Genomic DNA, 57,148 nt, shown 5'->3' with positions numbered 1-57,148 from the left:
AGGCCTGCGGCAGCGTCGGCAGGCGGATATCCTGAAGCTCGTGGGTGCATTTGTCGCAGCCCGTCAGCAGCGCATAGGCGGCGACGAGGCCCGCCAGAATGCAGATCTTGCGCATGACCGTCTTCCTCGAAACCCTATGAACGCCGCCGCCATGATTACCGCGGCGCGGTTAATAGCGCGAGAAAGGCGCTCTGTCATTTCAGCACGACCACGCGGGTCCCGACCTTGGCCCGGCCGTAGAGGTCGACGATGTCGCGATTGGTCATGCGAATGCAGCCGGAGGAGACGGCCTCGCCGATTGTGTCGCCCTCATTGGAGCCGTGGATGCGATAGTCGCTGGAGCCGAGATAGAGCGCGCGGGCGCCGAGCGGATTGTCCTGGCCGCCTTCCATATGGCGCGGCAGGTCGGGGCGGCGCTTCAGCATCGCCGCGGGCGGGCGCCAATCGGGCCATTCCCGCTTGGCGGTGATCGTCTTCACGCCGGACCAGGTGAAGCCCTCGCGGCCGACGCCGACGCCGTATTCGATCGCTCGCGTCGGGCCGAGCACATAATAGAGCCGCCGCTCCTTGGTGGAGACGACGATCGTGCCCTTTTTATATTGAGGATGGCTCCAGACGACGGTCTGGCTGGGGATGGATTGCAGCTGGAAGTTGTTGACGAAATCGGCGATCGGGCCGCGATCCAGGGGATTGGCGGCCAGCGCCGGCCGAGAGGCCGCGAGAGCGAGCGCGAGCGCGCCCGCGAAACGAATGGGTTGCGAGAACATGCCAGCCTTCTCCTGTCGCGGTCGGGCCTCGTTTGTCGAAAGGAAATGCGGCCGAAATGGGATGGCGCGTTGCGCCGCGCTCATCTGCGATCTCGTCGATTCTCGCGTCTACACCACGAATTTACCGCCGGACGATAGGGAGAGGATGCGCTGCTCATCCGAAAGCCGAAAGGTTCCTTCATGTCGACTATGCTACGCGCCCTGTCGTTGCTCGCCGCGCTGCTCTGCGCCGCGCCCGCCGGGGCGGCTCCCGCCTCCCGCAATGCGCCGGCTCCAGTCTCCTCCGGAGTGCAATACGAGCTTGTCGCGCGTTGGGACGTGCATCGTCTGAACCAGATATTGGAGGCCGACACGCCCAAATTCGCCGGCGTCCGCGTCGCCTACACGCCGGCGCGCAATGGCGTGAAGCTTTATCGCGTCACCTATCCGTCGGTCCTGCCGGAGAAAAGCAATCAGCCGACGGTCGCCTCCGGCCTGCTCGCGGTCCCCGACACCAAGGCGGCGTCCTTTCCCATGGTCTCCTATCAGCATGGGACGGTCTATGGGCGCCACGAGGTCCCCTCCTTCGCCGAGGAGTCGCCCGAGACGCAGCTGATGATCGCGCAATTCGCCGGACAGGGCTATGCGGTGATCGGCGCCGATTATTTCGGCCTCGGCGTGTCGCAGGAGCCGGAGGGCTATATGGTGAAGGCGAGTCACCAGCAGGCCTGCTATGATCTGCTCGTCGCCAGCCGCAGCGTGCTCGGCGATCTGAAGTTGAAGAGCGACAAGCTCTTCCTCGCCGGCTGGTCGCAAGGCGGCTTCGTCACCATGGCGTTTCTGGAGAAGCTGGAGAGCGCCGGCGTGCCCGTTCAGGCGGCGGCCACCGCCAGCGCGCCGCTCGACCTCTTCGCCGCCATGGAGGGCTTTCTCGACTTCCCGCGCCCGAATGACGCCGTCTGGCTGAACAGCATCTTCATTCTGTCGGCCTTTTCCTATGAGAACTACTACGGCGTTCCGGGCCTCGCCCGCTCGCTCATCGCCGACGAGTATTATGACGTCTCCAAAAAGGCCTATGATCGCCAGCCCTTCGATCCGGCGGCCATTCCGGCCGATCTGCGCAAGCTGCTCCGCGCCGATTATTTCGATCCGCATTATTTCGCCAATTCGGCTTTCGGCCGCCTCATCGCGGCGACGCAAGCCTATCGCTGGGTGATAAAATCGCCGGTTCACAACTATTACGGCGAGGCGGACGAGGCGATCACCCAAGGCGTCGGCCGCATGGCGATGACCTATGCGCAGGCTTTTGGCGCCGGCAATCCGCTCGTGGAGGCCGTCTCCACCGGGCCGACGACCCATCGCGGCACATTCGCGACCGCGGTCCCGCAGTGGAAGGCCTGGTTCGACGGCCGCTGACGCGCGGGCTGCCGCTGCGGGGGCCTGTCTGCGGGGCGATGGGGGAACGTGAAAGCGGGCGTTCCACCCTGCCTTTTAGGGGGAGGGTCGGACGGCGAAGCCGTCCGGGGCGTAGTTCAAGGCGCAAGACACGGCGGAATCACCCCCTCCCGAGCGCCTGCGGCGCTCGACCTCCCCCGTCGAGGGGGAGGTGAAACGCCTCATCGGGCGCCGCGTCTCGTTCACCCGATCGCCCTGACCCGTCTGCGCAGGCCCTTGCATCCTGCGCCCACGCCGCTATAAAGCGCGCTTCGCGACGCTTCCGGCCGGGGGCTGAACGGAAGGCCTTCGGCTTCGCCGCTGGCAGGGTTCTCGCCCGTCTTCCCGTGTCTCCGCCTTCGAACTTCCCGTTCGAGCCTTTCCCACGAGGCTCGAAGGGCTCTGCGCCGAGAGCGGCTCGCGACAATGAGGAAAGGCAAGAGAATGGCTCTCTACGAGCATATCTATCTTGCGCGTCAGGACGTCTCGCCCCAGCAGGTCGAAGCGCTGACGACGCAGTTCAAGGGCATTATCACGTCGCTCGGCGGCAAAGTGTCCAAGACCGAATATTGGGGCGTGAAGTCCCTCGCCTATCGGATCAACAAGAACCGCAAGGCGCATTTCACCCTTCTCAACATCGACGCTCCGCCGGCGGCCCTGGCCGAGGTCGAGCGTCAGGAAGGCCTGAGCGAGGATATTCTTCGCTTCATCACCCTGCGCGTCGAGGCGCTGGAGGAAGGCCCTTCCGCGCAGCTTCGCAAGCGTGACGACGATGATCGCGGCGACCGCCGCGGCCCCGGCGGCCCGCGCCCCGATCGTGGCGATAGAGGCGACCGTGGCGACAGGGGCGATCGTCGCCCGCCGCGCCGTGACGAACCCCGCGCCGAAGGAGAGACTTTCTGATGAGCGCCGCAGCCCGCCGCCCCTTTTTCCGCCGTCGTAAGTCCTGCCCCTTCTCCGGCGCCAACGCCCCGAAGATCGACTATAAGGACACGCGCCTGCTCTCGCGCTACATCTCCGAGCGCGGCAAGATCGTTCCCTCGCGCATCACGGCCGTCTCGGCCAAGAAGCAGCGCGAGCTGGCCCAGGCCATCAAGCGCGCCCGCTTCCTCGGCCTGCTGCCTTATGTGATCCGCTGAGCTTTCCGGATCGGACTTTCGAAACGGCCGCGCCTCGGGCGCGGCCGTTTTTTTGTCCGTCGTCTCGACATCGGGCTTTTTTCCCGACGCCATGCGGGAGAAAAGCCCAAGCAAAAGCGGAAGGCTCGAGCGAAACAACGCCTCAGACATCCCAAAGACCGCGAGGAGACCTCGAACGTGGAAATCCTGCTCATCGGCGCAGCGGCCTGCATCACAGCGCTGATTGCGACCGCCTGGCTCATGACCCTGGCGAAATGGTTCCCGGTGGCCGGCGTCGACGCTCTCGTCATCGACTATAAGACGATGATCCGCGCCCATATCGACTATGCGCTGATGGCGGTCTTCTGCGTCGCCTTCTACGGCTCCGGCGTGGAGCTTCCCGTCGTCGCCTGCTGGTGCGTGGCGGTCGGCGGCTTCACCAATCCGACGGTCTTCACCATCGCCGCTTTCGATCCGAACTTCTGGGACAAGGCGATCTGGAAATACTACACGGCGGCGACTTTCGTCGTCACCTCCGTCGGCTTTCTCTGGATCGCCTACGCCTTTGTCGTTCACGCGCTGGCCCACTGGCCGAGCGCGGCGTAGCGCGCCGGACGAGATCAGCGTCCGGCGACCCGATCGACGGCTCCGGACGGGCATCCGATGCTGGTCCGCGGCGCGGCGGCGATCAGCTCGGCGAGCGACGGAGAATCGCCGATCTCGCCGACGAGGCCGATCGTCAATTGGACGATGGATCGGCGCGAGCCCGGACACGACACTTGCACGCGATCGCCCGCGCCGGCTCCGAAGCTTTCGTCGAAGGCCTGCTTGATCTGCTCGGCGGTGATCGTGCGGCCGATATTCTCGGCGAACAGATCGCGCACGCGCGACGCGTTCAATTGCGTCATCAGCGCCACCGCGCGCGCGAAATAGGCGTCCTGCGACTGCGCGCCTCGAAAACAGGTCCCATGCGTGACCCATTCGTGGCGCTCGAGATGAGACATGGTTCCGGGCATGACGCGCGCGAGCGAGGCGAGCGTCGCCTCGGAGAGAGCGACCGGCGGCAGGCGGTCCCATTGGCCGTCCTTGTCGAGCGCGACATAGGATGACGCCACATTGCAATATTCCGCGCCGCGTGGCTGCGGCCAGAGTCCATGCAGGGTGAAATGCGTGGCGTCGAAACGATTCGGCGTTTGCGACGCGCATTCGGTCTTGCTCTGATGGCTCTCGCAGAAGGCCGGTTGCCAGCTCACCGCGAGAAGATTGAACGCCGGGCCCGTCCCGGAGCGGGCGCCTCCGCTCGTCGTCGACGCCGCGCCCGGCGCCGATGCGCCGTCGATCGCGCCGCAATCGACGGCGATCCATCGACGCAGCGGATCCGCGCCCTCGACCTCGATCAGATAATAGCTCGCGTCCGGCTTGTTCTTGCCGACCAGCGGATAGGACTTGCCCAATTCGACAGCGGCGTCGTCGGCGCTCGGGCCGCCATGGGTGGATCGCGTGGCGACGCAGGCTTTGTGCGCGACGAAGGTTCCCGTCGCCGGCGTCTGCGCCAGCGCGCCGGTCGCGGCCACGAGGGAACCGAAAATCGCGGCGGCGGAAGCTGGAAAATTCATTTCATGCTCTCCATGCGACGACGGAATATCGGGCAGATTATCGGACGAGCATGACAGGACAATAGGGCTCGGATCGCTGCGCAGAACAGCCGATCGCGCCCATGCGCGCGCCGATCCGGAGCAGGAACGCGGAGATCTCTGGCCGCCAGCCGTTTCCGGATGATCGCTGGCCGCTGGATTAGTATAGTTCGAGTTGGAATCTCGATGCATTTGAATCGAATTGTCGGATATAGCTATATAATAGTATCGATTCAGGCGAGGCTTGTCGAAATCGCGCGAAATGTGCTGAATTTCTTCTTTACCTCGGCGGGGCCTCAGGCCAGTATCCGCGACGGGAGATTGCGTCCGGCGAGACGAGAGCTCGACAATGCGCGCGGAAAACCGCGCTGCGGCCGGACGTGACGAAGGAGGGAGAATGCCGGAGGCCGCGACGGCCGACGACTGGCGTCGACTCGTGTTCGACGAGACGGTCGCGGGACTCGTGCTCATCGATCAGCGCGGCGTTATCACCGGCGCCAACGCCTGGGCCTGCCGCATGTTCGGCTTCGGCGCCGAGGCGGAGATGGTCGGCCTGCCCATTTCCCGGTTGTTGCCGGAGGCGTCGGTTCTCGGCGTCGGCTGCTACGGCGTGCGACGCGACGGCGCGCGCTTTCCGGTCGACGCGCGCTTCTCCCCGCTCGAGCGCGAGGCGATCGTTCTGGCGACGGTCTTCGATCTTCGCGAAATGAGCGACGAGGAGGCCGCGCTCATCGCGCGGGCGGAGGAGCTCGAGCGCGTCAATGAACGGCTCGCGCGTTTCGCCTTCGTCGCCTCGCAGGATCTTCAGGAGCCGCTGCGCAAGATCGCCGTCTTCGGCGATCTGATGGAGGAGGCGATCCTGCGCGGCGACGAGGACGAGATCGTCCACGCCAACATGGTGATGCGCTTTTCCGCGCTGCGCGCCCGCGCGCTGGTGCAAGATCTTCTGTCCTTCTCGCGCATCGTCAATGACGAGATCGAGCTCTGCGCGCTCGATCTGCGCGAGGCCATCGGGCTCTCGCTCGCCGCGCTCTCGCAGACGATCGCCGAGACGCAGGCGCAAGTGGAGATCGATCTGCCCGCCGTCGCGATCGAGGCCGACGCGACGCAGTTTCAGCGGCTGGTGCAGAATATTCTCGCCAACGCCATCAAATACCGAAAGCCCGGCCTTCCGGCGACGATCGACATAAAGGGCTTTCGCGACGAGACCTCGCTCTGCCTCGCCATCGCCGACGCCGGCATCGGCTTCGAGGCGCAATATGCGCAGAAGATATTCGAGCCGCTGAAGCAATTGCACAGCAAGGTCGACTATCCGGGCTCCGGCGTCGGCCTCGCCATCTGCAAGGCGATCGCCGATCGCCATGGCTGGCGCCTCAGCGTCGAGGCGCAGCCCGGCGTCGGCGCGACCTTCTTCATCGTGCTGCCGATCCGCGAGCGCTGCGCGTGAGCTCAGTCGTCTAGCCGCTTGCCCAGCCGTCCCGCGAGGTCCTGCACATATTGCCAGGCCACGCGCCCCGAGCGGGCGCCGCGCGTGATCGACCATTCGAGCGCCTCGCGCTCGATCGTCCCCTTCGCCGCGTCGAGCCCATAGTGGCGCGCATAGCCGAACACCATTGCGAGATAGTCGTCCTGCGCGCAATTGTGGAAGCCGAGCCACAGGCCGAAACGATCGGACAGCGACACTTTCTCCTCCACCGCCTCGCCGGGATTGATGGCGGAGGAGCGCTCGTTTTCCATCATGTCGCGCGGCAGCAGATGGCGGCGGTTGGAGGTGGCGTAGAACAGCGCATTGCGCGGCCGTCCCTCGACGCCGCCCTCGAGCACGGATTTCAAGGATTTGTAGCTCGTCTCCGCGCCGTCGAAGGAGAGATCGTCGCAAAACAGCAGAAAGCAGAAGGGTTTTTCGCGCAGCGTGGCGAGCAGGCCGGGCAGGCTCTCTATGTCCTCGCGATGGATCTCGACGAGCTTCAACGGCCGCTCGTTCTGCGCCTCGCGCGCGATGGCCGCATGGACGGCCTTGACGAGCGAGGATTTGCCCATGCCGCGCGCGCCCCACAGCAGCGCATTATTGGCCGGCAGGCCGCAGGCGAAGCGGCGCGTGTTGTCGATGAGCTGATCGCGCTGTCGGGCGACGCCTTCGAGCAGCGAGAGATCGACGCGATTGATCTGCGCGACGGGCGAGAACTCGCCGCGCGCCGCCCGCCAGACGAAGGCCTCGGCGGCGGCGAAATCCGGCGCGCGCGGCGGCGGCGGGGCGAGCCGCTCCAGCGCGGCGGCGATGCGCTCGAGAAGGGCGAGCTTGTCCTGGTCCGACATCAGCGTTCCTCGGCTGTGGCGCGAATGGCGCGGGCGAGGGCTTATAGCAGAAGCGGCGGGGCGGGGCTCGTCGTTACGCGATCCGCGTGGGTGGCGCGCGGCGCATCGGTCGGCGGCGCGTCATCGCTCGCCCTCCGGCCCGAGTTCGAGCGCGCCGCGCCTGGCCGCGGTTTTGCGAAGAGCGGCGGCGCGACGATATGCTCCAACGCGGCGTTGAAGGCCTGTGAGTCCGACGATGACGAGGAGGACATCATCAGCAGCCCTGCCCAGCGATCCAGCCACTGGCTGTGTGCGGCGCGCGGCCGGGCAGGGCGCGCGCTCAGAACTCCGCGCGCAACGAGCCGAGGATAGTCCGCGGCGCGCCATAGAGGCGGTAGCCTAATCCCATTCCCGAGGCGGTCGCGTCGAGCGCTGTTTCTGCATAATAGGTCGTGTCCAGGAGATTGGAGACATTCACCTGCGCCGTGAGCTTCAGTCCGGAAAGCGTGAAGCTATAGGCCGCCATCAGATTGATCGTGGCGTAAGAGGGATTGGACATCTGCAAGCCGAGGCCCGACAAATCATAAATCGGCTGCCGGTTGCGATAGATGGCTCCGCCGCCGATCTTCAGCCCTTTCAGCATGTCGGTCTGGAACTCATAGGTCGACCAGAGGCTCGCCATATTTCTCGGGTCGCGTCCGAACCGTTGGCCGATCTCGGCCGGATTTTCGCTCTTGGTGGTGCGCACCTCTTGATTGGTGTAGGTCGCGATCATGCTCCAGCCGGGCAAAATCTCGCCCTGAATATCGACCTCCACACCCTTGCTGCGCACCTCGCCGGTCAAGACCACGAAGCCGAGACCCGGATGCGCATAATCGGTCGAGGGAACATTGGTCTTGGCGAGATTGAAGTAATCGGCGGTCGCCCGCAGCCTCCCGTCGAACCATTCGAGCTTGACGCCGGCCTCGAATTCCTGCGCTTTGCTCGGGCCGGTCGGCGTTCCGGGGAAGATCCGGCCGGCGCCCGCGCCGAAGCCGTCGGCGTAATGGCCATAGACGCTCACCCATTGTTCCGGCCGCCACAACAGACCGAAGCGCGGCGTCACGGCTTCCGCCGTCGTCACCTTGTCGCCCGGCGTCAATGCGTCGGCGGTCAGGCCGGACGCGCTCTTTTGCTGGATATATTGATATCTCGCGCCCGCCAGGATGGAGAAATCATACGGCAGCTTGATTTGATCCTGAAGATAAAAGCCCGCCGTGTCCTGCAGATTGGAGACCGCGCCGGAAGGGACCGGGGCGGCGAGAAAGGGCGTGCCGGGATGGACTGGATTGAAGAGGTCGATTTCCGAGAACGACGTGAAGTTGATGAAGTTCTGGCTTCCGGTGCTGGACCTGTAGAAGTCGCCGCCGAGAAGCAGAGTGTGCTTCGCTCCGGAAGTGTCGAAATGTCCGACGACATCGACATTGGTCGAAAAAGCGGTTTGCTGTCTGGCGGATTCTCCACTGTATCGCTCGACGAGATATCTGGTTCCGGTATCTTGGACGAAGGCGGGCAGTCGGAAGGAGCCAGCGTCTTCCGCGCGCTTGAAGGCGACCTGCTGCTTGATCGACCAGTCGTTGTCGAATTGGTGTGACCAGGTGAGCGCCGAAAAGAAGGTTTTCAGCGTGTCTGGAGAATGCTCGCTATAATTTCGATTGCGCGGCAACGACAAGAACTGCCCATTGAATGCAGGAGTGGAGCCGAAAGTGATCGCGCTGCGATTTTCATCATATTGGACTTCGAGCTTCACAGACGTCGCCGCATCGATGTTCCATTTGAGCGTCGGCGCGATGAAAATATCCTGGCCGTGAATGAGCTCGATCGGTGAGCCGAATGGCGCGCCATTGTCCTGGTAGGACATGTTCAGCCGATAGAGCCAGTCCCCGTCTTTGGTGACGGGTCCGGTTGCGTCGATAGTTGTGCGGTAATTGGCGAAAGAGCCGATCTGCTGGTTGATCGAATAGTAGGGCGCGTTCAACGGCTCTTTGGTGACGATATTGACGACGCCGCCGGGCTCGAGCAGCCCATAGAGCGTGGCTCCGGGACCCTTGAGCACCTCTATGCTCGAGATATTGGCGAGCTGGATGGTGGAGATGCCGTCGATTCCGCTGCCGTTGGGGCCCATGCGGAACCCGTTGCGGAAATAAACGTCACTGGCGAAACCGCGCAAATTGATGTCGCCGTAGGGCGTGCCGCCGCCGAAAGCGCCGCCGCCGCCGACCGCCACGCCGCTGACATTCTGCAGTGCTTGCTCGATAGTGATCGCCTGCTGATCGCGCAGCGCCTGCTGGGTCACCGATTGAATGTTCAGCGGCGTCTCCATCACCGGCGTGTCGGTCTTGGTGCCTGTCGAGGCGTTCGGCAGCACATAGCTCTTATTGTAGGGGTCCTGTCCGGCGCCGGCGCCGCCATAGGCGCGATCCCGTCGCTCCGCCGGCGTCCTCGCCTCCGCCCCCACGTCGATCGGCGGCAGCGCCTCCGCGCCGACAGCGTCGCTGCGCACGCCATCGTTCTGCGCCAGCACGATCAGCACCGATTTGCCGTCGCCGGCCACCTCGTAATTCAGTCCCGAGCCCGACAGCAGCTTTTCCAGCGCCGCATTCAGCGTATGCGTTCCCTCGAGCCCGCGCGTCGTCAGCGTCCGCGTCAGCGTCGTGTCGTAGACGATCAGCACGCCGCTCGTATCGGCGAGCCGCGTCAGCGCCGTCGACATGCGGCCAGCGGGAATCGAATAGGCGCGGACGATCGCGACGATCTCTTTGTTCGGCATTTGCGCATGCGCGCGGGCGTCGCCGGCGCCGCCGATCGCCAATGCGCCCAACACTGTGGCCAGCGCCGTTGCGCCCATGATCGCACTCCCGGCGTCGCCGCCGTTCCGCCTCGAAACCCGTCTCGCCATCGGCGCCCCCTCGCATCTTTTCGGGGGCTCGAACGTCCCCTCACAGAGTTGGACGCGGCTCGGCGTCGGACGAGGAGGTCGCTCGATGAAGTTTTTTGCGCGGCTCCTCTCAGCCTCCGATCAGCGTGACGAAGCCCAGGGAGAGGGCGCGAAGTCCGAGCGATTTTTGAATCGCGCGCAGCGCCGTCTCCGGCGCCGTGGTCTCGAACACGCCGGTCACGCGCCGTCCGCGTAGCGCCGGATCGGCGAGGATGATGTAGCCGCCGCGATAGCGCGCGAGAATCGCCAGCACCTCGGCGAGCGGCTTGTCGTCGAAGATGAGCTTGCCGCGCCGCCACGCGGTTACTTGATCCGCATCGACCGGATAGGGCGCGACGGCGGCGACGCCCGGCGCGAAAGCGCTCTGCGCGCCTTCCTCGACGATGACGCTCGGCCCGGCGCCGGAGAGCCGCACGCGATGCTGGGTGACGGTCACCTCGGTGCGCGCGCCTTGGATGGAGACGTCGAAGGCGGTGCCGAGCGCGGTCGCCGTTCCCGCCGGGGTGGCGACGGAAAAGGGCCGCGCCGCATCGGACGCCACGGCGAACCACGCCTCGCCGCGCAGCAAAGCGACGCGTCGCTCGGCGCCGGAAAAATCCGTCGCTATGGCGGAAACGGGGCCGAGCTCGACGCGCGAGCCGTCCTCGAGCGCGAGGCTGCGCAGCTCGCCCGTTCCGGTGAGCGCGCGGGCGCGCCAGCGGATCGACAATTCGTCATAGGAGAGGGCGAGCGCCAGGGCGAGGCCGGCCAGCGCCGCCGCGCTACGCAGCCCGGGCCGCGGCAGTCGCCCTCGCTCAGCGCGTCGCGCCGCCGCCAGCGTGGGCGACAGTTGCGGGCGCAGAATCTCGAGATCGCCCCACAGGCGGCAAATGTCGTCGAAGGCGGCCTTATTGGCGGCGTCCGCGGTCAGCCAGGCGGCGAAGGATTTGCGCTCGGCCGGCGTCGAGGCGCCCGAGTCGAGCCGCATCCACCAGGCGATGGCGGCGCGCCGTCGCTCCAATTCCGCTTCGCTGGGGCCGTCCTCGCTCATGGTCTCCGCGGAGGTCTCGAGAATGGGGGTCTCATAGAGTAGGACGCGCCGGCCATGCAAAACGGGAGGTCGTAAAAGAGGAGGCCGGCGCGCTCAATCGAGCGCCGCCCGGCAGCGCTCCATGGCGAGGCGCAGATGCTTTTCCACCATATTGCGGGAAATGCCGAGTCGCGCGGCGATGTCCTCATGGGAGATATCCTCGAAGCGGCGCATGACGAAGGCCTGCCGGCATTTGGGCGGCAGCGCCTCGATCGCCGCCAGCAGGCGGTGGGCGAGCTCCTCCGTCTCATAGAGCGCGTCCGGCGCGACGGCGGCCTCGATGACGTCCTCGGCCGCGTCGCCGGGGATGAAATATTTGGCCTCGCTCTCGCGGCGGCGCGCGAAATCGCGCGAGAGATTGATGGCGATCTGCTTCAGAAAGGCCGGCGGGTCGGCGACGCTGTCGAAATCCTCGCGGCGGATCGCGCGGACAAAAGTCTCCTGCAGCAGGTCGGAGGCGTTCTCCGGCCCGACGCGGCGTTTGAAATAATCGAGCAAGGTCCGCTTATTATGGCGAAACAGCTCGCGAAAGCGATGGGTTCTCTGATCGGGCATGTTCGCCTTCTCGCGGCGGAATGGGCCCGCATGGCGCGGACGCCGCAGGGAGCGGACGCCGTTCGGCGCGGCTCGCTATGCGCTTTTGTGGACGGTCGGCGGCTCGCGGCCGCCTGCTGCGGTCAGGCGGCGGGGGGCGCTCGGGAGAATTGGCGAAAGCGCGCCGAGTCGGGACGCGGATTGGCCGCGGGCTCGATCCGGCGGCCGGGCGCGGCGCGATCGCCGGGATGGAGGACGAGGATCGCCGTCGCGACCAGCGTGACGAGCTTCGCGTCGCCGTCGGCGCAGGCGGTCGGGCAGAACAGGCAATGGCCGGGCCCGTCGGAGCGCGCCGGCGCATGGCCGCCGCCATCGGACATCGGCCGGCAGATCTGCCCCGCCATGACGCCGGGAGGCGTGGGCCGCGCCTCCGAATAGGCGAGGGCGACCGTCTGCAACAGCAGCAGCGCCGCGATTCCCCGGATCAGGAAAGCGCGCGCGATCTGCCGAAGGCCGGGCCGAAACTTCGCCATTGCGCAGCGTCGGCAATCGCGCGAGGGGCGTCAAGAGCGAAAACGCCTCGCGGCGGCCGCGAGGCGTCGAATTTCGCAGAGCTGTCGCCGCCGCGACACACCGGGGCTTTTCGCGCCCCGAGACCCTTTTTTAGAGCGCGGAGACCATTCTAGAGCGCGGAGACCATTCTAGAGCGCGGAGACCTTCGGCTTGCCGGCGGGCCTCGTCTCCGGCTTGGCGTCCGGCTTGGCGGGGGCCCTGGCGTTCTCCCAGCCGCCGGGCGGCGGCGGGGCGTCATTGGCGGCGCTGTCCGGCTGCTTCGGGCGGAAGCCGTCGACGAGCGCCTTGGCGGCGGCGAGGTCCTTGGAGTCGAGGCGGGCGCGCACTTCGTCGCGCTTCTTGCCGGCATCCTCGTCGCCTTGCGCGGCGGCGGCCGAGAACCACAGATAGGACTGCGCCAGATTCTGCGGAACGCCGAGCCCGCGGGCGCAGAGGATCGCCAGATTGAACTGGCTGTCGCGCACGCCATATTCGGCCGCCTTGCGGAACCATTGCGCCGCCTGATCGTAATCCGGCTTGCCATCGCCGCCGCTGGCGTAGAGCACGGCGAGATTATGCATGGCGCGGGCGTTGCCGGCGTCGGCGGCGCGCTTGTACCAAGACAGCGCCTTGCCGTAGTCGCGGTCGACGCCCATGCCCTTCTCATAGATGGAGCCGAGCCGATATTGCGCCGGCGCGAGACCCTTGTCGGCGGCCTTCGCGAACCATTGGAAGGCGGTCTTCGGATCGCGTGGCGCGCCGCCACGCCCTTCGGCGTAGCGCAGGCCGACCTCATATTGCGCATTGGCGTCGCCGGCCGCGGCGATCTCCTTGATCGTCGCGAGCACATCCTGGCGCGGGGGCGCGGGCGGCGTCGCCGCGGGCGTTCCGATCGCGCCGACGGGCATCGGATCGACCGACTTGGGATCGACCGATTGGGAGCCGAAGCGTCCGGGGATCGGCGCCTGCGGAGTGGGAGAGAAAGCGCCGAGGCCGGACGCGCCGGGCGTGAAGCCCTGCACGCCGAGCGATCGCGGCGCCACGGCCGGCGTGAAAGCGGACGCTTTGGCCGTCGGCTGCGTGGTGGAGACGGCGGCGGGCGGCGCCACATTGGTCTCGGCGGCGGCGCCCTCTCTCTTGGCGGCGTCGTCCGTGGCGGCCGACTCGGCGGCGCTGGCGGAGGCCTCGGGCGCCGGCGTCTCGGCGGCGGCCGCGGCCTCGCTCGGCTCGGCCTGAACGGCCGAGGCCTGCGGCGCCGGAGAATCGAGCGTCACGCGGGCGATCTGATAGGCGCCGTAGAGCAGCACCAGCACGCCGACGCCGAGCAGCAGCGGACGGCGGCGCGATTGCAGCGCCGCGCCGACGGCGGTGACGCCGCCGCCGCTCGCGGCGACGCGTTCGGACTCCTGCTTGGTCGCGCGCTCGGCGGCGATTTTTTTCGCGGCCTTGCTGCCCTGCGCAGCGGCGGCCTGGGCGTCGACCGCGGCTTGCTGGGCGGCGCGGCGGGCGGCGGCGATGAAGTCCTGCTGCACCGAGCCGGAGCGCTCGTCCTCCTGGCCGACCATCGGCTCGCGACGCGGACGGCGGTCGCCGGGCTCCAGCAGAATATCCTCGACATCGGAGACCGGGGCCGCCGATTTCACGCGCGCGGCGCGGCGCGGATCGGCGCCGTCCTTGGCGCGCGACGGCTCCGCCGCGGCGGGCTTCACCTTGCGCAGATCGGTGAGCTCGTCCTCGAACATGGAGAGGCGCTCGACGACGCGCTCCAACGTCTCATGCACGGCGGCGAGCGTCTGATTGGTGCGATGGCCCGCCTCGTCCTGGAAATTGCGGAGCTCGGCGAGCTCCTTCTCCAGCGCGTCCTGCAGGCCTCCATGCGCGGTCGCGTCGCGCAGCGCATCCTGCGCCGCCTCCCGCGCGGCGATCTCGGCGACGCGCACGGTCGTGCTGCGCGTCTCCTCGACCTTGGTCGCCAGCGCGCCCAGAGCGCGCTCTATGGCGGAGAAGGAATCGACGTTCATGTCGGAACGGTCGAGCCGTTCCGCGAGGCGGCCGATCTGCTGCTCCAGCGCGGTGAAGCTGGTGCGGTCGGCTTCCGGGTCCAGCGCCGCGTCCATCTTCTGCGCCAGCTGTCCGACCAGCTCCGCCAATTGCAGATTGGCGTCGTCGGCGCGCCGGCGCGTGGTGGAATCGATGCGCGCGGCGAGCTCGGCGTGCACATGGTCGATGCGCTCGGCGAGCGCGCGCATATGGTCGGCGCCCGCGGATTTCTGCGCGCTGGCGGCGACCGGCTGGAGCCGTTGCTCGAGCTTCTCGATCTTGCGGCCGAGCTCGTCGAAGCCCGGATGAACGATCTTGGCCTCGGTCGCCGCGTCGATCTTCTGGGCGAGCGAGGTGAACAGCCGCTCGAACTGATTCGGATCGACGCCCGAGCCGCCGCGATCCTTGCGCTCGAGCTCGGAGCGCAGCGCGCTCATATTCTTGGCGATCTCGCGCAATTGCTCGGATTCGGCGGAATTCGCATTCGCGGCGGCGGGCTGGAGGCGCTGCTCGAGCTTCTCGATCTTGCGGCCGAGCTCGTCGACGGGATGGACGATCTTGGCTTCGGCCGCCGCGTCGATCTTCTTGGCGAAGGAGGCGAAGAGCTGCTCGACCTGATTGACGTCGACGCCCGAGCCGCTGCGCTCGATGCGCGCGGCGAGCGATTTGTGGACCTGCTCGATGCGCTCGTTGATCTCGTCGAAGCGCTTGCCGCCGCCCGATTTCGTCGAGATGGAGTCGAGCTTGGCGGCGAAATATTCGAGCCGGCGCTCCAGAGCGGCGAAGGAGCCGCCGATCTCGGTCGAGACGATCGAGCGAATGCTCTGGACGAGCTCGCTCACATCCTTGGCCGTGGCGACATCGGCCCCGGCGGCGCTCAGCTCGTCGACCTGCGTGGTCAACGCGGCTATGCCGGCCTCGAGCTTCTCGATCGGCAGCGGACGCCGCGAGACCGCCTTCAGCAGCTCGTGGATCTCGCGCGTCTCGCCGGCGATCTCGTCGAGCGCGGCGCGATCGGCGCCGCCTTCGGCGTGGTGCTCGGCGAGCTTGTCGCCGAGCGCGCGCACTTCCTCATAGAGGACGGCGACGATGCGGCCCGGATCGAGATCGCGCAAGATCGCGCTCAAATCGGCGGTGAGCCGTTCGACCGGCGCCAGCACCATTTCCTCGACGCCATAGAGGCGCTGCGCCTCGACGCGCTCGACGAGCTCGCGCAGGGCGGTCTCGACGGCGACCACGGAGGCGCGCGGCGCGAGATCGACGAGGGCGCGGGAGAGCCCCTCGAGATCGCAGCGCAAGAGATCGATCTGGGCGACGACGGCCGCCTGCTGCTCACCCTGGACGTTCTGCTCGGCGCGGGACGACGCGAGCTGTCGCGAGAGCGACTCGATCGATTCGGCGAGGCCGTCGAAAATCGTCGGACGCGCTTCGATGGCCGATCTGGCGAGGGCGAGCTCGCCGTCGCGTCCGCCGGCCTGCTCCTCGAGCGCGCGCTGGCGCTCGGTGATCTCGGCGACAGCGTCCGCGAGAGGCCGCCGCGTCGCGGCGCGACGCTCGGGCAGTCTCTCGCGCTCCAGCCTCTCGCGCTCTTGCAGTCTCTCGCGCTCTTGCTGTCTTTCGCGTTCCTGTTGTCTTTCGCGCTCTTGCTGCTGGCGCGAGGCCGCGATGCGGCGCTCCTCGGCTTCTTCGTCGAGCCGCGCCGCTATATCGGCGAGCCGCTGGTCGAGCGCGCCGAGCGCGCTCTCGAACTCATAGGCGCGATCGTCGCCGGACAGGCTGTCGATGCGCGCCTCGAGCCGCGCCAGCGCGTTGCGGATCGGCTTGACGCCTTCGTCCGGGCGCGTGGCGACGCGCTCCTCGATCCGCCCGAGCCGCTCCATCACGGCGCCGATATCGTCGCCGAGGCGGGCCCGGCTCGAATGATTGCGGTCGATCAGCTTGGCGAGGCCGGAGAGGGCGTGCGCCGTCTTGCGCTCGCTCTCGGCGGAGCGCCGCTCGAAGAGGGCGACGGCGTCGTCCACAATGGATTTGGCGTCGATCTCGCCGCGGCCGCGCAGCGGCGCGGGAGCGAAATCATCGTCCGCCTCGTCGTCGCGCATGTCGCGTCTCGGCGTGGCGTCGCGCCGCAAACGGCCGCGATCCGTGCGTCCATAGATGCGCGAGCGCAGAGCGCGTCGGCGCGCCGGAGCGGTCGGCTCGTCGTCGTCGTCGGCCGGGATGCGGTCGTCGATGTTCGCTTTTTCTTGGATCACATCATCGAGCCAATCGGACAGGCTCTTGCCCGACCGTCGCGCCGCAGCGCGGGCGACGTCGCGCGTCTCGTGATGTATGCCTTTGAAGCTGAAAGGAAATACCTCTGTCATCGGATATCCGGCGGGCTCGACCCGTGCAGGCGTGAGGAAACTGGACGAGCGACGACTCGAGGCGCGAATCGCGCCGGAACGCTGTGATGGCGGGGGACGCCGTCGCGAGGGACTTTCCTTCGGATAAGGTTAATAAATGGTTAATCCTTGCGCGGGGCCGACCGGCGCGCGGCCTATTGCGCCAGAGGGTGCGGCTCTCTACCTATTGCTGCGCAGAGAGCGTTCTCCGAACCGTGATTCATACGTCCAATGAAGGACTTGCCCTCCGGCGCGGGAATCTGGCCGGGTTGCGATTTCGTAACCATGGGGGCGCATAGTCCGCATCCCGTCGTCCGACGACCGGGAAAACGCCTATATCGAAAGAATACCTAGAGAAAGCAAACGATCCGCGCAGGGAGAGCCGCTCATGCCGATCTACAAAGCCCCCGTGGACGACGCCTTGTTTCTGTTGAACGACGTTCTGCATCTCGAGCGTTACGGCAATTTGAACGGCTTCTCCGATGTCGCGCCGGACGTGCTCGCCCAGATCATCGGCGAGGCGGGGAAAATCTGCGAGGAGCGGCTGCAGCCTTTGAATCGCAGCGGCGACGCCGAGGGGTGCCGGCTCGATGCGGCGGGCGATGTCGCGACGCCGGCGGGCTTCAAGGAGGCCTATCGGGAGTTCGTCGCCGGCGGCTGGGTCGGATTGGCGGTTCCGCCGGAATATGAGGGACAGGGCCTGCCTTACACCTTGGCCGTGGTGATGAACGAGTTCGCCTCTGCCGCCAATATGGCGTTCGCGATGTATCCGGGCCTGACCCAGGGCGCGCTGGCGGCGCTGCTGCGCCATGGCGACGCGGAGCAGAAGCGCCTCTTCGCCCCGCCGATGGCGGCCGGCCGCTGGACCGGAACGATGAATCTGACGGAGCCGCAATGCGGCACCGATCTCGGCCTGCTCACATCGAAGGCGGCGCCGCGCGCGGACGGCTCTTACTCTATTACAGGGCAGAAGATCTTCATTTCCGCCGGCGAGCATGATCTCGCCGAGAACATCATTCATCTCGTGCTCGCGCGCATCGAAGGCGCGCCGGCGGGAGTGAAGGGCATATCGCTGTTCATCGTGCCGAAATACGAGGTGAACGCCGACGGCTCTCTCGGCCCGCGCAACGCCGTGCGCTGCGGCGCGCTCGAGCATAAGATGGGCATTCACGGCAACGCCACATGCGTGATGAATTATGACGGCGCCAGGGGCTTTCTCGTCGGCGAGCCCAATCGGGGCCTCAATGCGATGTTCGTGATGATGAACGAGGCGCGGCTCGGCGTCGCCGTGCAAGGGCTCGCGCAATCGGAGGTCGCCTATCAGAATGCGGCGGCCTACGCCAAGGAGCGTCTGCAAGGACGCGCGCTGTCCGGCGCGAAAACCGGCGGCGTCGCCGATCCCATCATCGTGCATCCGGATGTGCGGCGCGGCCTCATGGAGATGAAGGCCTTCAACGAGGCGGCGCGCGGCCTCGCCCTCTCGGCGGCGCTCGACAGCGACGTCGCGCATCGCTCGCAGGACGCCGAGGCGCGCCAGGCCGCGGAGGATCGGCTCGGATTGCTGACGCCGGTGCTGAAGGGCGTGCTCACCGATCTCGGCTTCGAGAATGCGGTGAAGGCGCAGCAGATATGGGGCGGGCACGGCTACATAGACGAGAATGGCGTCGAGCAATTCGTGCGCGACGCGCGCATCACCATGATCTATGAGGGCGCCAATGGCATTCAGGCGCTCGATCTCGTCGGCCGCAAGCTGCCCAAGGACAATGGCCGCGCCGCCATGGCCTATTTCGCGGAGGTGAATGACTTCGCGAGCCGCGAGAGCGCCGACGAGCAGATGAAGCCTTATGTGGAGCCGCTGAAGGCCGCGCTCGGCGATTTGCAAAAGGCCACGATCTGGCTGATGCAGCACGCGCTCGCCAAGCCCGACAATGGCGCCGCGGCGTCTTATGATTACATGCATCTCTTCGGCCGCGTGGCGCTCGGCTACATATGGGCGCGCATCGCCCGCACGGCGCTGGACAAGAAGAAGGAGCAGCCCGGCGACGGCGCCTTTCTCGACGCCAAGCTGACGACGGGCAGGTTCTATATGGAGAAGATGCTGCCCGAGACGGGCTTCCGTCTGGCGCGGATCACGGCGGGCGCGGATACGGTGATGAGCCTGCCGGCGGAGATGTTTTGATGCGGAAGACGACATGCCGATCGACAGCAACCCTCGCCCTCATGCCGAGGAGCGCGCCTGCAAGGCGAGTCTCGAAAGCAGCAGGGCGAGCTCCAGAAGGCGGCGCGTGACGGTTTCCTGATCCCTCGTCCTTCGAGACGCCGGCTGCGCCGGCTCCTCAGGATGAGGGATCAGGAACCTTCATTCATCGACTTGGATCTCGTTTTACGAGCCGCTCCCGAGAAGAACGGAGTTCCTCATGCCCGAAGCCTATATATACGACGCCGTGCGCACGCCGCGCGGGCGCGGCAAGCCGGATGGCGCGCTGCATGAGGTGTCGAGCCTCGGTCTCGCCGTCACCGCTCTGGCCGCGCTGAAGGACCGCAATCGGCTCGCCGGCGCGCCTGTCGACGATGTGATTCTCGGCTGCGTCGATCCCGTGGGTGAGGCGGGCGGCGACATTGCGCGCGCCGCGGCGATCGCCGCCGGCTATGGGCACAAGGTTCCCGGCGTGCAGATCAACCGTTTCTGCGCCTCCGGTCTCGATTCGGTGAACTTCGCCGCAGCGCAGATCATGTCCGGCCAGCACGAGCTGACCATAGGCGGCGGCGTCGAGAGCATGAGCCGCGTCGGCATCGGCGCCTCTGGCGGCGCCTGGCCGGTCGATCCGACCATCGCCATTCCCTCCTACTTTATGCCGCAGGGCGTCTCGGCCGATCTCATCGCGACGAAATATGGATTCTCGCGCGACGATGTCGACGCTTACGCCGTGCAGTCGCAGCAGCGCGCGGCCCGCGCCTGGGAGGAGAAGCGCTTTTCGAAATCGATCGCGCCGGTGAAGGACGTCAACGGCCTCACCATTTTGGATCGTGACGAGCATATGCGGCCTTCGACCGACATGCAGTCGCTCGCGGCGCTGAAGCCGGCCTTCGCTTTTTTCGCGGAGCAGGCGGGCTTCGACGCGGTCGCGATACAGGCGCATCCGGATGTCGAGAAGCTGAACCATGTCCATCACGCCGGCAATTCGTCGGGCATTGTCGACGGCGCCGCCGCCGTGCTGCTCGGCTCCGCGCAAGCCGGCGAGCGCCTCGGCCTGAAGCCGCGCGCCCGCGTGCGGGCTTTCGCCAATATCGGCTCGGAGCCGGCGCTGATGCTGACCGGGCCGGTGGATGTGACCAGGAAGCTTCTCGCCAAAGCCGGCATGAGCCTCTCCGACATCGATCTCATCGAGGTGAACGAGGCTTTCGCCGCCGTGGTGCTGCGCTTCATGCAGGCTTTCAGCCTCGACGACGCCAAGGTGAATGTGAATGGCGGCGCCATCGCGCTCGGCCATCCGCTCGGCGCGACGGGCGCGATGCTGGTGGGCGTGGCGCTGGACGAATTGGAGCGCAGCGGCAAGTCCACGGCGCTGGTGACGCTCTGCATCGGCGCCGGCATGGGCACGGCGACGATCATCGAGCGCGTGTGAATTTCAAGCCTGCGGGAGCGACCCGATGAACCTCGTCAATTTCCGTTTCGAGACCGGCGCCGATGGCGTCGCTCTGCTCACCTGGGACATGCCCGACCGCTCGATGAACGTCATCACCTTCGAGGTGATGGACGAGCTGGAACAAGTCATCGACACGGTGGCGAGCGATCCGCAGATCAAGGGCTGCGTCATCACATCGGGCAAGCCGGCCTTCTCCGGCGGCGCCGATCTCTCCATGCTGCAGAAGAGCGCGGTGGAATACGCGAAGGCCGTGCGCGAGCAGGGCGAGGAGGCTGCGATGAAGCAGTTCTTCGAGGGCGCGCGTAGACTGTCGCTGCTCTATCGCAAGCTCGAGACCAATGGCAAACCCTTCGCCATCGCCATTCACGGCGCCTGTCTCGGCGGCGCTTTCGAGCTGGCGCTCGCCTGTCATTATCGCGTGCTCTCCGACTCGGACAAGACCAAGGTCGGCCTGCCGGAAATCAAGGTGGGATTGTTCCCCGGCGCCGGCGGCACGCAGCGCGTCGCGCGGCTGATGCAGACCGGCGAGGCTCTGCAAATGCTGTTCAAGGGCGAGCAGCTGAAGGCCGCCAAGGCGAAATCCGCCGGCCTCGTGCATGCGCTCGCGCCGGAAGGCGAGATTGTCGATCGCGCCCGCGCCTGGATCGTCGATGGCGGCAAGGGCAAGGCGCCGTGGGATGTGGAAGCCTTCAAGCCGCCGTCGGGCCGCGTCTTTTCGCCGGGCGGCATGATGGTGTGGCCGGCCGCCAACGCCATTTATCGCCGCGAGACCTTCGACAATTATCCGGCCGCCGAGGCGATATTGCACAGCGTGTTCGAGGGGCTGCAACTGCCCTTCGACCTCGGCCTGCGCGTCGAGGCGCGCTGGTTCGCGCATATTCTGCGCTCGAAACAGGCGGCGGCGATGATCCGCTCGCTGTTCCTCTCCAAGAACGAGCTGGAAAAAGGCGCGCATCGGCCCAAGGAGATTCCGCCGACGAAATTCAAGAAGATCGGCGTGCTCGGCGCCGGCTTCATGGGCGCGGGCGTCGCCTATGTCAGCGCGCTCGCCGGCATGGAGGTGGTGCTGATCGATCGCGATCAGGACAGCGCCGACAAGGGCAAGGCCGTCATCGACCAGCTCATCTCCGGCCAGGTGTCGCGTGGGCGCGCCACCGCCGCCGACAAGGAGGCGCTGCTCGCGCGCATCACCGCGACGCCGGATTATGAAAATCTCGCCGGCGCCGATCTCATCGTCGAAGCCGTGTTCGAGGAGCGCGGCGTGAAGGCGGAGGTGACGAAGAAAGCGCAAGCCATCGTCGGGCCCGATGTGATCTTCGCGTCGAACACGTCCACTCTGCCGATCACCTCGCTCGCCGAGACGTCGCTTCGCCCGGAGAATTTCGTCGGCATTCACTTCTTCTCGCCGGTCGAGAAAATGCTGCTCGTCGAGGTGATCCGCGGCAAGACGACGAGCGACCGCGCCGTCGCGACCGCGCTCGATTTCGTGCGCGTCCTCAAGAAGACGCCGATCGTCGTCAACGATACGCGCGGCTTCTACGCCAATCGCTGCGTGCTGAATTTCGTGCGCGAGGGGCATATCATGCTGACCGAGGGCGTGCCGCCGGCGATGATCGAGACCTGCGCGCGCATGGCCGGAATGCCGGTCGGGCCGCTGTCGCTCAATGACGAGATCGCGCTCGATCTCGCCTGGAAGATTCATCTCGCGACCAAGAAGGACCTCGGCGAAGCCGCCGTCGATCCGACGCAGGAGCGCGTGCTGCATTTCATGGTGGAGCAGGAAGGGCGTCTCGGCCGCAAGAACGGCAAGGGATTCTATGATTATCCGGCGAGCGGAAAGAAGAGCCTGTGGCCCGGCCTCTCGGCGCTCGCCGACAAGAAGCTCGATCCCGACGCCATCGATGTGGAGGAGCTGAAGCAGCGTTTCCTCGTCGTGCAGGCGGTGGAGGCGGCGCGCACTTTGTTCGAAGGCGTTGTCACCGATCCGCGCGAGGCGGATGTCGGCTCCATCCTCGGCTTCGGCTTCGCGCCCTTCACCGGCGGCACGCTCTCTTATATCGACGGGATCGGAACCGCCGCCTTCGTGGCCATTTGCGACGCGCTCACGCAGAAATATGGCGAGCGCTTCGCCGCGCCCGCAGAGCTGCGCGAGATGGCGAAGACGGGCGAGAGCTTCTACGGCAAGTTCGGCGCGCAAGCGAAGGCGGCGTGATGCGATACAATCAGCTCGGCCGCACGGGCCTTTTCGTCTCGGAAATCTGCCTCGGCGCAATGACTTTCGGCGAGGCGGGCGGCTCCGGAATATGGGGCGCGATCGCCGATGTCGATCAGCAGGCGGCGACTGGCATCGTCGAGCGCGCGCTCGCGGCGGGCGTCAACTTCATCGACACGGCCGATGTCTATTCCTTCGGCCGCTCGGAGAAGATGGTCGGTCAGGCGCTCGTCGATCTCGGCGTGACGCGCAAGGATGTCGTCATCGCCACGAAATTCTATGGCGAGACGGGCTCCGGCCCCAATGATCGCGGCGCGTCGCGCGGGCATATCATGGACAGCGTCGAGGCGAGCCTCGAGCGGCTGCAGACGGATCACATCGATCTCTATCAGATCCACGGCAATGATGCGGTGACGCCGATCGAGGAGACATTGCGCGCGCTCGACGATCTCGTGTCGCGCGGGCTGGTGCGCTACATCGGCCTCTCCAATTGGCAGGCGTGGCGCATCGCCAAGGCGCTCGGCGTCTCGGAGCGTCTGGGCTTCGCGCGCTATGAGACGGTGCAGGCCTATTATTCGATCGCCGGCCGCGATCTCGAGCGCGAGATCGTTCCGCTGCTCGCGGAGGAGAAGCTCGGCCTCATGGTGTGGTCGCCGCTCGCCGGCGGATTGCTCTCGGGCAAATATGGCCCCGGCGCGCCAGAGGATGCGCAAGGCCGCCGCGCAGTCTTCGATTTTCCGCCGGTCGACAAGGATCGCGCCTGGGCTTGCGTCGCCGCGATGCGCGAGATCGGCGCGAAGCAGGGCGCGAGCGTGGCCGAGGTCGCGCTCGCCTATGTGCTCGCCAAGCCCTTCGTGACCAGCGTCATCATCGGCGCGCGGCGCATCGATCAGCTCGAGCAGAATCTCGCCGCAGTGAAGTTGACGCTGAGCGCCGAGGATCTCGCGACGCTCGATGCGGTGAGCGCTCTGGCGGCGGAATATCCCGGTTGGATGCTGGAGCGTCAGGGCGCCCTCCGCCGTCCTGGAGCATTCGAGGCGAAGTGAGGGAGAGGCGAGGGCGACCCGTCGGTCATGACCGGCCGGCAATCGCAGGCTCGTCGCGTTTTTTGGGCCCGACGGATCGGAAACCCGGACTAATTTTTCATTTGGAGCGATTTCTGATCGCGCGAATGATTCCGTTCGAGCAAAAAGCGCTCTAATCTCGGGGCCATCGGATGCAACCACGAGTCGTCATGCCCTTCCTCGCGCTCCCCTTTCCGATGATCGACCCGGTTCTGGTCGAGCTCGGGCCGCTGCCCATACGCTGGTATGCGCTCGCCTATATCGCCGGGCTCGCGCTCGGCTGGCTCTATGCGCGCCGGCTGGTGACGCGCGAGCATCTTTGGGGAAAGACCGCTCATCCCTCCGCCGAGCGTCTCGACGATCTGCTCGTCTATGTCGCGCTCGGCGTCATCATCGGCGGACGCCTGGGGCATGTGCTCTTCTATGAGCGGGCCTTCTACTTCGCCCATCCCGAAGAGATCATCAAAACGTGGAAGGGCGGCATGGCCTTTCACGGCGGGCTCATCGGCGCGGTCGTGGGCATGACAGGCTTCGCCTGGCGCGAGAAGATTTTCGCCCTGACCATCAGCGACATTTGCGCGACAGTCGCGCCGATCGGCATATTCTTCGGCCGCCTCGCCAATTTCATCAAGCCGGAGATGTGGGGCCGCGAGAGCGACGTTCCCTGGGCCATGGTGTTTCCCGGCGCCGGCGACGCGCCGCGCCATCCGAGCCAGCTCTATGAGGCGGGGCTCGAGGGCGTCGCGCTCTATATTCTGCTCGCCATCGCCGCGCAGCGCGGCGCGCTGAAGCGGCCGGGCCTGGCGACGGGACTGTTCGGCGTGGGCTATGGCGTCGCGCGCATCGTCAGCGAGTTCTTCCGCGAGCCGGACCCGCTCTCCGAGGCGCTGGACAATGGCCTCACCATGGGAATGGCGCTGTCGGCGCCGATGATCCTCGTCGGCGCCGCGCTCGTCGCCTATGCGCTGCGCCCGCAAAGAGTCGAAGCATGAGCGCTTTGCGCGAAGACATTATCGAGCTCATCGCGCAGGAAGGGCCGATCACGCTCGAGCGCTATATGGCGATCGCCCTGTCGCATCCGACCAAGGGCTATTACACGACGCGCGATCCCTTCGGCGCGAGCGGCGATTTCATCACCGCGCCGGAGATCAGCCAGATGTTCGGCGAGCTGATCGGCCTCTTCGCGCAGGAGGCATGGCGCGCGGCGGGCGCGCCGTCGCCGACGCGTCTCGTCGAGCTCGGGCCGGGACGCGGCACGCTGATGGCGGATGCGTTGCGCGTCGCGCGCATCGCGCCGGATTTTCTCGCCGCGATCGACGCGCATCTCGTCGAGACGAGCCCGGCGCTCGAGGCGCGGCAGCGACAGACGCTCGCCGCGGCGCCGACGTCCGTCTCCTGGAGCGCGGATGTCGCGCAAGTCCCGCCGGGACCGGCGATCATTATCGCGAATGAGTTTTTCGACGCGCTGCCGGTGCGCCATTTCGTGCAGACGGAGCGCGGCTGGAGCGAGCGGCTCATCGGCCTCGACGAGAGCGGCGCGCTCGCCTTCGGCGTCGGCGAGGGCGTCGAGTCCGATCTCGCCGTCGCGGCGCCGGAGGGCTCGGTCATCGAGATCGGCGCGATCGGCGCGCGCATCATGCGCGACATCGCCGCGCGTCTCGTCGCGCAGGGCGGCGTGCTGCTCGTCGTCGATTATGGCTATGCGCAGACGGCGCTGGGCGAGACATTGCAGGCGGTGGCGCGCCACGCCTATGTCGATCCGCTGGAGGCGCCGGGCGAGGCCGATCTCACCACCCATGTCGATTTCGCCGCGCTCGCCAGAGCCGCGACCGCCGTCGGCGCGACCGTGCAAGGGCCGGTGACGCAGGGCGCTTTTCTGCGTCAGCTCGGCGTCGTCGAGCGCGCGGAGGCGCTGAAGAAGCGCGCGACGCAGGAGCAGCGCGCCGAGATCGACGTCGCGCTCGCGCGTCTCACCGGCGCCGGCGATCCCAAGCGCGATATGGGCGAATTGTTCAAGGCGATCGCCGTGACGCATCCCGACATGCCGCTGCTGCCGGGGTTTTTCCGTGAGTGACGGGCTCGCGGCGCTCGGCGCAGGCAATCTCGCTCTGCCGCGCGTGCGGCACGCGTTTTTCACCCGCGCGGGCGGCGTGTCGGAGGGCGTCTACGCCTCGCTCAATGGCGGGGTCGGCTCCAGCGACGAGGCCGCGCGCGTCGCCGAGAATCGCGCGCGCATGGCGCGGCGTCTGGGCGCCGCGGCGCATCGGCTGCTCGTGCCCTATCAGATTCATTCGCGCGACGCGCTCTATGTCGCCGAGCCGTGGAGCGACGAGGCGCGGCCGCGCTGCGACGGGCTCATCACCGATGTCGAGGGGCTGGCGCTCGGCGTCACCGGCGCCGATTGCGGCATGCTGCTGTTCGCAGACGCCCGCGCCGGCGTCATCGGCGCCTGCCATGCGGGATGGAAGGGCGCGCTCACCGGCATGATCGAGACGACGATCGCGCTGATGGAGACGCGCGGCGCGCATCGCCCCGATATTCATGTCGCGCTCGGCCCGGCGATCGGCCGCGCGAGCTATGAGGTGGGCGGCGAGTTCGTCGAGCGGTTTTTGGCGGAGGATGCGGGCTTCGCGCATTTTTTCGCGCCATCGACGCGCGCGGGCCATTCCATGTTCGATCTGCCCGCTTTCATCACGCGGCGCGTCGAGGCGGCGAATGTCGCCTCTTTCGAGAATTTGCGCATCGACACTTACGCCGATGAGACGCGCTGCTTCAGCTATCGCCGCAGCGTGCATCGCGCGGAGCCGGATTACGGGCGGCTGGTGTCGGCGATCGCGCTGGGGTGAGGGCTCGGTCGGCGACGACTGGATCTCGATGGTTTGCGCATCGGGCGCTTGCGTGGCGACACGTCGAACTCATGGACGATCGCGAAGATTACGGCGAGGAACGCTGGATCGCGATCGGACATGCCGACGGCGTGGTCTATCGAGCGGTCTATACGATGCGTGTCGACGGGATCCGCATCATCAGCGCGCAGAAGGCCAATCGCCGTGACAGGGAACGCTTCTATCAAGAAATTCTCTCTCGCCGAGATTGAGGCCGCGCGGGCGAAAGGCCTGTCGAAGACGCGCGCCGACGCGCCCGAGGCGGAGGAATTGGGCGAGGCGTTCTGGGCGCGCGCGATGCGCGTTCGGCGTCGTGAGCGCAAAGCGTCGGTGCATTTGCGCATCGACGCCGACGTGCTCGACTGGTTCAAGTCACCGGCCATTTGCCCCGCATGAATGCGATATTGCGCGCCTATTACGAGGCGATGTCGCGCAAGGAGAAGTGAGCCGCGCGGCTCACGCCCGCGCCTTCTCCATCATATCGACGAAGCGCGCGAACAAATAATGGCTGTCCTGCGGGCCGGGCGAGGCCTCGGGATGGTGCTGCACCGAGAAGGCCGGGCGGTCGGAGAGCGCGATGCCGCAATTGGAGCCGTCGAACAGCGAGCGATGCGTCTCCTGCGCATTGGCCGGCAGGCTGTCGCGATCCACGGCGAAGCCGTGGTTCATCGAGACGATCTCCACCTTGCCGGTGGTGAAATCCTTCACCGGATGATTGGCGCCGTGATGGCCCTGCGGCATTTTCTGCGTCTTCGCGCCGACGGCGAGCGCCATCATCTGATGGCCGAGGCAAATGCCGAAGGTGGGGACCTTCTGCGCCAATAGCGCGCGAATCGTCGGCACGGCGTATTTGCCGGTCTCGGCCGGATCGCCCGGGCCGTTGGAGAGGAACACGCCATCCGGCGAAAGGGCGAGAATCTCTTGCGCGCTGGTCGTCGCCGGCACGACGATCACCTCGCAGCCCGCCTCCGCCAGCAGCCGCAGAATGTTGCGCTTGACGCCATAATCCACGGCGACGACGCGGAGCTTGACCCCGTCGCGCTTGCCATAGCCGGAGGCCTGCCGCCAGACGGTCTCGTCCCAGTCGAAGCGCGCGGGCGCGGTGACGGAGGGCACGAGGTCCATGCCGTCTATGCCCGGCCAGGCGGCGGCCTCGGCGCGCAGCGCGGCGAGATCGAAGACGCCGTCGGGCGCGAAAGCGATGACGGCGTTCTGCATGCCCTTCTCGCGGATCAGCGTCGTCAGCGCGCGCGTGTCGATGCCGGAGAGGCCGACGATTCCCCGCGCGGCCAGCCATTCGCCGAGCGGCCGCAGCGCGCGATAATTGGACGGATCGCTCGACGGCGCGGCGACGATCACGCCGCGCACGCCGGAGCTTTTGTCGAGGTCGACGGTCTCGACGTCCTCGTCATTGACGCCGACATTGCCGATATGCGGAAAGGTGAAGGTGACGATCTGCCCGGCGTAGGAAGGATCGGTGAGGATTTCCTGATAGCCGGTCATGGCGGTGTTGAAGCAGACCTCGCCGACGGCCGAGCCCACGGCGCCGAAGCCGAAGCCGAAAATCGCCTCGCCGCTCGCAAGAACCAGAACCCCCGTGTGGACCGGGATCGGCCACCCCGTCGCTGCGTCTTGATCCGGGCTCATCCGCGCTCTATGCCTCACGCTCATCCGTCGGCGCGCCGCCATCGGGCGCCCGCCTTCCCCTAGAACATTTCACTGCGAAGTGGAAATACAATGCGCGAACGTTTCACGGCCGACCTCAAGACGGCGATGAAGAGCGGCGAAAAGCAGAAGGTCGAGACGATCCGCATGATCACCGCGGGGCTCAAGGATCGCGACATAGAGGCGCGCGTCACGGGCAAGACTCTCGGCGACGACGATATTCTCGCCCTGTTGCAGAAAATGGTGAAGAGCCGCCAGGAATCGGTGGAAATCTACGAAAAGGGCGGCCGTCCCGAGCTCGCCGAGAAGGAGCGCGCCGAGATCGCGGTGATCGCCGCCTATTTGCCGCAGCAGCTCGGCGAGGCCGAGGTCGCCGAGGCGATAAAGGCGGCCATCGCCGAGACCGGCGCCGCCTCGATCAAGGATATGGGCAAGGTGGTCGCCGCGCTCAAGGCGAAATATACCGGCCGCATCGACTTCGGCAAGGCGAGCGCCGCAGTCAAGGCCGCGCTCGGCGGCTGACGAGCCCTCGTCGAGCGCGCGCTTCCGTCTCCCTCAGGGCGGGAGACGGAAGAGCGCCGAGGCGCCTCACTCCGCCGGCTCGACGACGACGCCGACCGCGCGCTCGTAATTGAGCACGGGCGCGAGCCAGCGCTCGATCTCGGCGACGGCGACGCCCTTGCGCGCCGCGTAATCCTGCACCTGATCGCGCTCCACTTTGGCGACGCCGAAATAATGCGCCTGCGGATGCGCGAAATAGAGTCCGCTGACCGATGACGCCGGCGTCATCGCGAAGCTCTCGGTCAGCGCCACGCCGGTGCGCTTTTCGGCCTCGAGCAGGCGGAAGATCGTCGCCTTCTCCGTATGGTCGGGCTGCGCCGGATAGCCGGGAGCCGGACGGATGCCGCGATAATCCTCGGCGAGCAGCTGCTCCGGCGTGTGCGTCTCATCGGCCGCATAGCCCCAGAACTCGCGGCGCGCGCGCTGGTGCATGCGCTCGGCGAAGGCCTCCGCCAGACGATCGGCGAGCGCCTTCACCATGATCGCGCCATAGTCGTCGTTGGCGCGGGCGAAGCGCTCGGAAATCTTCGCCTCCTGCGCGCCGGCGGTGACGACGAAGGCGCCGAGGTAATCGGCTTTGCCGGAGCCTTCCGGCGCGACGAAATCGGACAGCGCCACATTGGGCTTGCCGTCGCGGCGCGTGAGCTGCTGGCGCAGCGTATGCAGCGTCGCTTGTCTTTCGACGCGCCCTTCGCCGGTGTAGAGCGCTATGTCGTCGCCCACGGCGTTGGCGGGCCAGAAGCCGATGACGGCCTTGGGATTGAACCAGCGTTCTTCCACGATGCGCGCCAGCATCGCCTGCGCATCATCGAAGAGCTGCCGCGCCGCCGGCCCGCGCTCGGGATCGTCAAGCAGGGCGGGATAGCGACCCTTGAGCTCCCAGGTCTGGAAGAAAGGCGTCCAATCGATATAGGGAACGAGCTCCGCCACCTCGTAAGAGGCGAAGACGCGCGCGCCGAGAAAGCTCGGCTTCGGCGGCTCGTAAGCGCTCCAATCGATCTTCAGCGCATTGGCGCGCGCGGATGCGAGGGAGACGCGCTGCTTGTCGATCTGCGCCCGCGCATGGGCCTCGGCGACCTTCTCATAGTCCTCGCGCGTCTTGGCGACATAGGTCTCGCGCGTCGTCAGCGACAGCAGCGCCTGAGCGACGCCCACCGCGCGCGAGGCGTCGGTCACATAGACGGCCTGGCCCGCCACATAATTGGGGCTGATCTTCACCGCCGTATGCACGCGGCTCGTCGTCGCGCCGCCGATGAGCAGCGGCACCGAGAAACCTTCGCGCTCCAGCTCGGAGGCGACGAAGCACATCTCGTCGAGCGAGGGCGTGATGAGGCCGGAGAGGCCGATGATGTCGACCTGCTCGCGCTTCGCCGTCTCGAGAATCTTGGCGGTCGGCACCATCACGCCGAGATCGATGATCTCGAAATTATTGCAGCCGAGCACGACGCCGACGATATTCTTGCCGATGTCGTGGACGTCGCCCTTCACCGTCGCGAGAAGAATCTTGCCGGCGGTGGAGCGCGTCTCTTTGTTCTCCTCCATGTAGGGCAGGAGATGCGCGACAGCCGCCTTCATCACGCGCGCCGATTTCACCACTTGCGGCAGGAACATCTTGCCCTGGCCGAAGAGATCGCCGACGACATTCATGCCGGCCATCAGCGGGCCTTCGATCACATCGAGCGGACGCTTGGACGCGAGCCGCGCCTCCTCCACATCCTGCTCGACATAATCGGCGACGCCATTGACCAGCGCATATTCGAGCCGCTTCTCGACGCTCGCCTCGCGCCAGGCGGCGTCCTTCTCCGCCGCCTTGGCGCCGGCGCCCTTGAAACGCTCGGCCATGTCGACGAGGCGCTCGGTCGCGTCCGGCCGGCGATTGCGCACCACATCCTCGCAGGCCTCGCGCAGCTCGGGGTCGATCTTCTCATAGACCGCGAGCTGGCCGGCGTTGACGATGCCCATATCCATCCCCGCCGCGATGGCGTGATAGAGGAAGACGGAGTGCATCGCCTCGCGCACCGGCTCATTGCCGCGGAAGGAGAAGGAGAGGTTCGACACGCCGCCCGACACATGCGCATGCGGCAGCGTCGTCTTGATCGCGCGCGCGGCGTCGATGAAGTCGACGCCGTAATTGCAATGTTCTTCTATGCCCGTCGCCACGGCGAAAATATTAGGATCGAAGATGATGTCCTGCGGCGGAAAGCCCACTTGCTCCACGAGGATCTTATAGGCGCGGCTGGAGATCTCCACCTTGCGCGCGAAAGTGTCGGCCTGTCCCGCTTCGTCGAAGGCCATCACGACGACGGCGGCGCCATAGCGGCGCACCTTGGTCGCCGCCTCGATGAATTTCTCCTCGCCTTCCTTCATCGAGATGGAATTGACGACGCCCTTGCCCTGCAGACATTGCAGGCCGGCCTCGATCACCTCGAATTTCGACGAATCGACCATCACCGGCACGCGCGCGATATCGGGCTCGGCGGCGAGCAGATTGAGGAACTCGACCATCGCCTTTTTCGAATCGAGCAGGCCCTCGTCCATATTGACGTCGATGACCTGCGCGCCATTGGCCACCTGGTCGCGCGCCACATCCAGCGCGGCGGCGAAATCGCCGGCGGTGATCAGCTTGCGGAACTTGGCCGAGCCGGTGACATTGGTGCGCTCGCCGATATTGACGAAGGGAATGTCCTTGGTCAGCGTGAAAGGCTCGAGGCCGGCGAGGCGCAGCAGCGGCGCGATTTCGGGAATCTCGCGCGGCGCGACGCCTTTCATCGCGGCGGCGATGGCGGCGATATGCGGCGGCGTCGTGCCGCAGCAGCCGCCGACCACATTGACGAGGCCGGATTTCGCGAATTCGCCGACCAGCTCGGCCATATATTCCGGGCTCTCGTCATAGAGGCCGAATTCATTGGGCAGGCCGGCGTTGGGGAAGGCGCAGACGCGCGTGTCGGCGATGCGCGAGACCTCGGCGATATGCTGGCGCATCTCGCGCGCGCCGAGCGCGCAATTGAAGCCGATGGAGAAAGGCTTCGCGTGCTGGATCGAGTTCCAGAACGCCGCCGCCGTCTGGCCGGAGAGCGTGCGGCCGGACAGATCGGTGATCGTGCCGGAGATCATCACCGGAAAGCGCGTGCCGACCTTCTCGAAAGCGTCCTCCACCGCATAGATCGCGGCCTTGGCGTTCAGCGTGTCGAAAATGGTTTCGATCAGGAGAATATCGGCGCCGCCCTCCAGCAGGCCGAGCGCCTCCTCGAGATAGGCTGCGCGCAGATCGTCGAAAGTGACGGCGCGAAAGCCCGGATTGGAGACGTCCGGCGAGATCGACGCCGTGCGATTGGTCGGGCCCATGGAGCCGGCGACGAAACGCGGAACGCCGGTCTCGCGCGCGACTTCATCGGCGGCCTCCCGCGCGAGGCGCGCGCCTTCGAGGTTCAGCTCATAGACGATATGCTCGAGCCCGTAATCGGCCTGCGCGATAGAGGTGCAGGAGAATGTATTGGTCTCGATAATGTCGGCGCCGGCCTCGAGATAGGCGCGATGAATCGCCTTGATCGCCGCCGGCTGCGTCAGCGTCAGCAGATCATTGTCGCCGCGCAGATCTTTCGGATGGTCGCGGAAGCGCTCGCCGCGAAAGTCGGCCTCGGTGAATTTGTGGCGCTGGATCATCGTGCCCATGGCGCCGTCGAGCACGAGAATGCGCTCGCTCGCCGCCTTCTCCAGCGCCGCGAGAATCTTTGGTCCGTGGTTCGTGTCGAAACTCATGCTGCGACTTTCTCGGTGACGGGGCGCACGCCCAGAAGATAGCAGATCGCGAAGACGAGATCGGCGCGATTGTTCGTGTAGAAATGGAATTCCTTGACGCCGCCTTCGGCGAGGCCGAGCACCTGCTCGGCGGCGACCGCCGCGGCGATGAGCCGGCGGGTGACGGGGTCGTCGTCCAATCCCTCGAAGCGATGCGCGAGCCAGTCGGGCACGCTGGCGCCGGCCTTGCGCGCGAAATTGGCGGTCTGCTTGAAGTTCTGCACCGGCATGATGCCGGGCACGATGGGGATTTTGATTCCCCTCGCGCACGCCTTGTCGAGAAAACGGAAATAGACGTCGTTCTCGAAGAAGAATTGCGTGATGGCGCGCGTCGCGCCGGCGTCGATCTTGGCCTCGAGCGCGTCGAGATCGTCCTCGATGCTGCGGCTCTCGGGATGGCCTTCCGGATAGGTGGAGACGGAAATCTCGAAATCGCCGATCGCGCGAATGCCGCGCACCAGCTCGGTGGAGCTGCGATAGCCTCGAGGATGCGGCTCGAATGTCGTGCCGACGCCGGTCGGCGGATCGCCGCGCAGCGCCACGATATGGCGCACGCCCACGCTCCAATAGCCGCGCACGATCTCGTCGACCTCCTCGCGCGAGGCGGAGACGCAGGTCAGATGCGCGGCCGGCAGAATGTCGGTCTCGGCGACGAGGCGGGCGACGATATTATGCGTGCGCTCGCGCGTGGAGCCGCCGGCGCCGTAAGTGACGGAGACGAATTTGGGCTTCAGCGGCGCGAGGCGCGCGATCGAGTCCCAGAGCTGGGTCTCCATCTCCGGAGTCTTCGGCGGGAAGAATTCATAGGAGATATCGAAATGGCCCGGAGGCCACAGGCTGCGATTGTCGGACATCATGCGGTCTCGAAGCTGGCTTTGGGCAAGGGATCGGCGATGACGCGCGGATCGCGCGCCAGCCACAGGGATACGGTGAGCTTCGCGCCGTCGTCGGCCGATGGCGCGAGGTCGCGATGACGCAGGACTTCGAGCCCCGCCTGCTCCAGCAGCGCGGCGACCTCCTGCTGCGCGAAGCCGAGGCGGCGATGCGCGTGCTGATCGCGCAGCGTCTCCTCGCGATGCGGCGCGAAATCGACGACCAGCATTCGACCGCCGGGCGCGAGCGTGCGCGCCGCCTCGCGCAGCGCGCGGCCGGGATCGTCGAGATAATGCAGAACCTGATGGACGATCACGAGATCGCAGCTGTTGCGCTCTATGGGGAGCGCATACATGTCGCCCTGGCGCAGCTGCACATTGCGCGCGCCGGCTTTCTCGAGCCGCCCGCGGGCGACGGCGAGCATGGCGGAGGAGAGATCGACGCCGACGGCCTGCTCGGCCTGCGGGGCGAACAGCTCCAGCATGCGACCCGTGCCGGCGCCGAGATCGAGCAGCCGGCGCAGCGGCTTCTCGCCCACAGCGTCGCGAATGGCGGCCTCGACCTGCGCCTCCGGCACATGCAGCGAGCGTATGGCGTCCCATTCGCGCGCATGCTCGGCGAAATAGCGGGCGGCGTTTTCGGAGCGGGCCTGCCGCACCTCGGCGAGCCGGGCGCGGTCGCCGGCGATGCGCGGGTCCAGCGGATCGAGCCAGGAAACGACGCTGCGGGCGATCTCGCCCGGCGCGTCCGCGGCCGCCAGACGGAAGAAGGCCCAGGCGCCTTCGCGGCGCCGCTCGACGAGGCCGGCCTCGACGAGCAACTTCAAATGCCGCGAGACGCGCGGCTGCGACTGGCCGAGAATGGCGACAGCCTCGCTGACGGTCAGCTCCGTCTCGGCGAGCAGGCCGAGCAGGCGCAGCCGCGTCTCCTCGCCGGCCGCATTGAGCGCGGCGAGAGCAGGTTCGAGCGAAAGGGGGCGTCGAGAGTGGGTCATGGGCTTCGCTGACTAGATATAAAGATATCTATATACGTCGTCTTATCGGAAATCAAGACATGAGGAAAACCGAGATGCGCGCGCCGCTCGACAGGAAAGCCGCCGGCCATAGATGAGACAGCGTTGGCGGTGTGCATGTGGCGGCGTCTCGGACAAACCTCTCGGAACTCGGCGCCGCTTCCCGACGCCGCTTATGTCGAGCTGGTCGATATGGTCGCCCGCCCGGTCATGCCGGTGGCGTTCATGGGCGTCGCTCTGGCCAGCGTCGGCCTGCTGCTCGCCGCGCGGAAGCAGGATCTCGCGCTCCTCGCGCTGACGCTCGCCGGCATCGCAGTCGATATAGCGAGCATTTTCCTCGTTCTCACCTATCGGCGCCGGACGGCGAGCGCGACGATCCTGGCCGATGAGGCGCGGGTCTGGGAGCGTCGCTACGCCTTCGGCCTCTTCTCCTTCGCGGCGCTGCTCGGCGCGATCAACGCGCGCGGCCTGATGATGGCGCATCCGCCCGACTCGTCGCTGGTCCCGATGCTGACCTCGGGGCTCGCCTTCGTCTTCGCCGGCGGCGTCGTGTCCAACGTCGCCTTTCGCCCGCGGCTCTGCGCCATCGGCCTGGCGCTGTCGGCGACGCCGACGGTCGTCGGCTTTATCGGCCGCGCGGCGCAGGCGACGGATATTCACGTCGTCCTCGGCTTCGTCTTGCAGGCGCTGCTTCTCTCCACCTTCGCCGTCGTCGGGCTCCTATGGGCGTCCGGCACCCATGCGGGGACGCGCCGACAGATCATCGCCAAGCTCGATTTCGCGAAAATGGCGCGTCACGACGATCTGACCGGCCTCGCCAATCGCGTGCAATTGCGGGAGCGTTTCGACGAGGCCCTGGCGGCGATCGGCGACGACGAATCTCTGGCGGTCCATTGCCTCGATCTCGACCGCTTCAAGGCCGTCAACGACGCCTATGGCCATTCGACCGGCGATCTCCTGCTCTGCGCCGCGACGACGCGCCTGCTGACCATGGTGCGGCGCGAGGACACGGCGGCGCGGCTCGGCGGCGATGAGTTCGTCGTGGTCCAGGCCGGCGTCCGCCACCCGGACGAGGCGCTTCTGCTGGCGCGACGGATCATTCGCGTCCTCGCCGCGCCTTATGAGATCGAGGGGCGGACGATTCAGATCGGCGTCAGCATAGGCGTCGCTCTCGCTCCCCGCGACGGCGAGACCTTGGAGCATCTCACCGCCCGCGCCGATGCGGCGCTCTACAGGATAAAACGCAGCGGGCGGGGCGGCGTCGTCTTCGCCGACGAGGCTCCTTCGCCCTCCGCCGCCAATGATTCGTGAGCGCGGAGACCGGCGCCGAAACACTCGGCGCCGGCCGCCCCGGCGGGATGCGTCATGCGGCAATTTCCGGCAAAGAGCCGCGCTTTCCCGCCAGCGCGATTGACACGCCGCCGAGCGCGTAAGCTAATCGTCCGTCGCCGCTTTTCCGGCGTCGCTCCGACCAGGCGAAGCAGGTCCCGTGTCGATCAAGGTCGCGCTCCACCATCTCACGCACTATAAATACGACCGGCCGGTCGCGCTGGGGCCGCAGGTGATCCGGCTGCGCCCGGCGCCCCATTGCCGCACCCGCGTGTCGAGCTACTCGCTCAAGATCGCGCCGGCCAATCACTTCATCAACTGGCAGCAGGACCCGCACGGCAATTGGCTGGCGCGCCTCGTCTTTCCGGAAAAGGCCGAGGAGTTCCGCGTCGAGGTCGATCTCCATGCGGAGATCGCCGTCTACAATCCGTTCGACTTTTTCGTCGAGCCCTATGCCGAGACCGTTCCCTTCGCCTATCCGGAGGAGCTTCGCGCCGAGCTCGCCTCCTGCCTCGAGATCGAGCCGCTCGGGCCGTTGACCCGCGCCTATGTCGAAAGCGTGCGGCCGCGCGAGCCCATCGCGATCGTGCCCTTCCTCGTCGATCTCAACGCGCGGCTGCAAAACGACATTCGCTATGTCATCCGCATGGAGCCCGGCGTGCAGACGCCGGACGAGACGCTGGCGGCGAGCGCCGGCTCCTGCCGCGATTCCGCGTGGCTGCTCGTGCAGATATTGCGCAGCCTCGGCCTCGCGGCGCGTTTCGTCTCCGGCTATCTCATCCAATTGAAGGCGGATGTCGATCCGATCGAAGGACCGACGGGAACCGATCACGACTTCGCCGATCTGCACGCCTGGGCCGAGCTCTATATCCCCGGCGCCGGCTGGATCGGCCTCGACGCCACCTCGGGCCTCTTCTGCGGCGAAGGCCATCTGCCGCTGTGCAGCGCGCCGCATTATCGCTCGGCGGCGCCGCTCTCCGGCCTCGTCGAGCCGGCGGAGGTGGAGTTCGGCTTCGAGATGCGCGTGCAGCGCATCCGCGAGGCGCCGCGCATCACCGCGCCTTTCTCCGACGAAGCCTGGGCGCGGCTCGATGCGCTGGGCGAGACGGTCGACGCGGATTTGAAGGCGCAGGACGTGCGCCTCACCATGGGCGGCGAGCCGACTTTCGTCTCGATCGACGATTTCGAAGCGCCGGAATGGACGATCGCCGCCGTCGGCCCCACCAAGCGAGCGCTCGCCGACGATCTCGTGCGGCGCCTTCAGCAGCGTTTCGCCAAAGGCGGCTTCCTGCATTACGGGCAGGGCAAATGGTATCCGGGCGAGAGCCTGCCGCGCTGGGCTTTCGCGCTCTATTGGCGCAAGGACGGCAAGCCGGTCTGGCGCAATCCCGAGCTCGCCGCCCGCATCGACTCGCCCAAAACCTTGACGCCGCAGCAAAACGAGGCCTTCGTCGTCGATCTCTCCGAGCGTCTCGGCCTCGGGCGGGGCTATGTCATCCCGGCCTATGAGGACCCGTCGCACTGGCTGCTGAAGGAGGGCGCGCTTCCGGTCAATGTCGATCCGCTCGATTCGAAGATCGACGACGCCGAGGAGCGCAGCCGCATGCTGCGCGCCTTCGAGCGCGGCTTGGCGAATCCGGTAGGCTATGTGCTGCCGGTGCAGCGCTGGAATGCGCGCGCCGAGCGGCGCTGGGTGTCGGAGCGTTGGCCTTTACGCCGCGGCCGCCTCTTTCTGGCGCCCGGCGATTCGCCGATCGGCCTGCGTCTGCCGCTCGGCTCGCTGCCCTGGGTGCCGCCGAGCGCCTATCCCTTTTCCTATCCGCAGGACCCGACCGAGCCGCGCGGCGCGCTGCCGGACCCTGCCGATCTCCTGCAAATCTACGAGAGCCGGGCGCTCGAGGACCGCCAGAAGCCGACCGAGCAAGTCATCGTCGAGGGCGCGGTGCGCACGGCGCTCGCTATCGAGCCGCGCGACGGCGCGCTCTGCGTCTTCATGCCGCCGACCGAAAGGCTCGAGGATTATCTCGAGCTGCTGACCGCCGTGGAGACGACCGCCAATGCGATGAACCTGCCGATCCAGATCGAGGGCTATCCGCCGCCCGTCGATCCGCGTCTCGAGGTCATCAAGGTGACGCCGGACCCCGGCGTCATCGAGGTGAACATTCATCCCGGCGACAGCTGGCGCGACGCCGTCGCGACGACGATCGGCCTTTACGAGGATGCGCGGCAGGCGCGGCTCACAGCGGATAAATTCCTCATCGACGGCCGCCAGACCGGCTCGGGCGGCGGCAATCATGTCGTGCTCGGCGGCCGCACGCCGTTCGATTCGCCGTTCCTGCGGCGGCCGGACCTCTTGAAGAGCCTCGTGCTCTATTGGCAGCGTCATCCGGCGCTCTCCTATTTTTTCTCGGGCCTGTTCATCGGCCCGACGAGCCAGGCGCCGCGCGTCGACGAGGCGCGTCACGAAGCGCTCTACGAGCTCGAGATCGCGCTGGGAAATGTGCCGGAGGCGGGAGAGACGGATTTTCCGCCCTGGCTCGTCGATCGGCTGTTCCGCAATCTGCTCGTCGACGTCACCGGCAACACGCATCGCGCCGAGATCTGCATCGACAAGCTCTATTCGCCGGACAGCTCGACCGGCCGCCTCGGCCTCGTCGAGTTCCGCAGCTTCGAGATGCCGCCGGACGCGCGCATGAGCCTCGCGCAGCAATTGCTGCTGCGCGCGCTCGTCGCCTGGTTCTGGCGCGAGCCGCAGGGCGGCGGCCTCGTCCGCTGGGGCACGGCGCTGCACGACCGCTTCATGCTGCCGCATTTCGTCTGGCGCGATTTCCTCGACGTGCTCGGCGATCTTCAGAGCGCCGGCTACGCCTTCGAGCCGGAGTGGTTCGAGGCGCAGAAGGAGTTCCGCTGCCCGCTCGCCGGCCGTATCGAGCATGGCGGGGTCGAGCTCGAGATCCGGCAGGCGCTGGAGCCGTGGCATGTGCTCGGCGAGTCGGGCGTCGCCGGCGGCACTGCGCGCTTCGTCGATTCGTCCGTGGAGCGCGTGGAGGTGAAGGCCAAGGGCTTCGTCCCCGGCCGGCATGTGATCGCCTGCAACGGCCGCCGCGTGCCGATGACCAGCGCCGGCGCCTCGGGAGAGGCGGTCGCCGGCGTGCGCTTCAAGGCCTGGCAGCCGCCCTCCGGCATGCATCCGACCATTCCCGACCATGCGCCGCTGACCTTCGACGTCATCGACAGCTGGAGCGAGCGCTCGCTCGGCGGCTGCGTCTATCACACGGCCCATCCGGGCGGTCGCAGCTATGACACTTTTCCGGTAAACTCCCATGAGGCGGAGGCTCGCAGGCTGTCGCGGTTCCAGGATCACGGCCATACGCCCGGCAGGGTGAGGCCGCCGCGCGAGGAGCCGGCGGGAGAGTTCCCGCTGACTTTGGACCTGCGGAGGAATTGTGCCGGCTGAGCGGATGATCGACGCGGCCCCGGGAGACACGGCGCGTCGAGTCGCCTCCTGGATCGCCCGCTATGCGCCGCTGGAGGGCGTGCCGGACGAGCTCGTCGGGCCGGACGGGCGCGTGCGCCCCCATTGGGCGAGCCTGCTCGACACGCTCGGGGGCCTCAGCCGCGAGGACATTGACGACCGTTTCGCCGCCGCCGGACGGCGCATCCGCGATATGGGCGTCTCCTATCGCGTGCTCGGCGAAACCAAAGAGCGCACCTGGCCGCTGAGCCGGCTGCCGCTGCTGCTGCCGCAGGCCGAATGGCGGGAGATCGCCGCCGGCGTCGCCCAGCGCGCCGAATTGCTCGACATGGTGCTGCGCGACGCCTATGGCGAGCAGCGCCTGGTCCAGGAGGGGGCGCTGCCGGCGGCGGTGATCGCCGGCTCGCCGGATTATGTCCGCGCCATGAGCGGCGCGACGCCGCAGGGCGGGCGCTGGCTGCGCTTCTACGCCGCCGAGATCGGCCGCGGACCGGACGGGCGCTGGTGGGTGCTCGGCGACCGCGCCCAGGCGCCCTCGGGCGCCGGCTATTCGCTCGAGAATCGTCTGGTGATGGCGCGCACCTTCCCGCGCCTCTATCGCGACATGAAGGTCGAGCGGCTGGCGCCCTTCTTCCGCGACTTTCGCGCGGCGCTCGCCAAGGCGGCGCAGCAGAAGGACCCGCGCATCTGCCTGCTGACGCCGGGCCCGTTCAGCGAGAGCTATTCCGAGCAGGTGAGCCTCGCGCGCTATCTCGGCTTTCTGCTCGTCGAGGGCGCCGATCTCGTCGCCAGCGAGCGCAAGCTGCATGTGCGCACCATCGCCGGGCTGAAGCGCGTCGATGTGGTGTGGCGGCGCGTCGACGCCGATTGGTGCGACCCGCTCGAGCTGAACGCCGCCTCCCAGCTCGGCGTGCCGGGCCTGCTCGACACGATCCGCGAGGGCAATGTCACCCTCGCCAACATGCCGGGCGCCGGCCTCATCGAATCGCGCGCGCTGCTGTCCTTCCTGCCGGCCATCGCGCGGCGCCTGCTGGGCGAGGATCTGCGCCTCGCCAATATCGCGACCTGGTGGTGCGGCCAGGACGAGGCCCGCGACTCCGTGCTGGCCTCGCTCGACGATCGCGCCGTCGCGCCGGCCTTCGGCGAGCAGCTCGCCGGCTTTCCCGGCCGCCGCGTGGCGCTGGGCGCGGAGTTCGACGCGGCCGAGCGCGCCCGTCTCACCGAGGCGATGCGCGCGCGCGGCATGGATTATGTCGGCCAGGAGGTGGTCCAGCTCTCGACCACGCCGGCCTGGAAGGACGGCGCGCTGGTCCCGCGCCCTTTTGCGCTGCGCGTCTTCGCCGCCGCGACGGCCGACGGCTGGCGCGTGATGCCGGGCGGCTTCTGCCGCGTGTCGGACCGGCTCGACGTGCGCGCCATCTCCATGGGGGCGGGCGCGCAATCGGCCGATGTCTGGGTGCTCGGCGACCGGCCGACCGATAATTCCACGCTGCTGCCGACCAGCGACGACATAGAGATCGTCCGCATGGTCGGCGATCTGCCGAGCCGCGCCGCCGACAATCTGTTCTGGATGGGCCGCTATTTCGAGCGGGCCGAGGCGACGCTGCGGCTGGTGCGCTCGCTGTGCAATCGCCTGACCGAGGCGGATGCGCCCAATTACAGCGGCCGTCAGCCGATCGAGCGGCTGGAGCGGCTGCTGCTGGCCTGGGGCGCGGCGCCGACGCGCGACCCGCGGCTCTCGGCGGCGGAGCTCGCCCTGGCGGCGGCCGCCGGAACCGAGACGGCGGGCTCGGCGCTCTCCATCGCCCATGCGGCCAAGCACGCCGCCTCCATCGTGCGCGAGCGCCTGTCGCAGGACATTTGGCATCTCGTCCGCCTGCTGGAGAGCCGCCTCGACGATTTCTCCTCCGGCGGCGCCTCCGAGCCGGCGATTCTGGAGGGCGTCGAGCAGTCGCTGCATATATTGGCGGCGCTCTCCGGCCTCATCGACGAGAATTTCAACCGCGTCGCCGGCTGGTGCTTCCTCGATCTCGGCAAGCGCGTCGAGCGGGCGATCAACGCCTGCCGCTTCTCCCGCCAATTCGCCGACGAGGGCGCGACGATCGACAGTCTCGACACATTGCTCGAGCTGATCGATTCGCAGATCACCTATCGCTCGCGCTATCTCGCCGGCGCCGCTCTCGCGCCTGCGCTCGATATGGCGGTGCTCGATCCCTACAATCCCCGCTCGGTGGGCTTTCAAGTGGCCAAGATCGAGGAGCATCTCTCCTCGCTGCCGACCTTGCGTCACGACGGGCTGCTGGAGGCGCCGCGCCGTCTCGCGGTGAAATTGCGCGCCGAGATCGAGGTGGCGAACGCCGCCGAGCTGGACGCCGCCAAAATCTTCGCCATCGAGCAGCGCTTGATGAGCCTTGCGGATGCGCTCGCGGCCCGCTATTTCCTGCAGGGCTCCAATGCCGCGCATTTCGAAGAGCCGATCCGATTAGCGTGATCTACGACATCACCCATGTGACCACCTACAGCTACGAGGCGCCCGTCGCCGCGGCGCGCTGCGCATTGCGCCTGTTGCCGCGCGACGACGCCGGACAGCGCGTCGTCTTCGGCCGCATCGATGTGACGCCCAGCCCGCGCGAGTGGCGCGAGCGCGTCGATTTCTACGGCAATCGCGTGGCCGAGGCGCAGATCGACGCGCCCCATGTGAAGCTCGGCATAGCGATGAGCGCGCGCGTGCGCGTCGAGCGCGCCGACCCGCCCGCGGAGGCGTCGACGCCGCCCTGGGAGGCCGTGCGGGCCCAGGCGCTGGCGACGCCCGCGCTCGGCCCCGACGCGCCGGCGCATTTCATGTTCCCGAGCCGGCTCGCGCCGCTCTACGAGCCGGCGACCGCCTACGCGCGCCAGAGCTTTCCGCTGGGACGGCCGATTCTGGAGGGCGCCGCCGAGCTGATGCGGCGGATCAGGCGGGATTTCGTCTACGACCCCAACACCACGCATGTCGCCATGCCGCTCGCCCAGGCGTTCGAGAAGCGCAGCGGCGTCTGCCAGGACTTCGCCCATATCATGATCGCCGGGCTGCGCGGGCTCGGCCTGCCGGCGGCCTATGTCAGCGGCTATATTCGGACGATCCCGGCGCCGGGCGCGGTGAAGCTCGAGGGCGCCGACGCCTCCCACGCCTGGATTTCCGTCTGGTGCGGCCGCGAGCTCGGCTGGCTCGGCGTCGATCCGACCAACGCCATACTGGCTCTGAACGATCATATCGTCATCGCGCTCGGCCGCGACTATGCCGATGTCTCGCCGATCGACGGCGTCATTTTCGTCGCCGGAAAGCAGAAGCTCGACGTCAGCGTCAGCGTCACGCCGATAGAAGAGGCCGCCTGAGCAGGCGGTCGATCTTCGTCAGCTCCGAATGGTGCAGCAAGAGCACCTCATTGGAGGCGGCGAGCTGCACCGCGCTCGCCGTATAGCCCTTGGCGGCGACGACGATTCCGCGCTCGGCCGCCTCATGCGCGATCGCTGCGACGATCTCCTGCACGGCGCGATTGCCGACCGGCTTCGAATATTTCTTGCACTGGACGACGATCCTGCGCCCGCGCTTCTCGGCGACGACATCGACGCCCTGATCGCCGCTGAGCCGGGTGACGCGGGCGCTCCATCTCGCCTCGCGCAGCAAGGCGGCGCAGAAATGCTCGTAATCCTCCGGGCTCATCGCCTCGCTATATTGCGGAAAGGCGATCTCCTCATAGGCGAGCACGGCGAGATGCAGCACGCCGACATAGGCGAGCGCCATCGCCCCGACGCCGGCGAGATGCGGCCAGAGCCAGCCCGCGGCGGCGGCGCAGACGATGATGAAGGCGAGGCATCGTCTCTTTCTGCTGCGCGTCATCGCTGTCGAGATCGCCTTTGGCCCGGCCGAAAGGGGTGGCGCCGCCATGCAAGGGGAGAAAGGTTAATTTGCCGCGAAGCGGAGGCTCTTTTGGCCCAGAGCCATCGGGCCGAAGCCGCCCTCATCTTGGAAGCGGGCGAATCAGCCTCGCGCAAGAATGACATCGCAAAATATTTTCGATTCTAATAGGGGCTTTAGAATACAATGCAGATCTATAGCTCGAACAGTCAAAATGTTTTTCTTCAGCAGCGCTCTGCAACGAAGATCAATAATTCATCTAGAAACGGCGACCAGGATGAGTTCTCAACTATTTTCAAGACTGACACGCCAACGCAAAAGCAGATACAGGAAGGCTATTTCGGATGCTCCCGACCAACCTTGGACGCCGTTATGGCGGCCGGGAAACCGGTCAATGTGCTCGCTTTTTTGACGTCGTCGGATATAGATCTGGTTCAACGCACGACTGGCGTCACCATAAAAGACGGCGGTTACTATAATAGCGACGGCGATCAACTAGGTATCCGCACCGACAGCCACGGAAACTTTCTTGATCCCGATCCGAGCCAAACCAAGGCAGCCTTCGATCTGGCGCAAACCCTTTTCCAAATGAGAGACGGCGGCGGCCCCCAAGGTGATGTGAGCCTGCAAAATGGCCGCAAGATCACGCCCGATGATCTCGAAGCCTACCTCAAAGCTTACGCCGCGGCCAAGGCCTCGGGACAGAATGTCTATGTTCCAAATACGAGCGTCATCAAACTAGCCGAACAAATACTCGAGTCTGAGTAGCGCCCGGCGTAGAGGCGCGGCGGCCACGTTCTTTAGCTGCCCGCCTGCGACCCTCGCGCTCTGGACATGGCGCGCCATCCGAACCAAAGTGAGCCGGCTCCTGCACCGCACAAAGCCTTGGACGCCGCCTTGCCTTCCGCGCATCCCTTCATCGTCGCCCGCGATCCGCTCGCTCCGCCGCCGGGGCTCGAGGGGGCCGTCGTCGCCATCGGCAATTTCGACGGGCTGCATCGCGGGCATCGCGGCGTCATCGCCCATGCGCAGGCTTTGGCGCAAACGCTCGGCAAGCCCTGCGCGCTGCTCACTTTCGAGCCGCATCCGGCCGATTGCTTCGCCGGAAAATCGATCATCTTCCGCCTGACCCCGCCCGACGCCAAGGCCGCGTTGCTGGCGCGCCTCGGCCTGGACGGCATGGTCATCCTCACCTTCGACAAGGATTTCGCGGCGCGACCGCCGCAGGAGTTCACCGAGGAGATTCTCGCGCGACGGCTCGGCGTCTCGGCGGCGGTGGCGGGCTATGATTTCTGCTTCGGGGCCAAGCGAGCCGGCAATCCAGACTTTCTCCGCGCCGAGGGCGAGCGCCTCGGCTTTCAGGTCGAGATCGTGCCGCGAATCACCCAGGACGAAGCGGGAAGCCTCGAGGCCGTCTCCTCCACCGCGACGCGTGAGGCGCTGGCGGCCGGCGATGTCGCGCTGGCGGCGCGTCTGCTCGGTCATCCTTATTTCGTCGAGGGCGTCGTCGGCCGCGGCCGCCAGCTCGGCCGCACTTTGGGATTTCCGACCGCCAATATCGCGCTCGACCCCTCCAACAAGCTGCGCCACGGCATTTACGCGGTGACGCTGGAGGCGGGCGGCGCGCTGCGCGAGGGCGTCGCCAATTTCGGCCGCCGGCCGACGGTGGAGGCGGAGGGGGCGCCGCTGCTCGAGGTCTTCGTCTTCGATTTCGATGGCGATCTCTATGACGAGACGGTGGAGGTCGCCTTCATCGGCTTCATCCGCGGCGAGGCGAAATTCGATTCGCTCGATGCGCTCACCGCGCAAATGCGCGAAGACGCCGCCAAGGCCCGCGCGATTCTCGCTTCGAGGGATATCGCTCCCTCATACTGAGGCGCTTCTTGCGCGGCAAAAAGCCTCGAAGAATGCTCCAGAAGGCGGGGGCGCCCGACCCTTTGAGACGCCGGCTTCTCCGGCTCCTCAGGGTGAGGGGCTGGTCCCCAGCAGAGCGGCGAGAATCGCCTCGAATTCTTCGGCGAGCGGGACGGTCGCGGGCGGCTTGCCGGCGCGCGCGTACCAATAGGCGGCGTTGTCGAGATCGCCTTCCGCGCGATGCAGAAAGGCGTGTACCCACATGGCGTCCGCCTCGCCGGAGCTATCGACGCATTTATGCGCGCCGTCCCAATCGCCTTTGGCGGTCTTCCACAGCGCGAGCAGCGGCGGCGAGAGGGCAGGGGGCGTCTCTGCGGCGAGGGAGGCGTGGAATTGGGCGGGCGTCATGGCGGTGAAGATAGGCGCGAAGCGGGCTGCGCGCATCGCTCGACGCTCCGACCAGCTCGATTTTCCGCGTTAGGGGCGCCAAAGTTTCCGCCGAGCTGCGGGGGCTATGCCGGCAGAATGACCACCTTCGTCTTGATCGGCGTTCGAGCGTAGAGGTGGATCATATCCTGACTGAGGAGGCCGGTGCAGCCGCTCGTCACGCCGGTTCCGATGGTCTCGGGATCGCTGGTGCTGTAGATCGTGTAGACCGTATAGACGCCGTTCTTATAGAGATAGAGCGTGCGGGCGCCGAGCGGATTGCCCAGGCCTCCCGGCATGCCGCCGGCGTATTTGCGCGCCTCCGGCTGGCGCAAGATCATCTCCTTGGGCGGCGTCCAGACAGGCCATTCGGCCTTGCGCCCCACATAGACCTCGCCGCTCCACAGAAACCCGGAGCGCCCGACATTGGCGCCGTATCGGGTGGCGTTTCCGTCGCCTTCGATGCGGTAGACGAAGTAATTGCCGGGATCGATGATGATCGTTCCGGGCGCTTCCTTGGTGTCGTAGCGCACAGTCTGGCGATAATATTTGGGATCGACCATGCGGAGATCGACCGCCGGGATCGGGAACTTCTCGTCGGGCGCCGGCCCGTAGAGCTTCGCCACCTCGGCCGGGATCACGCGGTCGGAGGTCGCGCAGCCCGCGAGTCCCAGCGCGCCGAGACCCGCGGCGGAGCCGAACAGAAACGACCGGCGGTCGAGACGCCCCGACCGAAGCCCGGGCGGACCTCCCTCGTGTCTTTCGCCTGCGTCGGCAATCCAATCGCCCATCATCATGATTTCGGACTTTCCCTCGTCCTGTCGCCCGGCCGCGAACGCTCCGGCGCAAGCCCGCCGAACCCCTCCAGTCGAAATTGCCGCCACGCGGCGCGATTGGCAAGCTCCGGGTCTCTGCGCGTCACTCGCAACGGGGAGGTCGGGAGAGGAGCCGAAATTCGATAGCCTCCTCTATCAGACCGAGGGCGGCTCCTGCTATCTCTCCGCCATGACCCTCATCTACAAGCTTCTCCCCGCTTCCCTCTGGCGTGAGGCCGAGGCGGCGGGCGTTTTCGCCGGCGCCGGGATCGATCTTGCCGACGGCTACATCCATTTCTCGACGCGCGCGCAGGTCGAGGAGACGGCGGCGCGTTATTTCAACGGCGTCGCCGATCTTCTGCTCGTCGCCGTCGAGGCCGAGCCGCTGGGCGACGCGCTGAAATGGGAGCCCTCGCGCGGCGGCGATCTCTTCCCGCATCTCTATGGAGCGCTGCCCGTCGCGCGCGTCGCCAAAGTGGCGGCCCCGCCGATGGGCGCGGACGGCGGCCATGATTTCGCGGGGCTGCTCGAATGATCGAGGTCTTTTTCGGCGATCTCGCGACGGCGCTGGTTCGCCGCCTGCCGCCGGAAACGGCGCATCAGGCGACGATCGCGGCCTTGCGGCTGATGCCGGCGCCGCGGCCGCCGCGCGACGATCCGCGCCTTTCGGTCGGCGCCTTCGGCCTCGATTTTCCCAATCCGATCGGCCTCGCCGCCGGCTTCGACAAGAACGCCGAGGTTCCCGACGCCATGCTGGCCATGGGATTCGGCTTCACCGAGGTCGGCACGCTGACGCCGAAGCCGCAGGCCGGCAACGCCCGCCCGCGCGTGTTTCGGCTGGCCGAGGATCGCGGAATCGTCAATCGCTACGGCTTCAACAATGTCGGCCATACGCTCGCTTATGAGCGGCTGCTGGCGCGGCGCTCGCGCGGCGGACTCGTCGGCGTGAACATCGGCGCGAATAAGGACGCCGCCGATCGCATCGCCGATTACGAGCGCGGAATCGCCGCCTTCTCGGGGCTGGCGAGCTATTTCACCGTCAATGTCTCCTCGCCCAACACGCCGGGGCTGCGCGATCTGCAGGAGAAGACGGCGCTCTCCGAGCTTTTGGCGCGCGTGCTCTCGGCGCGCGAGCGGGCCAAGCGCCGCCGTCCCGTTCTGTTGAAGATCGCGCCGGATTTGTCGCTCGCGCAGCTCGACGATGTGGTGAGCGTCGCGCGCGCGCGGGAAATCGACGGGATGATCGTCTCCAACACGACTTTGGCGCGGCCGCAGACGCTGGCCTCGCCTTTCGCGAAAGAGGCGGGCGGACTCTCGGGCGCGCCGCTCTTCGATCTCTCGACGAAAATGCTCGCCGAGACGTTTTTGCGCGTCGAGCGGCAGTTTCCGCTGATCGGCGTCGGCGGGGTCGATTCGGCCGCCGCGGCGCTGGCCAAGATAGAGGCCGGCGCGAGCCTGGTGCAGCTCTACAGCGCGCTCGTCTATGAGGGGCCGGGGCTGGTCGGGCGCATCAAGAGCGGGATTCTCGAGGCGCTGGAGCGCGAGAACGTGACGCTGGCGGCGCTCGTCGGACGGCGGGCGGCCGCGACGTGACGGGAGCGCCCCTCGCTCCCTCTCCCGCGCTATTCGCGGGCGCGGGCTGGGGACGGGGCTCGCTCAATAGCCGGCGCGGCCGATCGGCCCTCGCGCGGGAGCGCGGAGGGCGCCGTCGGCGCCGATCTCGACGGTCGGGCAGGAATAGGGATGCGAGGGCTCGAAGGCGGGCGCTTCCTCGCCGGCGCGATGGACGGCGATGCAGGCGAGCAGCGCGCCGCTGTTCAGCAGGCCGGCGGCGTCGAGATCGGCCATCGCCGCGCGCGGCGCGATGAGCCGCGCCGGGCCGAGCGCATCGAGCGCCGCGAGAAAAGCGGCGCCGTCGAAGGGCGCCAGGAAATGCAGCGGCGCGCCGGAGAGCAGCGCGGCGAGCGGCCCTGCGACGAGCCCGCCGATCGAGCCCGGCGACACCAGCGACAGCAGCGGCGCCGAGCCATTGACATGCGCCCTGGCGATGAGGCCGAGGCTCGCCGAGATCAGTCCCGCCTGCTCGTGGAAATGCGGCGCGCCATATTGGTCGAGCGCGCCGATGAGCACTTTCTTGCTCGGGACGGCGCGTGTCGCGGCGGGCGAATCGTTTTCGCTGCGCGAGCGTGGGCCGAAATCGACGGCGCCGTCGATCGTCCCGGGGCCGAGCGAGCCGATGAGCCGCACCGAGGGCGCCTGAGCGGCGACGCCGAAGACGAGCTCCTCGAGGCTCTCGCCGCCGATCGTCGCCGGCGCGACGAGGGCCGCGGCGGCGACGGCGCGCGCGCCCGCCGCCATCGCCCCGAGCGAGAGGCCGAGCGGGGCCGCGACGGGCTCGAGGCCGGCCGAGATGATTCCGATCAGCGCGACGAGCGTCGCCGCGCTCGGCGCGGCCAACAGCAGAATGCGTTCGCCGGGCTGGAAATCGAAGCTGCGCAGATCGGCGCGAAAGGCGGCGACGCGGCGGTCGAGCTCGGCGTGGTCGATCTCGGCGCCCGTCGACGCGTCGCCGGCGGCGATGCGCGTCGGGCGCAGCCGGGCGGCGCCGGCGATCAGCGCGTCGAGGCCGAACATGGTCAGCGGATGCGCGCGCGCCAGGGCGTCGTCGCGGCGGCTGCTGTCTGCGAGACTCAAGGCTCCGTCCTCCACCAGGTCTCTAGCGTGGCGCCAAACAAGGGAGAGTAGCGGGGCAATGTCGACGGCCTCGCGATTTTCGTGGAGTGAGCGATCCATTGCGTCGAGGAGTGATAGAGCGGCACGATGTAGAAACCGGAAAGCAGCGCGCGGTCATAGGCGCGCACGGCGGCGACGAAATCCTCGCGTCCGCGTGCGGAAAGCAGCGCTGCGATGAGCGCGTCGATCGCCGGAGAGGAGGCTCCGGCGAGATTATAGGAGCCTTCTTGCGCGGCGCTTGCGGAGCCCCAGCGCATCCGCTGCTCGTTTCCGGGCGAGGCCGAGGCCGTCCATGTCCCGAACATCATGTCGAACTCGAATTTCTGGCGGCGGCGCTGATATTGCACCTCGTCGACGAGGCGCACATTCGCCGCGACGCCGATGCGCTGCAACGAGGAGGCGAAGAAGAGCGCGAGCCGTTCCTGGTCGCGATTGGCGACCATGATCTCGAAAGAGAGCGGGGCGCCGTCCTTGACCAGCGCATTGTCGACGATCTTGTAGCCGGCCTCGCCGAGCAGCTCCAAGGCGCGGCGCGCCGGCTCGCGGTCGCGGCCGGTGCCGTCATGGACGGGCGGCCGCCAGCGGCCTTCCAGAATGTCCTCGCGCACGGCGCCGGGGAAGGGGGCGAGCAGGGCGCGCTCCGCCTCGCTCGCCGGCCGGCCGGTGGAGGCCAGCTCCGATTCGTCGAAGAAGCTCTTGGTGCGCGTGTAGAGGCCGGAGAACAGATTGGCGTCGATCCATTCGAAATCGAACATCAGGCCCAGCGCCTCGCGCAGGCGCGCATCGGCGAACATCGGCCGCCGCGTGTTGAAGACGAAGCCCTCCATGCCCTTGGGGCCGGGGCTCGGCAGCGTCTCGACGGCGATGCGGCCGTCGCGCACGGCCGGGAAGTCGTAGCCGCTCGCCCAGCGCGTGGTGTTGGTCTCCTCGCGAAAATCGACGACGCCGGCCTTGAAGGCCTCGAACAGCGAATTGGCGTCGCGGAAGTAATTCACGTCGATCTGATCGAAATTGTAGAGGCCGCGCTGCGTCGGCAGATCCTTGCCCCAATAGGCGGGATCGCGCTTCAGCACGATTCTCGCGCCCGGCTCGACGTCCTCGACGACATAGGGGCCGGAGCCGAGCGGCGGCTTCAGCGTGGCGTCGGTGAAATGCTCGACATCGGTCGCATGCTTCGGCAGCACCGGCAGAAAGCCGAGGATCAGCGGCAGCTCGCGATCATTGGCGCCGGTGAGATCGAAGCTGATCGTCTGCGCGTCCGGCGTCTCGACGCGCTTGACGAGCCCATAGGCGCTCCGCTGCTGCGGGCGGCCTTTGGCTTTCAGCAGATCGAAGGAAAAGCGCACATCCGCCGAGGTGAGCGGCGCGCCGTCCGAGAAACGCGCGCGCGGATCGAGACGAAAGGTCACATGCTCGCGCGAATCATCGACCTCGATCGAGCGCGCGAGGACGCCATAGACGGTGAAGGGCTCGTCCAGCGAGCGCGCCATCAGCCGCTGAATGACATTGCCCTCCAGCCCCTGCGCGGTGGAGCCGGCCTTGAGGTTGAATGGGTTGAGGCTGTCGAAGGCGCCTTGCAGGCCGATTCGCAGCCGTCCGCTCTGCCTGGCCTGCGGATCGGCATAGGGGAGATGGTCGAAATCGGCGGGAAGGGCGGGCTCGCCATGCATGGCGAGGCCATGGCTTGGCGCTGCGACGGCGCTCGCGCCTTGCGCCCCTGCGAAGAACAAGGGGAAAAGCGTGGCGAGAACTGTGGCGCGAATCGCTCGAATCGTCATGGGCAGACCATATTCCAGGGCGAGAGGACCGGGACAAGACGTCTCCGACGAACTCGGGGTATTCACATATCTTCTTGGAAATACGAGGGCTGCGCAGGCTTGGGCGTCTCGTCCCCGCGCGCTGCGCGGTTTTGCTCGAGCTGTGAGGCGCCCGCTGGAATTCGGCGCGTCGATTTTGTATGAGGCTAGCCGTCTACCTTTCGCCCCGTCCCAGGGCGAAGACCGAGGACGGGAGATAAGAGGCTCTTTCCTCGCGCGAATGACGCCCCGTGCGCCCACTCGATCGTGCACTACTCGAAAGGACGACTTATGCCAATGCAATTTCCGCGGATCGTCGCTGCGGTTCTGACGGGGGTCTTCCTCGTTTCGGCAGGGGCGGCGCAAGCCCAGCAAAAGCCGCCGGCTCACAAGCCTGCAGCCCCTGCGCAGGCTCCGACGCAGGCTCCGGCGCCTGCGCCCGCTCCGGCGCAGCAGCAGGCTCCTCAGGGGCCGATCAAGGCCGATCTCGTCCCCGTGCAGCCGGAATGGACCAAGGTCTGCGGCGCGGATCAGCAGACGAAGAAGGAAATCTGCTACACGACGCGCGACTTCGGCGCTCAGGCCGACCAGCCGCTGCTGGCGCTCGCGGTCTATGACCCCAAGGGCGACGACAGCAAGATCATCCGTCTGCTGCTGCCGCCGGGCCTGCTGCTGAAGCCCGGCTTCCGCTTCGCGGTCGGCGCCGGCGCGCTGGAGGCCGGCGAGTTCGAGATCTGCTTCCCCAACGGCTGCTTCGCTCAGGCCAAGGTCAAGGCGGCGCTCATCGATCAGATGAAGAAGGCCGACAAGATGACGATCATCGTCAAGAATCAGGTCAACAACGAGGTGACCTTCCTCTTGCCGCTGTCGGGCTTCGGCAAATCCTATGACGGGCCGCCCGTCGATCCGAAGGTGCTCGAGGAGCAGCAGAAGAAGCTCCAGGACGAGCTCCAGAAAAAGGCCGACGAGGAGCGCAAGAAGCTCGAGAGCCAGCCGAAGCCGGCGGGCAAATGATTGCGGCGTTCCGCGGACGTCTCCCCGCCGGGGAGGGGTCCGCGGAGCGGCGATTCGTCTTTCAGTGCCGCTTGTTGGCCGACTTCACGCGATAGAAGCCGTCGGACGACCGCTCGAAGGTCTCCTCGACCTGCGGGTGGCGAACAGGATCGCCGGAATTGTCGGGCACGAGATTCTGCTCGGAGACATAGGCGACATATTCGGTCTCCGAATTCTCGGCGAAGAGATGGTAGAAGGGCTGGTCCTTGCGCGGCCGGACTTCCTCCGGAATGGACAGCCACCATTCCTCCGTATTGGCGAACTCGGGGTCGACGTCGTAGATCACGCCGCGAAACGGATAGCGGCGGTGCTTGACGACCTGCCCGATCGTGAATTTGGCGATACACTCTCTCGTCATATCGATCGACGCCGTTGTTACGCTGCACACCATTCGAAACGGTAGCGCAGCGCCGCTGCTCGCGTCAACGCCGGCGCGCGGGCGGCGGACCGCCCGCGCGATGGCTCAAAAACCATAGATCGCCGCATAGTCCGGATCGTTGGCGGCGACCTGGCGGGCGAGGTCCACGACCACCTTGCATTGCTTCCAGGTGGCGTCGTCCTGCATGCGGCCGTCGATCATCACCGCGCCCGTGCCGTCCGGCATCGCCTCCAGCACGCGGCGGGCGAAGGCGACTTCCGCCGGATCGGGCGAGAACACGCGCTTGGCGATGGCGATCTGCGTCGGATGCAGCGACCAGGCGCCCGCGCAGCCGAGCAGGAAGGCGTTGCGGAACTGCGATTCGCAGGCCGGCGAATCGGAGAAATCGCCGAACGGCCCGTAAAACGCCTTGATGCCGGCCGAAGCGCAGGCGTCGACCATTTTCGCTATGGTGTAGTGCCACAAATCCTGCTGATAGGACGGGCGCAGGCCCTGGCCGGGATCGGCGTCGGCGAGGACGCGATAATCCGGATGACCGCCGCCGACGCGCGTCGTCTTCATCGCGCGCGAGGCCGCGAGATCGGCCGGCCCGAGGCTGATGCCGTGCATGCGCGGGCTCGCCGCGGCGATGGCGTCGACGTTCTTGACGCCCTCCGCCGTCTCCAGAATGGCGTGAATGAGAATGGGCTTCTTCACCCCGTTGCGCGCCTCGAGCTGGGCCAGCAGCTGATCGAGATAATGAATGTCCCAGGGCCCTTCGACCTTGGGCAGCATGACGACATCGAGCTTGTCGCCGACCGCGGCGACGATCTCGACGAGATCGTCGAGAACCCAGGGAGAGTTCAGCGAATTGATGCGCGTCCACAGGCCGGTGGAGCCGAACTCGGTCGACCTCGCCATTTCGATGAAGCCTTTGCGGGCGGCTTCCTTGGCGTCGGCGGGAATCGCGTCCTCGAGATTGCCGAGCACGACATCCACCTGCTTGACCAGCTCCGGCACCTTGGCGCGCAGCTTCTCCAGATGCGGCGGGACGAAGTGAATCATCCGCTCGACCTTGACCGGCGGCTCGCGCATGGGCGCCGGCGCGCCGATCGCGAGCGGGCGGTAGAATTGATTGGGGAGCTTCATCCTGCGGCACTTTCTCGTTAAGGGGCGAAACTTGCTCGTAAGGGGCGTCGCTTGCTCGTAACCGGCGGCAATTGCGCGTAAGGGAAAGCGCAGCGATAGCCCGTCTTCTTTGCGGAGGGAAGAGACGCCGCGTCCGAAGCGAAATCGACGATCGCGCGGCAAAGCGCGTACAAGCGTGACCTTCGCCCTGCGAGCGGCCGCGACCAACGCTCTTTCGCAGCCGAGCCTTTCGCCGTTTCGCGCCGAAGACTAATTTTCTTCTGCGTGACACAATCTGCGCTTGACGCGGGGGTAGAGCGACATTAGGTTCCGCCCACTTTCGACAGGCCGTAAGTTCATGTCGTCGCAAGCGCCGCGCTCGCGATCCTTCGAACTTAAACGCTGTCGGCCTCACCTGAGACTGCCACGCAGTTGGTAATCATGGGGCGCGCGAGCGCCCGACAGGAAGGCACGACCCCGGATTCGGGGTCCTCTGCATGAGGAGCGCCTTGGGCCGGAAGGCCGAGGGCGCTCGGTTCGCTTGCGTTCTAGGGAACGCCAGCGAGGTTTCGATTATTCGCCAATTCGCCGAGCGCTCGATGACGAGAGCGCGAGGATCCGGAGCGAAGGACCTGGAATGCCGACGATCAGCCAGTTGATCCGCAAGCCGCGGCAACCGAAGACCTACCGCGAGAAGTCCCGCCATCTCGGGGCCTGCCCCCAGAAGCGCGGCGTCTGCACGCGCGTCTATACGACGACGCCGAAGAAGCCGAACTCGGCTCTCCGCAAGGTCGCGAAGGTGCGCCTCACCAATGGCTTCGAGGTCATCGGCTATATTCCGGGCGAGGGCCACAATCTTCAGGAGCACTCGGTGGTCATGATCCGCGGCGGCCGCGTGAAGGATCTTCCAGGCGTGCGCTATCACATTCTGCGCGGCGTGCTCGACACGCAGGGCGTCAAGGACCGCAAGCAGCGCCGTTCGAAATACGGCGCGAAGCGTCCGAAGTAAGGAGCGAGAGCATGTCGCGTCGCCACCGCGCCGAAAAGCGGGAAATCATCGAGGACGCCAAGTTCGGCGATTCCGTCGTGACCAAATTCATGAACTCCATCATGTACGATGGCAAGAAGTCGGTCGCCGAGGCGATCGTCTACGGCGCCTTCGACGTGATCGAGGCCAAAGCGAAGAGCGAGCCTCTGCAGATCTTCAAGCAGGCGCTCGAGAATGTCGCTCCGGCGATCGAGGTGCGCTCGCGGCGCGTCGGCGGCGCCACCTATCAGGTGCCGGTCGAGGTTCGCAACGAGCGCCGTCAGGCGCTGGCGATCCGCTGGATCATCACGGCGGCGCGCGCTCGCAACGACAAGACGATGGTCGATCGTCTTTCGGCGGAGCTGCTCGACGCCTCCAACAACCGCGGCAATGCGGTGAAGAAGCGCGAGGACACGCACCGCATGGCGGAAGCGAACCGCGCCTTCTCGCACTATCGCTGGTAACCCTTTTTCGTCGCCCTCTGATCGAGGACATCTGCTATGCCCCGTAGCCATCCCATCGAAGACTATCGCAACTTCGGCATCATGGCCCACATCGACGCGGGCAAGACGACGACGACCGAGCGCATTCTCTATTACTCCGGCAAGAGCCATAAGATCGGCGAGGTGCATGAAGGCGCCGCGACGATGGATTGGATGGAGCAGGAGCAAGAGCGCGGCATCACCATCACCTCGGCCGCGACGACGACCTTCTGGAATGGCAAGCGTCTCAACATCATCGACACGCCCGGCCACGTCGACTTCACCATCGAGGTGGAGCGTTCGCTGCGCGTGCTCGACGGCGCCGTCTGCGTTCTCGACGGCAATCAGGGCGTCGAGCCGCAGACCGAGACGGTTTGGCGTCAGGCCGACAAATATGCCGTTCCGCGCGTCGTTTTCGTCAATAAGATGGACAAGATCGGCGCCGATTTCTACCGCTGCGTCGACGATATCGTGACCAAGGTCGGCGGCAAGCCGATCTGCATGCAGCTGCCGATCGGCTCCGAGAATAACTTCAAGGGCATCATCGATCTCGTCCGCATGAAGGCGGTGGTCTGGGACGACGAAGGCCTCGGCGCGAAATATCACGACGAAGAGATTCCGGAAGACCTCCTCGACAAGGCGAAGGAATATCGCCTGACGCTGATCGAGGCGGCGGTCGATCTCGACAATGACGTGATGGCCGCCTATCTCGATGGCCAGGAGCCCAACGAGGAGACGCTGAAGCGGCTCGTCCGCAAGGCGGTCCGCTACACCGCCTTTCATCCGGTGTTCTGCGGCTCGGCCTTCAAGAACAAGGGCGTGCAGCCGCTGCTCGACGCGGTCGTGGACTATCTGCCGTCGCCGATCGATCGCGAGGCGATCAAGGGCGTCGATATGAACACCGGCGCCGAGCTGACCCGCAATCCGTCCGACAGCGAGCCTTTCTCCATGCTCGCCTTCAAGATCATGGACGACCCCTTCGTCGGCACCATCACCTTCTGCCGCGTCTATTCCGGCAAGATCGACTCGGGCACGACCGTGCTCAACTCGACCAAGGACAAGAAAGAGCGCGTCGGCCGCATGCTGCTGATGCACGCCAATAACCGCGAGGACATCAAGGAGGCCTATGCGGGCGACATCGTCGCTCTCGCCGGCCTCAAGGAGACCCGCACCGGCGACACGCTCTGCGACATGCTGAAGCCGGCGATTCTGGAGCGCATGGAGTTCCCGGAGCCGGTCATCGAGATCGCCATCGAGCCGAAGTCGAAGGCCGACCAGGAGAAGCTCGGCATCGCGCTCCAGAAGCTCGCCGCCGAGGACCCGTCCTTCCGCGTCTCGACCGATCAGGAGAGCGGCCAGACCATCCTCAAGGGCATGGGCGAGCTGCATCTCGACATCAAGGTCGACATTCTGAAGCGCACCTATAAGGTCGACGCCAATATCGGCGCGCCGCAGGTCGCCTACCGCGAGCGCCTGACCAAGCGCGTCGAGATCGACTACACGCATAAGAAGCAGACCGGCGGCACCGGCCAGTTCGCGCGCGTCATCATTATTTTCGAGCCGAACGAAGCCGGCGCCGGCAATGTCTTCGAGTCGAAGATCGTCGGCGGCTCGGTGCCGAAAGAATATATTCCCGGCGTCGAGAAGGGCATCAACAGCGTCATGGGGTCCGGCATTCTCGCCGGCTTCCCGGTCGTCGATGTCAAGGCGACGCTGATCGACGGCGGCTTCCACGATGTCGACTCGTCGGTGCTCGCCTTCGAGATCGCCTCGCGCGCGGCGTTTCGCGACGCGCTGCAAAAGGGCGGCTCCGTGCTGCTCGAGCCGATCATGAAGGTCGAGGTGGTGACGCCGGAAGAATATACGGGCTCGGTCATCGGCGATCTCAATTCGCGCCGCGGCCAGATCCAGGGCCAGGACATGCGCGGCAATGCGGTGGTCATCGAGGCGATGGTGCCGCTCGCCAATATGTTCGGCTATGTCAATCAGCTGCGTTCCTTCAGCCAGGGACGCGCGAACTACACGATGCAATTCGATCACTACGACCAGGTCCCCGAGGCGGAGTCGAAGAAGGTCCAGGCCAAATACGCCTGATCGTCTCGAGCGTCACGGATAAAGTCTCATAAGGAGTGTGGCCATGGCCAAGGAAAAATTCGCACGCACGAAGCCGCATTGCAACATCGGCACGATCGGTCACGTGGACCATGGCAAGACGTCGCTGACGGCGGCGATCACCAAGGTTCTGGCGGAGTCGGGCGGCGCGACGTTCACGGCCTA

Annotated in this window: 48 protein-coding genes (1 of these 48 cut by a window edge); 28 read left to right on the top strand and 20 right to left on the bottom strand. The window is 66.6% G+C overall.

Annotated features, from left to right (window positions below):
• Together VIF40_RS08445 and VIF40_RS08440 are read right to left on the bottom strand one after the other, a co-directional pair.
• Positions 1-115 carry the 5' portion of a hypothetical protein gene (locus VIF40_RS08445; RefSeq protein ID WP_331937083.1) on the bottom strand. The gene continues 11 nt to the left of window position 1, outside the view, so the window shows 115 of its 126 coding nt (coding positions 1-115); its start codon is at positions 113-115; the stop codon falls past the left edge of the window.
• A gap of 79 nt (positions 116-194) precedes the next feature.
• The gene (locus tag VIF40_RS08440; protein ID WP_331937082.1) at positions 195-767 is read right to left on the bottom strand and encodes a L,D-transpeptidase; all 573 of its coding nucleotides are present in this window, start codon (positions 765-767) and stop codon (positions 195-197) included.
• A gap of 180 nt (positions 768-947) precedes the next feature.
• Here VIF40_RS08440 and VIF40_RS08435 point away from each other — a divergent pair, with 180 nt between their 5' ends.
• From VIF40_RS08435 to VIF40_RS08420, 4 genes are all read left to right on the top strand, one after another.
• Positions 948-2,162: an alpha/beta hydrolase family protein gene (locus VIF40_RS08435; RefSeq protein WP_331937081.1), complete on the top strand. Its 1,215-nt coding sequence runs from the start codon at positions 948-950 to the stop codon at positions 2,160-2,162.
• Between the two features lie 462 nt (positions 2,163-2,624).
• A complete protein-coding gene (gene rpsF / locus VIF40_RS08430; RefSeq protein ID WP_331937080.1) occupies positions 2,625-3,083 on the top strand; it encodes a 30S ribosomal protein S6 in 459 nt (152 codons plus the stop codon).
• Positions 3,083-3,319, top strand: coding sequence for a 30S ribosomal protein S18 (gene rpsR, locus VIF40_RS08425; protein ID WP_018266677.1), 237 nt, complete (start codon positions 3,083-3,085; stop codon positions 3,317-3,319). Before rpsF ends, rpsR begins: the two co-directional genes overlap by 1 nt.
• 177 nt (positions 3,320-3,496) lie before the next feature.
• Complete coding sequence (locus VIF40_RS08420) at positions 3,497-3,904, top strand: hypothetical protein (protein ID WP_331937079.1); 408 nt, start codon at positions 3,497-3,499, stop codon at positions 3,902-3,904.
• 14 nt (positions 3,905-3,918) lie between these two features.
• On the opposite strand, the gene VIF40_RS08415 is transcribed toward VIF40_RS08420, so the two are convergent.
• The gene (locus tag VIF40_RS08415; RefSeq protein ID WP_331937078.1) at positions 3,919-4,914 is read right to left on the bottom strand and encodes a ribonuclease T2 family protein; all 996 of its coding nucleotides are present in this window, start codon (positions 4,912-4,914) and stop codon (positions 3,919-3,921) included.
• 415 nt (positions 4,915-5,329) lie between these two features.
• Here VIF40_RS08415 and VIF40_RS08410 point away from each other — a divergent pair, with 415 nt between their 5' ends.
• A complete protein-coding gene (locus VIF40_RS08410; RefSeq protein WP_331937077.1) occupies positions 5,330-6,379 on the top strand; it encodes a PAS domain-containing sensor histidine kinase in 1,050 nt (349 codons plus the stop codon).
• A 2-nt stretch (positions 6,380-6,381) separates the two neighbouring features.
• Here VIF40_RS08410 and VIF40_RS08405 read toward each other — a convergent pair whose 3' ends face one another.
• The 6 genes from VIF40_RS08405 to VIF40_RS08380 all read right to left on the bottom strand — a co-directional run bounded on the left by VIF40_RS08405 (position 6,382) and on the right by VIF40_RS08380 (position 16,762).
• Entirely contained in the window at positions 6,382-7,248 is an 867-nt protein-coding gene (locus VIF40_RS08405; RefSeq protein WP_331937076.1) for an ATP-binding protein, read from the bottom strand.
• 319 nt (positions 7,249-7,567) lie between these two features.
• Positions 7,568-10,114 (bottom strand): TonB-dependent siderophore receptor, encoded by a 2,547-nt coding sequence (locus VIF40_RS08400; RefSeq protein ID WP_331937075.1) that lies wholly within the window; start codon positions 10,112-10,114, stop codon positions 7,568-7,570.
• A 160-nt stretch (positions 10,115-10,274) separates the two neighbouring features.
• Positions 10,275-11,234, bottom strand: a complete 960-nt coding sequence (locus tag VIF40_RS08395; protein ID WP_331937074.1) for a FecR family protein — start codon at positions 11,232-11,234, stop codon at positions 10,275-10,277.
• 93 nt (positions 11,235-11,327) lie between these two features.
• Entirely contained in the window at positions 11,328-11,828 is a 501-nt protein-coding gene (locus VIF40_RS08390; protein WP_331937073.1) for an RNA polymerase sigma factor, read from the bottom strand.
• A 122-nt stretch (positions 11,829-11,950) separates the two neighbouring features.
• Positions 11,951-12,340, bottom strand: coding sequence for a hypothetical protein (locus VIF40_RS08385; RefSeq protein WP_331937072.1), 390 nt, complete (start codon positions 12,338-12,340; stop codon positions 11,951-11,953).
• 168 nt (positions 12,341-12,508) lie between these two features.
• Positions 12,509-16,762 carry a hypothetical protein gene (locus VIF40_RS08380; RefSeq protein ID WP_331937071.1) on the bottom strand — a complete coding sequence of 1,418 codons (4,254 nt, stop codon included), beginning with the start codon at positions 16,760-16,762 and terminating at the stop codon, positions 12,509-12,511.
• Between the two features lie 406 nt (positions 16,763-17,168).
• On the opposite strand from VIF40_RS08380, the gene VIF40_RS08375 reads away from it, so the two are divergent.
• The 9 genes from VIF40_RS08375 to VIF40_RS08335 all read left to right on the top strand — a co-directional run bounded on the left by VIF40_RS08375 (position 17,169) and on the right by VIF40_RS08335 (position 26,984).
• Positions 17,169-18,959, top strand: a complete 1,791-nt coding sequence (locus tag VIF40_RS08375) for an acyl-CoA dehydrogenase C-terminal domain-containing protein (protein WP_331937070.1) — start codon at positions 17,169-17,171, stop codon at positions 18,957-18,959.
• Positions 18,960-19,197: 238 nt separating this feature from the next.
• Positions 19,198-20,406, top strand: coding sequence for an acetyl-CoA C-acetyltransferase (locus VIF40_RS08370; RefSeq protein WP_331937069.1), 1,209 nt, complete (start codon positions 19,198-19,200; stop codon positions 20,404-20,406).
• 25 nt (positions 20,407-20,431) lie between these two features.
• Positions 20,432-22,639 (top strand): 3-hydroxyacyl-CoA dehydrogenase NAD-binding domain-containing protein, encoded by a 2,208-nt coding sequence (locus VIF40_RS08365; RefSeq protein WP_331937068.1) that lies wholly within the window; start codon positions 20,432-20,434, stop codon positions 22,637-22,639.
• Positions 22,639-23,685 carry an aldo/keto reductase gene (locus tag VIF40_RS08360; protein WP_331937067.1) on the top strand — a complete coding sequence of 349 codons (1,047 nt, stop codon included), beginning with the start codon at positions 22,639-22,641 and terminating at the stop codon, positions 23,683-23,685. Before VIF40_RS08365 ends, VIF40_RS08360 begins: the two co-directional genes overlap by 1 nt.
• A gap of 188 nt (positions 23,686-23,873) precedes the next feature.
• Positions 23,874-24,695 carry a prolipoprotein diacylglyceryl transferase gene (gene lgt, locus VIF40_RS08355; protein ID WP_331937066.1) on the top strand — a complete coding sequence of 274 codons (822 nt, stop codon included), beginning with the start codon at positions 23,874-23,876 and terminating at the stop codon, positions 24,693-24,695.
• Positions 24,692-25,777 (top strand): class I SAM-dependent methyltransferase, encoded by a 1,086-nt coding sequence (locus VIF40_RS08350; RefSeq protein ID WP_331937065.1) that lies wholly within the window; start codon positions 24,692-24,694, stop codon positions 25,775-25,777. Before lgt ends, VIF40_RS08350 begins: the two co-directional genes overlap by 4 nt.
• Complete coding sequence (locus VIF40_RS08345; protein ID WP_331937064.1) at positions 25,770-26,549, top strand: polyphenol oxidase family protein; 780 nt, start codon at positions 25,770-25,772, stop codon at positions 26,547-26,549. Before VIF40_RS08350 ends, VIF40_RS08345 begins: the two co-directional genes overlap by 8 nt.
• Positions 26,546-26,800 carry a BrnT family toxin gene (locus VIF40_RS08340; protein WP_414684773.1) on the top strand — a complete coding sequence of 85 codons (255 nt, stop codon included), beginning with the start codon at positions 26,546-26,548 and terminating at the stop codon, positions 26,798-26,800. The genes VIF40_RS08345 and VIF40_RS08340 overlap by 4 nt, the downstream gene beginning before the upstream one ends.
• A gap of 58 nt (positions 26,801-26,858) precedes the next feature.
• Positions 26,859-26,984, top strand: coding sequence for a BrnA antitoxin family protein (locus VIF40_RS08335; protein ID WP_331937062.1), 126 nt, complete (start codon positions 26,859-26,861; stop codon positions 26,982-26,984).
• A 60-nt stretch (positions 26,985-27,044) separates the two neighbouring features.
• Here VIF40_RS08335 and carA read toward each other — a convergent pair whose 3' ends face one another.
• Entirely contained in the window at positions 27,045-28,235 is a 1,191-nt protein-coding gene (gene carA / locus VIF40_RS08330; protein WP_331937061.1) for a glutamine-hydrolyzing carbamoyl-phosphate synthase small subunit, read from the bottom strand.
• A gap of 90 nt (positions 28,236-28,325) precedes the next feature.
• Here carA and VIF40_RS08325 point away from each other — a divergent pair, with 90 nt between their 5' ends.
• Positions 28,326-28,775 carry a GatB/YqeY domain-containing protein gene (locus VIF40_RS08325; protein ID WP_331937060.1) on the top strand — a complete coding sequence of 150 codons (450 nt, stop codon included), beginning with the start codon at positions 28,326-28,328 and terminating at the stop codon, positions 28,773-28,775.
• 66 nt (positions 28,776-28,841) lie between these two features.
• On the opposite strand, the gene metH is transcribed toward VIF40_RS08325, so the two are convergent.
• From metH to VIF40_RS08310, 3 genes are read right to left on the bottom strand one after another with little or no spacing between them, the layout of a single operon-like run.
• A complete protein-coding gene (metH, locus tag VIF40_RS08320; protein ID WP_331937059.1) occupies positions 28,842-32,573 on the bottom strand; it encodes a methionine synthase in 3,732 nt (1,243 codons plus the stop codon).
• Entirely contained in the window at positions 32,570-33,466 is an 897-nt protein-coding gene (gene metF / locus VIF40_RS08315) for a methylenetetrahydrofolate reductase [NAD(P)H] (RefSeq protein WP_331937094.1), read from the bottom strand. Before metF ends, metH begins: the two co-directional genes overlap by 4 nt.
• Entirely contained in the window at positions 33,466-34,479 is a 1,014-nt protein-coding gene (locus VIF40_RS08310) for a metalloregulator ArsR/SmtB family transcription factor (protein WP_331937058.1), read from the bottom strand. Before VIF40_RS08310 ends, metF begins: the two co-directional genes overlap by 1 nt.
• Positions 34,480-34,614: 135 nt before the next feature.
• On the opposite strand from VIF40_RS08310, the gene VIF40_RS08305 reads away from it, so the two are divergent.
• The 4 genes from VIF40_RS08305 to VIF40_RS08290 all read left to right on the top strand — a co-directional run bounded on the left by VIF40_RS08305 (position 34,615) and on the right by VIF40_RS08290 (position 42,676).
• Positions 34,615-35,808: a GGDEF domain-containing protein gene (locus VIF40_RS08305; RefSeq protein WP_331937057.1), complete on the top strand. Its 1,194-nt coding sequence runs from the start codon at positions 34,615-34,617 to the stop codon at positions 35,806-35,808.
• A 178-nt stretch (positions 35,809-35,986) separates the two neighbouring features.
• On the top strand, positions 35,987-39,283 hold the full coding sequence (locus VIF40_RS08300) for a transglutaminase family protein (protein ID WP_331937056.1): 3,297 nt from the start codon (positions 35,987-35,989) through the stop codon (positions 39,281-39,283).
• A 4-nt stretch (positions 39,284-39,287) separates the two neighbouring features.
• Complete coding sequence (locus VIF40_RS08295) at positions 39,288-41,792, top strand: circularly permuted type 2 ATP-grasp protein (protein ID WP_331937055.1); 2,505 nt, start codon at positions 39,288-39,290, stop codon at positions 41,790-41,792.
• The gene (locus tag VIF40_RS08290) at positions 41,789-42,676 is read left to right on the top strand and encodes a transglutaminase family protein (RefSeq protein ID WP_331937054.1); all 888 of its coding nucleotides are present in this window, start codon (positions 41,789-41,791) and stop codon (positions 42,674-42,676) included. The genes VIF40_RS08295 and VIF40_RS08290 overlap by 4 nt, the downstream gene beginning before the upstream one ends.
• Here VIF40_RS08290 and VIF40_RS08285 read toward each other — a convergent pair.
• Positions 42,651-43,181, bottom strand: a complete 531-nt coding sequence (locus tag VIF40_RS08285) for a restriction endonuclease (protein WP_331937053.1) — start codon at positions 43,179-43,181, stop codon at positions 42,651-42,653. The genes VIF40_RS08290 and VIF40_RS08285 overlap by 26 nt on opposite strands.
• Before the next feature lie 204 nt (positions 43,182-43,385).
• Here VIF40_RS08285 and VIF40_RS08280 point away from each other — a divergent pair, with 204 nt between their 5' ends.
• Together VIF40_RS08280 and VIF40_RS08275 are read left to right on the top strand one after the other, a co-directional pair.
• Positions 43,386-43,967 carry a hypothetical protein gene (locus VIF40_RS08280; RefSeq protein WP_331937052.1) on the top strand — a complete coding sequence of 194 codons (582 nt, stop codon included), beginning with the start codon at positions 43,386-43,388 and terminating at the stop codon, positions 43,965-43,967.
• A gap of 117 nt (positions 43,968-44,084) precedes the next feature.
• Positions 44,085-45,074 (top strand): bifunctional riboflavin kinase/FAD synthetase, encoded by a 990-nt coding sequence (locus VIF40_RS08275; RefSeq protein WP_331937051.1) that lies wholly within the window; start codon positions 44,085-44,087, stop codon positions 45,072-45,074.
• A gap of 87 nt (positions 45,075-45,161) precedes the next feature.
• Here the strand turns inward: VIF40_RS08275 and VIF40_RS08270 are convergent, their stop codons facing one another.
• Together VIF40_RS08270 and VIF40_RS08265 are read right to left on the bottom strand one after the other, a co-directional pair.
• Positions 45,162-45,461, bottom strand: a complete 300-nt coding sequence (locus tag VIF40_RS08270) for a hypothetical protein (protein WP_331937093.1) — start codon at positions 45,459-45,461, stop codon at positions 45,162-45,164.
• A 104-nt stretch (positions 45,462-45,565) separates the two neighbouring features.
• Entirely contained in the window at positions 45,566-46,276 is a 711-nt protein-coding gene (locus VIF40_RS08265; RefSeq protein ID WP_331937050.1) for a L,D-transpeptidase, read from the bottom strand.
• Positions 46,277-46,484: 208 nt separating this feature from the next.
• On the opposite strand from VIF40_RS08265, the gene VIF40_RS08260 reads away from it, so the two are divergent.
• On the top strand, positions 46,485-46,829 hold the full coding sequence (locus VIF40_RS08260; RefSeq protein WP_331937049.1) for a DUF952 domain-containing protein: 345 nt from the start codon (positions 46,485-46,487) through the stop codon (positions 46,827-46,829).
• On the top strand, positions 46,826-47,887 hold the full coding sequence (locus tag VIF40_RS08255) for a quinone-dependent dihydroorotate dehydrogenase (RefSeq protein ID WP_331937048.1): 1,062 nt from the start codon (positions 46,826-46,828) through the stop codon (positions 47,885-47,887). The genes VIF40_RS08260 and VIF40_RS08255 overlap by 4 nt, the downstream gene beginning before the upstream one ends.
• A gap of 63 nt (positions 47,888-47,950) precedes the next feature.
• Here VIF40_RS08255 and VIF40_RS08250 read toward each other — a convergent pair whose 3' ends face one another.
• Positions 47,951-48,988: an AMP-binding protein gene (locus VIF40_RS08250; RefSeq protein WP_331937047.1), complete on the bottom strand. Its 1,038-nt coding sequence runs from the start codon at positions 48,986-48,988 to the stop codon at positions 47,951-47,953.
• A complete protein-coding gene (locus VIF40_RS08245; RefSeq protein ID WP_331937046.1) occupies positions 48,985-50,805 on the bottom strand; it encodes an extracellular solute-binding protein in 1,821 nt (606 codons plus the stop codon). The genes VIF40_RS08250 and VIF40_RS08245 overlap by 4 nt, the downstream gene beginning before the upstream one ends.
• A gap of 309 nt (positions 50,806-51,114) precedes the next feature.
• Here VIF40_RS08245 and VIF40_RS08240 point away from each other — a divergent pair, with 309 nt between their 5' ends.
• On the top strand, positions 51,115-51,837 hold the full coding sequence (locus VIF40_RS08240) for an invasion associated locus B family protein (RefSeq protein ID WP_331937045.1): 723 nt from the start codon (positions 51,115-51,117) through the stop codon (positions 51,835-51,837).
• A gap of 61 nt (positions 51,838-51,898) precedes the next feature.
• Here the strand turns inward: VIF40_RS08240 and hspQ are convergent, their stop codons facing one another.
• Positions 51,899-52,234: a heat shock protein HspQ gene (gene hspQ / locus VIF40_RS08235; protein ID WP_331937044.1), complete on the bottom strand. Its 336-nt coding sequence runs from the start codon at positions 52,232-52,234 to the stop codon at positions 51,899-51,901.
• A 105-nt stretch (positions 52,235-52,339) separates the two neighbouring features.
• Positions 52,340-53,383: a CoA ester lyase gene (locus VIF40_RS08230; RefSeq protein ID WP_331937043.1), complete on the bottom strand. Its 1,044-nt coding sequence runs from the start codon at positions 53,381-53,383 to the stop codon at positions 52,340-52,342.
• Between the two features lie 616 nt (positions 53,384-53,999).
• On the opposite strand from VIF40_RS08230, the gene rpsL reads away from it, so the two are divergent.
• From rpsL to VIF40_RS08210, 4 genes are all read left to right on the top strand, one after another.
• Positions 54,000-54,371 (top strand): 30S ribosomal protein S12, encoded by a 372-nt coding sequence (rpsL, locus tag VIF40_RS08225; protein ID WP_003610013.1) that lies wholly within the window; start codon positions 54,000-54,002, stop codon positions 54,369-54,371.
• 11 nt (positions 54,372-54,382) lie between these two features.
• A complete protein-coding gene (rpsG, locus tag VIF40_RS08220; RefSeq protein WP_331937042.1) occupies positions 54,383-54,853 on the top strand; it encodes a 30S ribosomal protein S7 in 471 nt (156 codons plus the stop codon).
• 36 nt (positions 54,854-54,889) lie between these two features.
• A complete protein-coding gene (gene fusA / locus VIF40_RS08215; RefSeq protein WP_331937041.1) occupies positions 54,890-56,965 on the top strand; it encodes an elongation factor G in 2,076 nt (691 codons plus the stop codon).
• A 43-nt stretch (positions 56,966-57,008) separates the two neighbouring features.
• On the top strand, positions 57,009-57,148 hold a 140-nt coding region (locus tag VIF40_RS08210; RefSeq protein ID WP_243934179.1), incomplete at its 3' end, for a GTP-binding protein.

Source organism: Methylosinus sp. (assembly GCF_036560965.1).
In the GTDB taxonomy this organism is placed as follows: Bacteria; Pseudomonadota; Alphaproteobacteria; order Rhizobiales; family Beijerinckiaceae; genus Methylosinus.
Note: the sequence above shows the minus strand (reverse complement) of the source record. Positions and strands in the feature narration are given on the sequence as shown.

What these genes read in the sequence shown, in the direction of transcription:
- carA (WP_331937061.1), bottom strand. Translation starts at nt 28,235, where the DNA reads ATGAGCCCGGATCAAGACGCAGCGACGGGGTGGCCGATCCCGGTCCAC.
- VIF40_RS08260 (WP_331937049.1), top strand. Translation starts at nt 46,485, where the DNA reads ATGACCCTCATCTACAAGCTTCTCCCCGCTTCCCTCTGGCGTGAGGCC.
- VIF40_RS08375 (WP_331937070.1), top strand. Translation starts at nt 17,169, where the DNA reads ATGCCGATCTACAAAGCCCCCGTGGACGACGCCTTGTTTCTGTTGAAC.
- VIF40_RS08365 (WP_331937068.1), top strand. Translation starts at nt 20,432, where the DNA reads ATGAACCTCGTCAATTTCCGTTTCGAGACCGGCGCCGATGGCGTCGCT.
- rpsG (WP_331937042.1), top strand. Translation starts at nt 54,383, where the DNA reads ATGTCGCGTCGCCACCGCGCCGAAAAGCGGGAAATCATCGAGGACGCC.
- VIF40_RS08305 (WP_331937057.1), top strand. Translation starts at nt 34,615, where the DNA reads ATGTGGCGGCGTCTCGGACAAACCTCTCGGAACTCGGCGCCGCTTCCC.
- VIF40_RS08380 (WP_331937071.1), bottom strand. Translation starts at nt 16,762, where the DNA reads ATGACAGAGGTATTTCCTTTCAGCTTCAAAGGCATACATCACGAGACG.
- metF (WP_331937094.1), bottom strand. Translation starts at nt 33,466, where the DNA reads ATGTCCGACAATCGCAGCCTGTGGCCTCCGGGCCATTTCGATATCTCC.
- VIF40_RS08435 (WP_331937081.1), top strand. Translation starts at nt 948, where the DNA reads ATGTCGACTATGCTACGCGCCCTGTCGTTGCTCGCCGCGCTGCTCTGC.
- VIF40_RS08350 (WP_331937065.1), top strand. Translation starts at nt 24,692, where the DNA reads ATGAGCGCTTTGCGCGAAGACATTATCGAGCTCATCGCGCAGGAAGGG.
- VIF40_RS08415 (WP_331937078.1), bottom strand. Translation starts at nt 4,914, where the DNA reads ATGAATTTTCCAGCTTCCGCCGCCGCGATTTTCGGTTCCCTCGTGGCC.
- VIF40_RS08360 (WP_331937067.1), top strand. Translation starts at nt 22,639, where the DNA reads ATGCGATACAATCAGCTCGGCCGCACGGGCCTTTTCGTCTCGGAAATC.
- VIF40_RS08240 (WP_331937045.1), top strand. Translation starts at nt 51,115, where the DNA reads ATGCCAATGCAATTTCCGCGGATCGTCGCTGCGGTTCTGACGGGGGTC.
- VIF40_RS08405 (WP_331937076.1), bottom strand. Translation starts at nt 7,248, where the DNA reads ATGTCGGACCAGGACAAGCTCGCCCTTCTCGAGCGCATCGCCGCCGCG.
- VIF40_RS08325 (WP_331937060.1), top strand. Translation starts at nt 28,326, where the DNA reads ATGCGCGAACGTTTCACGGCCGACCTCAAGACGGCGATGAAGAGCGGC.
- VIF40_RS08370 (WP_331937069.1), top strand. Translation starts at nt 19,198, where the DNA reads ATGCCCGAAGCCTATATATACGACGCCGTGCGCACGCCGCGCGGGCGC.
- VIF40_RS08410 (WP_331937077.1), top strand. Translation starts at nt 5,330, where the DNA reads ATGCCGGAGGCCGCGACGGCCGACGACTGGCGTCGACTCGTGTTCGAC.
- VIF40_RS08245 (WP_331937046.1), bottom strand. Translation starts at nt 50,805, where the DNA reads ATGACGATTCGAGCGATTCGCGCCACAGTTCTCGCCACGCTTTTCCCC.
- VIF40_RS08310 (WP_331937058.1), bottom strand. Translation starts at nt 34,479, where the DNA reads ATGACCCACTCTCGACGCCCCCTTTCGCTCGAACCTGCTCTCGCCGCG.
- hspQ (WP_331937044.1), bottom strand. Translation starts at nt 52,234, where the DNA reads ATGACGAGAGAGTGTATCGCCAAATTCACGATCGGGCAGGTCGTCAAG.
- rpsF (WP_331937080.1), top strand. Translation starts at nt 2,625, where the DNA reads ATGGCTCTCTACGAGCATATCTATCTTGCGCGTCAGGACGTCTCGCCC.
- rpsR (WP_018266677.1), top strand. Translation starts at nt 3,083, where the DNA reads ATGAGCGCCGCAGCCCGCCGCCCCTTTTTCCGCCGTCGTAAGTCCTGC.
- VIF40_RS08385 (WP_331937072.1), bottom strand. Translation starts at nt 12,340, where the DNA reads ATGGCGAAGTTTCGGCCCGGCCTTCGGCAGATCGCGCGCGCTTTCCTG.
- VIF40_RS08400 (WP_331937075.1), bottom strand. Translation starts at nt 10,114, where the DNA reads ATGGGCGCAACGGCGCTGGCCACAGTGTTGGGCGCATTGGCGATCGGC.
- VIF40_RS08230 (WP_331937043.1), bottom strand. Translation starts at nt 53,383, where the DNA reads ATGAAGCTCCCCAATCAATTCTACCGCCCGCTCGCGATCGGCGCGCCG.
- VIF40_RS08440 (WP_331937082.1), bottom strand. Translation starts at nt 767, where the DNA reads ATGTTCTCGCAACCCATTCGTTTCGCGGGCGCGCTCGCGCTCGCTCTC.
- VIF40_RS08390 (WP_331937073.1), bottom strand. Translation starts at nt 11,828, where the DNA reads ATGCCCGATCAGAGAACCCATCGCTTTCGCGAGCTGTTTCGCCATAAT.
- fusA (WP_331937041.1), top strand. Translation starts at nt 54,890, where the DNA reads ATGCCCCGTAGCCATCCCATCGAAGACTATCGCAACTTCGGCATCATG.
- metH (WP_331937059.1), bottom strand. Translation starts at nt 32,573, where the DNA reads ATGAGTTTCGACACGAACCACGGACCAAAGATTCTCGCGGCGCTGGAG.
- VIF40_RS08280 (WP_331937052.1), top strand. Translation starts at nt 43,386, where the DNA reads ATGCAGATCTATAGCTCGAACAGTCAAAATGTTTTTCTTCAGCAGCGC.
- VIF40_RS08255 (WP_331937048.1), top strand. Translation starts at nt 46,826, where the DNA reads ATGATCGAGGTCTTTTTCGGCGATCTCGCGACGGCGCTGGTTCGCCGC.
- VIF40_RS08265 (WP_331937050.1), bottom strand. Translation starts at nt 46,276, where the DNA reads ATGATGATGGGCGATTGGATTGCCGACGCAGGCGAAAGACACGAGGGA.
- VIF40_RS08270 (WP_331937093.1), bottom strand. Translation starts at nt 45,461, where the DNA reads ATGACGCCCGCCCAATTCCACGCCTCCCTCGCCGCAGAGACGCCCCCT.
- VIF40_RS08285 (WP_331937053.1), bottom strand. Translation starts at nt 43,181, where the DNA reads ATGACGCGCAGCAGAAAGAGACGATGCCTCGCCTTCATCATCGTCTGC.
- rpsL (WP_003610013.1), top strand. Translation starts at nt 54,000, where the DNA reads ATGCCGACGATCAGCCAGTTGATCCGCAAGCCGCGGCAACCGAAGACC.
- lgt (WP_331937066.1), top strand. Translation starts at nt 23,874, where the DNA reads ATGCCCTTCCTCGCGCTCCCCTTTCCGATGATCGACCCGGTTCTGGTC.
- VIF40_RS08295 (WP_331937055.1), top strand. Translation starts at nt 39,288, where the DNA reads ATGATCGACGCGGCCCCGGGAGACACGGCGCGTCGAGTCGCCTCCTGG.
- VIF40_RS08395 (WP_331937074.1), bottom strand. Translation starts at nt 11,234, where the DNA reads ATGAGCGAGGACGGCCCCAGCGAAGCGGAATTGGAGCGACGGCGCGCC.